Below are 44,230 nucleotides of genomic sequence, written 5' to 3' on the forward strand. Positions count from 1 at the left end.
CGGTGGCTCCTTCGCCATCGGGGCCAGGGGGCGGCGGCTGTGCACCACCCGGCCGTCTACAACGGATAACCGTCACTCATGTGTAGCGAAGACGTTCCTCCGTTGTAAACCCCATCTCGCGCGCCCTGGGGACGACGACGCCCGCCCGGCAGCGGGGCCGGGCGGGCGTGCGGGCCGCGTGCGCGGCGGCGTCAGTCGCGGTCGAACTTGGCGCCGAGCGCCTCGAGCTTCGCGGTGAAGTTCTCGTAGCCCCGGTCGATCAGGCTGATCCCGCGCACCGCCGACGTGCCCTGCGCGGTCAGCGCCGCGATCAGGTGGCTGAACCCGCCGCGCAGGTCCGGGACCTCGATGTCGGCGGCGGTCAGCGGCGTCGGGCCGGAGATCACCGCGGAGTGCGAGAAGTTCCGCTGCCCGAACCGGCACGGCCGGCCGCCCAGGCACTCCTTGTAGACCTGGATGGTCGCGCCCATGCCGCGCAGCGCGTCGGTGAACCCGAACCGGTTCTCGTACACCGTCTCGTGCACGATCGACAGACCCTTGGCCTGGGTCAGCGCGACGACCAGCGGCTGCTGCCAGTCGGTCATGAAGCCGGGGTGCACGTCGGTCTCCAGCACGATCGACGACAGGTCGCCGCCGGGGTGGAAGAACCGGATGCCCTCGTCGTCGATCGCGAACTCGCCGCCCACCTTGCGGAAGGTGTTGAGGAACGCCGTCATCTCCGGCTGGGTCGCGCCGCGGACGTACACGTCGCCGCCGGTGGCCAGCGCGGCCGACGCCCAGGACGCCGCCTCGATCCGGTCGGCGAGCGCGGTGTGCTGGAAGCCCACGAGCCGGTCGACGCCCTCGATCCGGATGACCCGGTCGGTGTCGACCGAGATGATCGCGCCCATCTTCTGCAGGACGTTGATCAGGTCCATGATCTCGGGCTCGATCGCCGCGTTCGTGAGCTCGGTCATGCCCTCGGCGCGCACGGCGGTCAGCAGCAGCTGCTCGGTGGCGCCGACGCTCGGGTACGGCAGCGTGATCTTCGTGCCCTGGAGCCGGCGCGGCGCGCGGATGTGGATGCCGTTCTCGCGCTTGTCCACCACGGCGCCGAACTGCCGCAGGATGTCCAGGTGGTAGTTGATCGGCCGGTCGCCGATCCGGCAGCCGCCCAGGTCGGGGATGAACGCCTCGCCGAGCCGGTGCAGCAGCGGGCCGCAGAACAGGATCGGGATGCGGCTGGACCCGGCGTGCGCGTCGATGTCGGCCACGTGCGCGGACTCGACGTCGGTCGGGTCGAGGCGCAGGACGCCGCCCTCGGCGTCCGCGTCGACCCGCACGCCGTGCAGCTCCAGCAGGCCGGTGACGACGCCGACGTCGCGGATCTGCGGGACGTTCCGCAGCTCGCTCGGGGTCTCGCCCAGCAGGGACGCCACCATCGCCTTGGAGACGAAGTTCTTGGCGCCCCGCACGGTGATCTCGCCCGAGAGGGGCGTGCCGCCGTGGACGTAGAGGAGATCGGTCATCCCCCCATGGTGGCGCACGCCGCGACGGCGGCACGCACCCGCGCCGTGCGTCCCGCACAGCGCGCGCCAAACCTCCACATATGGGACGCCCGGGCCGCGCAGGATGCTGCGCGGCCCGGGCGAGGTCCCGGGGGCCGGCGGTCCGGCCGGCGCGGCTCAGAGGCCGGGGCGCCGCCCCAGGCTCAGCTCGACCGGACGGGCGGCCTTGATCTCCACCGGCGGCAGGTGCTTGGCCGGCAGGGTCTTCGGACGCCAGGCGTCGCGCGTGGCCTCGAACGCCGTGATCTCGTCCTCGTGCTGCAGGGTGAGGCCGATGTCGTCCAGGCCCTCCATGAGGCGCCAGCGGGTGTAGTCGTCGATCTGGAACGGCACCACGACGTCGTCGCAGGTGACCGTCTTCGTCTCCAGGTCGACGGTCACCTCGGTGCCGGGGGCGGTCTCGAGGACCTTCCAGATGAGCTCGACGTCCTCCTGCGCCAGCTGGGCCGCGACGAGGCCCTGCTTGCCGGAGTTGCCGCGGAAGATGTCCGCGAACCGGGAGGCCAGGACGACCTTGAAGCCGTAGTCCTTGAGCGCCCACACGGCGTGCTCGCGGGACGAGCCGGTGCCGAAGTCCGGGCCGGCCACGAGGACCGAGCCGGTGCGGTAGGCGTCCTGGTTCAGGACGAACGACGGGTCGTTCCGCCACGCCGCGAACAGCGCGTCCTCGAAGCCCGTGCGGGTGACGCGCTTGAGGTACACGGCCGGGATGATCTGGTCGGTGTCGACGTTGCTGCGGCGCAGCGGGACGCCGACGCCGGTGTGCTGGGTGAACTTCTCCATGAGGGCTCTCGTTCCTGGTGTCGTGGGGGCGTCGGGCGGCGGGCTCAGGCCGGCTGGAGGTCCAGCGGCGAGCCGTCCGGGACGGCGACGTCCGGGCCCAGGTCGGAGACGGAGGACAGCGTGCCGCGGATGGCCGTGGCCGCCGCGACCAGCGGGGACACCAGGTGGGTGCGCCCGCCCTTGCCCTGCCGGCCCTCGAAGTTGCGGTTCGACGTCGACGCCGACCGCTCCCCCGGGGCGAGCTGGTCCGGGTTCATGCCCAGGCACATGGAGCAGCCGGCGTTGCGCCACTCCGCCCCGAAGTCCAGGAAGATCTTGTCCAGGCCCTCGGCCTCTGCCTGCAGCCGCACGCGCGCGGACGACGGCACGACGAGGACGCGCAGCGAGTCCGCCTTCTTCTGGCCCTGCATGAGCTTCGCGGCCGCCCGCAGGTCCTCGATCCGGCCGTTGGTGCAGGAGCCGATGAACACCGTGTCGACCGCGATCTCGCGCAGCGGCTGGCCCGGCGTCAGACCCATGTACTCGATGGCGCGCTCGGCGGCGACCCGCTCGTTGGCGTCGGCGATCTCCTCCGGCACCGGCACGGAGCCCGAGAGCGGCAGGCCCTGGCCCGGGTTGGTGCCCCAGGTGACGAACGGCTCCAGGTCGGCGGCCTCGAGGACGACCGCGGCGTCGAAGGTCGCGTCGTCGTCGCTGCGCAGCGTCTCCCAGTACGCCACCGCGGCGTCCCAGTCGGCACCCTCGGGGGCGTGCGGACGGCCCTTGAGGTAGTCGAAGGTCGTCTGGTCGGGGGCGATCATGCCGGCGCGCGCGCCCGCCTCGATCGACATGTTGCAGATCGTCATGCGGCCCTCCATCGAGAGGGACCGGATGGCCTCGCCGCGGTACTCCAGGACGTAGCCCTGGCCGCCGCCGGTGCCGATCTTCGCGATGACGGCCAGGATGATGTCCTTCGCCGTCGCGCCGATCGGCAGGGCGCCGTTGACCGTGATCGCCATCGTCTTGAACGGCGCCAGCGGCAGGGTCTGGGTGGCGAGGACGTGCTCGACCTCGGACGTGCCGATGCCGAACGCCAGCGCGCCGAACGCGCCGTGCGTGGACGTGTGCGAGTCGCCGCAGACGACCGTCAGGCCCGGCATCGTCAGGCCGAGCTGCGGGCCGACCTGGTGCACGATGCCCTGGTCCGCGTCGCCGAGGGAGTGCAGCCGGACGCCGAACTCCTTCGCGTTGTTCCGCAGGGTGTCGATCTGCGTGCGCGACGTCGCGTCGGCGATCGGCAGGTCGATGTCCAGCGTCGGGGTGTTGTGGTCCTCGGTGGCGAGCGTGAGGTCCGGGCGGCGGACCGGGCGGCCGGCGAGCCGGAGACCCTCGAACGCCTGGGGGCTGGTGACCTCGTGCACGAGGTGCAGGTCGATGTAGAGCAGATCGGGCGCGCCGTCGGCGCCGCGCCGCACGATGTGGTTCTCCCACACCTTCTCCGCCAGTGTGCCGGCCATGTTCGGGCGTCCTCTCGTCCGTCGGTCGGTGGGGGCCGACCGGGGTCCTTCTCGGTGCCGACTTGCGTCTCAGTGTGCGAGACGGCAATATCGACCTATGGACAACTCTAGCGGAGTCGGCGTGCTGGACAAGGCCGCCTCGGTCCTCAACGCCCTCGAGGCCGGACCCGCCACCCTCGCGCAGCTGGTCAACGCCACCCATCTTGCCCGCCCGACGGCCCACCGGCTGGCCGTCGCGCTCGAGCACCACCGCCTGGTGGGGCGCGACATGCAGGGCCGGTTCGTCCTGGGTCCGCGGCTGACCGAGCTCGCCAGCGCCGCCGGCGAGGACCGGCTGCTCGCCGCCGCGGGCCCCGTCCTCGCGGCCTTGCGCGACCACACCGGCGAGAGCGCGCAGCTCTACCGCCGCCAGGGCGACCAGCGCATCTGCGTCGCCGCCGCCGAGCGGCCCATCGGCCTGCGCGACTCGATCCCCGTGGGCGCCACGCTCACGATGGCCGCCGGGTCCGCCGCGCAGATCCTGCTCGCCTGGGAGGAGCCCGACCGGCTGCACCGCGGCCTGCAGGGCGCCAAGTTCACCGCCACGATCCTGTCCGGCGTCCGCCGCCGCGGCTGGGCGCAGTCCGTGTCCGAGCGCGAGGTCGGCGTCGCGTCCGTCTCGGCCCCCGTCCGCGGGCAGTCGGGGCGCGTCGTCGCCGCGGTGTCCATCTCCGGCCCCGTGGAGCGGCTGAGCCGCCAGCCCGGGCGCCTGCACGCCGCCGCGGTCGTCTCCGCCGCGAACCGCCTCACGGAGGTCCTCCGCCGCACCGCGGAGTGACCCCGCGCGCCGCGAGGCCGCCACTCCCCCGGGGGTGGCGGCCTCGCGCGCGTCCGGCGGACCCGGCGGGCCCGGCGCGTCCGGCGAGTTCGGTAGTGCGTGCGCGAGTTCGGCATCTCGGGGTGCCGAACTGGACACCCGACTGCCGAACTCGGCGCGGGGCGCGACCGCACCCGGACAGCAGAAAGGCCGGCCGCCTGATGGCGACCGGCCTTTCTCGATGTACCCCCAAGGGGATTCGAACCCCTGTTACCGCCGTGAGAGGGCGGCGTCCTAGGCCACTAGACGATGGGGGCCTAGTTGATCTGACCACCGGAGCGGCTTGACCGGGTCTTACTGTACTGCATCCTGCTCGGCCTCTTCAAATCGGCCTTTCCGGGCCGTTCTGCGATGCCTTGCTGGGGTACCAGGACTCGAACCTAGACTAAGTGAACCAGAATCACTCGTGCTGCCAATTACACCATACCCCAATGGCACTTCCGGACATTCCTCCGGTCCCGCAACCAGCGCCGACCGGCGCACGGGGCGCCGGAGAGAGCGGGTTGGAGGACCGGCGTCGTGGACGCCGTGCCGACCGAGAACATTACCGGAGGAAGCGCCGCGCTCCAAACCGGCCGTCGGCGACGCGCGTCACAGCCACGGCCGCCCTCGCCGCGCGCCCCCGCCCGCTGCCCGCGGCCAGGCCCGGCGCTCGGCGGCTGCCGCGTCCCGGTGGCAGGCTGGCCTCGTGGAGCACGCCCGCCCGAGCCACGTCCCCGTCCCGCCGGACGAGCCCGCCGGCACCCCGCCGGCCGGACCTCCCGGCACCCCGCCGGACGAGCCCGCCGCCGACGCGCAGCCAGTCCCGCTCGCCACCCGCGCCGCCTCGTTCGGCCCCGCCGCCGCGCTCTACCAGGCCGCGCGCCCCACGTACCCGGACGAGGCGGTGGCCTGGTGCGTGCCCGCGGACGCGCTCGACCTGGTCGACCTCGCGGCGGGCACGGGCAAGCTGACGGAGCGTCTCGTGGCGCAGGGGGTCCCCGGGCGGCGCGTGACGGCCGTGGAGCCCTCCCCGGGCATGCGCGACGCCCTGGCGGCGTCCCTGCCGGGCGTGACGGTCCTCGCGGGGTCGGCGGAGCGCACGGGGCTGCCGGACGCGTCGGCGGACGCGGTCACGGTCGGTCAGGCGTGGCACTGGTTCGACGAGGCGGCCGCCGCGACGGAGCTGGCCCGGGTGCTGCGCCCGGGCGGGGTGCTCGCGGTGGTGTGGAACGTCCGGGACACCGAGGCCGGGCCGGACTGGCTGGCGGCGTACGAGGAGATCGTGCACCGCGGCGACCCGGCCCCGCCGCACGGCGGACACGCGCCCGCGCTCGGCGCCGCGTTCGGGCCGGTGGAGCACCGGGCGTTCCGGTGGGCCGACGAGGTCCGCCCGGCGGCGCTGCGGGACCTCGCGGCGTCCCGGTCGCACCTGCTGACGCTCCCGGACGACGCGCGCGAGGCGCTGCTCGCCGAGATCGACGACCTCGTCGGCACGCACCCGGACCTGCGGGGCCGCGACGTCGCGCCGCTGCCCTACCGGACGGACTGCTTCCGCGCGGCCCGGCGCTGATCCGGGCGCGCGGCCCGGCACCGCATCGGACGCGCCCCCGGCACCACGCCGGGCGCGCGCCCCCGCTACCGCGCCGTCAGAGCCCCAGCACCCCCGGCAGCTCGTCCAGCGACGTGATCACGACGTCGGCCGGCACCGCCTCGGTGTCGTTCGCGTGCTTCGCCCCGAGGTGCGGCCGCGCGAGCCACACGCCCCGCAGGCCCGCCGCGGTCGCGGCGCGCGCGTCGACGTCCAGCTCGTCGCCGACGTAGGCCGTGCGCTCCGGCGAGGTCCCCAGCCGGCGGCAGGCCTCGGCGAACACCCGCGGGTCGGGCTTGCCGAACCCGAGGGTGTCGACGCCGACCAGCAGCGGCACGTCGTCGGCGAGGCCGGCGCGGGTGAGCTTGCGGACCTGGTACTCGGTGGCGGCGTTGGTCAGCGCGCCGACCTTGATCCCGGCGTCGAGGAGCCGGCGCACCACGCCCGCGGCGTCGGCGTGCGCCGCCCACGAGCCGGTGAACCGCTCCTCGAACAGGTCGTTCCACCGGTCGTAGGCGTCGTCGTCCAGCACCGGCCCGCCGAAGGCCGCGTGCAGGTCGTTGGCCCGGCCCATCCGCTGCTCGCGGTAGGACACCTCGCCGCGGGTGTAGCGGCGGTACCGGCCCTCGGCGTCGGCGCGCCAGTGGTCGAGCACCTCGGTGTCGCGCGCGGGGTCGAGCCCCGGCAGCCACTCCCGGGAGACGGCGGTCAGCGCGTGCGCGAACGCGCCGTGCGTGTCGACCAGGGTGTCGTCGACGTCGAACAGCACGCCGTCGACGGCGCGCTCCCCCGCCGGCCCCGCCACCCCGGCCGTCACAGCGACGCGCGCAGCGCGGCGATCCGGGCGAGCGTCGACGCCCGGCCCAGGATCTCCAGCGACTCGAACAGCGGCGGCGACACCCGGCGCCCGGACACCGCCACGCGCAGCGGCGTGAACGCGAACCGCGGCTTGATGCCCAGCCCGTCCACCAGCGCGGACTGCAGGGCGTCCTGGGTGGCCAGGGTGGTGAACCCGTCCTCGGGCAGCGCGGACAGCGCCTCGGTGGCGGCGTCGAGCACCTGGGCGGCGGTGTCCTTCAGCGCGCCGCGGGCGTCGTCCTCGACCACGAGGTCGTCGTCGGCGGTGAACAGGAAGCCGAGCATCCCGACGACCTCGCCCAGCAGGGTCACGCGGGTCTGGATCAGCGGCGCCCCGGCGTCGAGCAGCGCGCGGTGCTCCGACGAGAGGTCGGCGTAGGAGTCGGCGGGCACGAGGCCCGCGCGGTGCAGGTAGGGCACCAGCCGGTCCCGGAAGTCCTCGGGGGCGAGCAGCCGGACGTGCTCGGCGTTGATCGCCTCGGCCTTCTTGAGGTCGAACCGCGCGGGGTTGGGGTTCACGTCGGCGACGTCGAACGCCTCGACGAGCTCGGCGACCGAGAAGATGTCGCGGTCGGGACCGATGGACCAGCCGAGCAGCGACAGGTAGTTCAGCAGGCCCTCGGGGGTGAACCCGCGCTCCCGGTGCAGGAACAGGTTCGACTCGGGGTCGCGCTTGGAGAGCTTCTTGTTGCCCTCGCCCATGACGTACGGCAGGTGGCCGAACTCCGGCAGGACGGTGGCGACGCCGATCGCGAGCAGCGCCCGGTACAGCACGACCTGGCGCGGGGTGGAGGACAGCAGGTCCTCGCCGCGGAGCACGTGCGTGATGCCCATGAGGGCGTCGTCGACCGGGTTGACCAGCGTGTACAGCGGGTGCCCGTTGCCGCGGACGATCACGAAGTCCGGCACGGACCCGGCCTTGAACGTGACGTCGCCACGGACGAGGTCGGTGAACGTGACGTCCTCGTCGGGCATCCGCAGACGCAGCACGGGCTCGCGGCCCTCGGCGCGGTAGGCGGCCTTCTGCTCCTCGGTGAGGTCGCGGTCGAAGCCGTCGTAGCCGAGCTTGGGGTCGCGGCCCGCGGCGCGGTGCCGGGCCTCGACCTCCTCCGGCGTGGTGAACGACTCGTAGGCGTACCCGCCCTCGACCAGCCGGCGCGCGACGTCGGCGTACAGGTCCATGCGCTGCGACTGCCGGTACGGCTCGTGCGGGCCGCCCACCTCGACGCCCTCGTCCCAGTCCAGGCCGAGCCAGCGCAGCGCGTCGAGCAGCTGCTGGTACGACTCCTCGGAGTCGCGCGCCGGGTCGGTGTCCTCGATCCGGAACACGAACGTGCCGCCGAGGTGCCGCGCGTACGCCCAGTTGAACAGGGCGGTGCGGATCAGGCCGACGTGCGGCGTACCGGTCGGGGACGGGCAGAAGCGGACGCGCACCGGCGTCGCGGGGGCAGCAGCACTCACGCGCTCCACCCTAGCGAGCGCGGCGGGCCTCCCCCGCCGCGCCCGTGCCCCGCGACGTCAGGACCGGCGCAGCACCGGGTTGCGCAGCGTGCCGATCTCCTCGACCTCGACCTCGACGACGTCCCGCTCGGACAGCAGGCCGACGCCGGCCGGGGTGCCGGTGAGGATGATGTCGCCGGGCAGCAGCGTGAACACCTCGGAGATGTACGAGATCAGGTACGCGACGTCGAACACCATCTGCGACGTCCGGCCGTCCTGCTTGGCCTCGCCGTTCACCCGGGACCGCACGGCCAGGTCGTCGACCTCGAGGCCCGGCACGACCCACGGGCCGATCGGGCAGGACGAGTCGAAGCCCTTGGCGCGGGTCCACTGCGAGTCGGACCGCTGGGCGTCGCGCGCGGTGACGTCGTTGGCGACGGTGTAGCCGAACACCTTGCTCAGCGCGTGCTCGGGCGAGACGTCCTTGGTGACCTTGCCGATGACGACGGCGAGCTCGGCCTCGTACGAGACCTCCTCGGTCCAGTCGGGCAGCACGATCGGGTCGTCCGGGCCGACGACGGCCGTGTTGGGCTTGAGGAACAGCAGCGGCGACGCCGGCACCTCGTTGCCCATCTCGGTCGCGTGGTCGACGTAGTTCCGGCCGACGCCGATGATCTTGGACCGCGGGATCACCGGGGCGAGCAGCCGGACGCCGTCGCCGAGCGGGATCCGCTCGCCGGTGGGCTGCACCGGGGTGTAGATCGGGTCGCCGCTGATGACGACGAGCTGCTCCTGACCCGGCTCCCCCTCCACGAGGGCGTAGCGGGGGTCGTCTCCGGTGGTGAACCTGGCGATGCGCACGGCCCCACCCTAGGTCAGACGCGGGCGAGGACCTCGCCGTGCAGCACCGCGAACCAGCCGTCCGGGGCGGTGCCCCACTCGCGCCAACCGGCGGCGAGCTGCTCGAGGCCCACCTCGTCGGCGAGCCCGTGCTCGACGGCCTGCCGGGCGAAGTCCGACACGACGCAGCGCTCGGCCCACAGGTCGGCCCACCACGCGCGGTCCTCGTCGGTGGCGTAGCTCCACACGCCGGCGGTCGGGACCAGGCCGTCGGGGTCGAACCCGGCGGCGAGCGCCCAGGAGTGCAGGCGGCGGCCGGCGTCGGCCTCGGCGCCGTTGGCCTGGGTGACCTCGTGGTAGAGCGCGGACCACTCGTCCAGGACGGGCGACGCGGGGAACCAGGTCATGCCGGAGTAGTCCGCGTCCCGCACGGCGACGACGCCGCCGGGGCGGGTCACGCGGCGCAGCTCGCGCAGCGCGGCGACCGGGTCGGTGAGGTGCTGCAGCACCTGGTGCGCGTGCACGACGTCGAAGGACGCGTCGGCGAACGGCAGCGCGTAGGCGTCACCGACCTGGAAGGTCACGTTGTCCGCGCCCGCCTTCGCCGCCTCCTCGCGGGCGAGCTCCAGCACCTTCTCCGACCGGTCGAGGCCGACGACGGCACCGGGCGCCACCCGCGCGGCGAGGTCGACGGTCACCGTGCCGGGGCCGCAGCCCACGTCGAGCAGGGACTGCCCGGGCTGCAGGGCCGGCAGCAGGTAGGCCGCCGAGTTCTCCGCGGTGCGCCACCGGTGGGAGCGCAGCACGCTGTCGTGGTGGCCGTGGGTGTAGACGTCGGCCTGGTGCGTGTCGGTCACGCCCCCGACGGTAGCCCGGTGGCGGGACCGCGTTCCAGCGAGCGGTACGTCCCGTCCCGAGGCGCGAGACGAAGCGGCGGCACCGGCGAGCCGGGGCAGCACTCCGGCCGGCGCGGCCCCGGCTAGCGTGGCGCCATGCAGCGGATCACCGGGGTGGACGTCGCCCGCGGCCTGGCGGTGCTCGGCATGCTCACGGCGCACGTCGGGCCGGGCGGTCCCGAGGACCCGTGGCCCTGGTCGCTCGCCCAGGTGGTCGACGGCCGGTCCGCCGCGCTGTTCGTGCTGCTGTCCGGGATCTCGGTCGCGCTGATCTCCGGCGGGTCGACGCCCGTGTCCGGGGTCCGCCGGGTGCAGGCGCGCGCCAAGATCCTGGTCCGGGCGTTCGCCGTCCTCGCCATCGGGGTCGTGGTCATCCTGCTCGGCACGCCGATCGCGGTGATCCTGCCCACCTACGCCGTGCTGTTCGCCTGCGCGACACCGCTGCTGGGCGCGTCGCCGCGGCGGCTGCTGGGCGGGGCGGTCGCCGTCGCGGCGTTCGGCCCGCTGCTGCACCTCGCGCTCCAGCCCGTGCTCGCACGGCTGCCGGGCCGCGAGCTCACCGACCTGCTGGTCGGCGACTACTACCCGGCGGTCGTCTGGTTCGCGTACGTCCTGGTCGGGCTCGCCGTCGGGCGGACGGACCTGCGGGACCGACGCGTGCGGCTGCGGCTGCTCGGTGCCGGGGTGGCGCTGGCGGTGGTGGCGCACGCGGCGTCGGCGCTGCTGACGCGGACGCTCGCCGGCGACCCGACGCTCGTCGCGCTCGTGACGACCGAGCCGCACTCCTCGTCCGGCCTGGAGGTGGTCGCGAACACCGGCGTCGGCCTCGCGGTGCTCGCGCTGTGCCTGCTCGTCGCCGACGCGGTGCCCGCGCTGGTCGCGCCGCTGGCCGCCACCGGGGCGCTCGCGCTCACCGCGTACACGGCGCAGCTGGTCGCGATCGCCGCGCTCGGCGACGCCGTGGTCTGGCAGCCCGACGCCGGGACCTGGCTCGCGTTCCTCGCGGTCACGGTGCTCGCGTGCTGGCTGTGGCGCGCGGCGTTCGGGCGGGGCCCGCTCGAGCGGCTGCTGCACACGCTGGCGGCGCGCGCGGCGGACGTGTCGCCGGACGAGCTCCCGCCGCGGGACCCGGTGCCGGCGGCACGCGACCTGCGCTGACCGCCGCCGTCCGCGACGCGGCGCCCGACCGCGAGCGCCGCGCGTAGCGTGCACGGCGACGGACCGGCGGACGACGCCCGACGCCCGGCCCCGGAGCGGGAGGCGACGATGAGGCAGCGCCGCACGCTCGCCCTCGCCGCGACGCTGCTCGTCGCGTCCGCCGCCGCGTGCACCGGGTCGACCGGGCCGGGGCCGACCGGGCCCGCGTCGACCGCGCCGACCCGGTCGACGGCGTCCGAGCTGGACGGCGCCTCCGTCGCGGTCCTCGGCCTGTGGAGCGGCCCCGAGCACGACGCGTTCGCGACGGTCGCCGGGGCGTGGGAGGACGCCACCGGCGCGACCGTCGACTGGACCGGGTCGCGCGACCTCACCGGCGACCTGACCGCGGCGGTCGCGGCGGGCGAGCCGCCCGACGTCGCCGTGCTGCCGAACCCGGGCCTGCTGCGCGACCTCGTCGCCGACGGGGTCCTGCTGCCGCTCGACGACCTGCTCGACCCGGAGGTCGTCGCCCGGGACTACCCGCCGGCGTGGACGGACCTCGGCACCGTCGACGGCGCCCTGTACGCGCTCCCGGTCAAGGCCACCGACCGGTCGACGGTCTGGTACTCCCCCGCGGCGTTCGAGGCCGCCGGGTGGTCCGTCCCCGCGACCTGGGACGACTTCGTCACGTGGGCGGACGCGGCGGCGGCGCAGGGCCGGACGCCGCTGTCAGTCGTCGCACCGCGCGGTCCGGGCAGCGGCTGGGCACTGACGGACTGGATCGCGTCGCTGGTGCTCGGCTCGTGCGGGCCGGACCGCTACGACGCGTGGGTCGCGGCCGAGGTGCCGTGGACGGACGCCTGCGTCCGGCGGTCGTTCGACCGGTTCCTGACGCTCGTGACGGCTCCCGGCCGGGTGGTCGGCGGGACGCGGGGCATCCTGACCACCGGCGACGCGGAGGGCGCGCTGCCCGTCCTCGCCGACCCGCCGGAGGCGTACGCCTACCCCATGGCGTCCTTCGCGCAGGCGTTCATCACGGACGCGCACCCGGAGCTCACTCCGGGTGCGGGCTACGACTGGTTCCCGTTCCCGCCCGTCGACCTCGCCCTGGCGGGTGCCACCACGGTCGGCGCGGACCTGGTCGTCGCGCTGCGCGACACCCCGGCGTCCCGGTCGTTCCTCGCGTACCTGACGGGCGCGGACGCCCAGGCGCGGTGGGCCGGGCTCGGCGGGTACGCCTCGGTCAACCGGGGCGTCCCCGCCTCGGCGTACCCGGACGCCGTGGCGCGGTCGGTGGTCGAGCACCTGACCGGCGCGGAGGTCGTGCGGTTCGGGGCCGGCGACGCGATGCCCGCCCCGGTCCAGGCGGCGTGGAGCGCGGCGATGCTCGCGCTGGTCCAGGACCCGGGCGCGCTGGACGGGGTGCTGGCGTCGCTGACGGATGCGGCCGCGGCGGCCTCGACCGGCTGAGTACGCTGCGCCGATGGCCACCGTCACCCCGCTCACCGAGGACGACCGCGCCGCCTGGCGCACGCTGTGGGACGGGTACCTGACGTTCTACGCGACCACCCTCGACGAGGCCACGACCGCCGCGACGTTCGCCCGGCTCGTGGACCCGGCGTCGGGGATGCACGGCGCGCTCGCCCGGGACGACACCGGCGCCGCGGTCGGCCTGGTCCACTGGCTCACCCACCCGGCGACCTGGTCGACCGCGAGCTACTGCTACCTGGAGGACCTGTTCGTCGCCGCGGACGGGCGCGGCGCGGGCGCCGGCCGGGCGCTCGTCGAGCACGTCCGCGACTGGGCGGAGCGCCACGGGTCGGCGAAGGTGTACTGGCTCACCGCCGAGTCGAACGCCACGGCCCGGGCGCTGTACGACCGGGTCGCCACGCGGTCCGGGATGATCCACTACCAGATCCCGCTCGGCTGACCTCCCCCGCGGCGCCCCGCCCTGCGGTCAGGCCCGCGAGTGGATCGTGACCACGTAGCCGTCGGGGTCGCGGAACGCGAACGTCGTCCCGAACGGGCCGTCGGCCGGCTCCTGGACGATCGGCACCCCCGCCTCGACCAGCCGCGCGTGCCGCGCCGCCGCCTCCGGGTCGTGGAACCACACGCCGACGCCGGCGCCGAGCTGCCCGGCGGCGTCGAGGTCGACGCCCGGGAGCGGCTCCCGCACCGCGAACGCGGTGCCGCCGCCGCGGGAGAACACCACGGCCTGCGGGTTCGGGGCGGGCAGGCGAGTGAGGCCGACGAGACGCTCGTAGAACTCGGCGGAGGCGGCCAGGTCGCGGACCTGGAAGGAGACGAAGTCGGGGCCGGACGTGCCAGCGGGTGCGGTGCTCATGTCAAGATCCTGACACTGCGTCCCGGGGATGTGTCAAGATGCTGACATGGACGACGCCGCAGCAGACGACGACGCCCGGCTCGCGAAGGAGCTCGGCATCCTCCTCAAGGCGACGCAGGCCGCCCTGCACCAGCGCATGGACGAGGTGCTACGACCACTCGGGCTGACCGTGTCGCAGTACGCGTGCCTCAGCACGCTGCACGCGCAGCCCGGGATCACCGGCTCGGAGCTCGCCCGGCGGACGTTCGTCTCCCGGCAGTCCATGAACGTGCTGATCCGGGGGCTGGAGCGGCAGGGGCTGGTCGAGCGCGCCGAGGAGCCCGGCCCCCGGCGCGAGCGGGCCACCGTGCCGACCCCGGCCGGCAGCCGCGCGCTCGACGCGGCGGAGACGCGCGTCGCCGAGGTCACGGCCCGGATGCTCGGCGGGCTGGACCCCGGGCAGCGCGCGGCCCTGCAGGACGGCCTGGTCGCGAGCCGGGACGCGCTGCTCGGCTGACCGGTGACGCGCGAGAGCCCCGCCCCCGGCGTGGGGACGGGCCTCATGCGGGACAGCACGGCCGAGGCGCGGTGCTCACGATCGCCGACGTCAGTCCTCGTCGAGCCGGTCGAACGCGTCCCGCGCCGCGTCGACAGCTGCCATGTTCGCCGTCGTCCACGCGAGCAGCGCGTCCACCGGCTCGCGCAGCGTCTTGCCGAGCGGGGTGATGCGGTACTCGACCGCGACGGGCCGCAGGCCGGTCACCTTCCGCTCGACGATGCCGTTGCGCTCCAGCCGGCGCAGCGTGGCGGTGAGCGACTTGGCAGTGACGGCGGGGATGGCGCGTCGCAGCTCGTTGAACCGCGAGGGGCGCTCGCAGAGCTCCTCGAGGACCAGGAGCGACCAGGTGTCGAGCACCTGGTCGAGGAGCTCACGGTGGGACATCCCGACGCGCAGCGGGGTCGTCGGGGCCGGGGTGGTTGCGTGCACGACACCTAGTCTCGTTGAAGTGCCCTGCGTGCACCAGGTATCCATGAGCAACCAACCGATCGATCCCGGAGGAACACTCATGGCCGTGCAGCTGCTCAACCCCGACGGACTCGGCACCGAGGTGCCGTACCGCCACGTCGCCGTCAGCCGGGGCACGCGCCAGGTGCACGTGGCCGGTCAGATCGGCGCCGGCTCGCCCGAGGCGCCCGGGGACCTCGCCGACCAGGTGGCCGAGGCCCTCCGCAACGTCGGCCGCGGCCTCGCGGGCGCCGGGGCGACGTTCGCCGACGTCGTCCGGTTGACCTGCTACGTCACGCAGTGGGAGGGGTCGCACCAGCTGCCGGAGTTCCTCGCCGGGGTGGACCGCGTGCGCGGCGAGCTCGGGATCGGCGACGCCCTCCCCCCTGCGTCGCTGATCGGCGTTCAGACCCTGTTCGAGCCGCACGTGCGGTTCGAGGTCGAGGCGACCGCCGTGCTCGACTGACGGCTCTCGCAGGTGAGATGGCCTGCCTCACCTGTCGCGCCAGCGGCCAGCACGCACCGTGTGCAGCAGCGCCCACAAACCACGAGGAGGGGCCGCCGCGCAAGCGGCGACCCCTCCTCGGGAGACACGTCAGTGTCGTCGTCAACGGCGTCGAGGCGTCAGGCACTCCTCGAATCCGACTGGTGGAGGTGGCGGGAATCGAACCCGCGTCCGATGACGTGGAACCAGGGCTTCTCCGGGCGCAGTCTGCTGCGCTTTTCTCGGCCCCCACCATCACGCAGACGAGTGGTGGACAGGCTCAGTCACCTGAAAGTCCCCGCAGCCCCGGTGACGAGGACTGCGAGCAGTGGCTCCCTAGATGACGCCAGGATCTGAGACGGAAGCTAGCTCAGGCTGACGGACTTCGAGGCTCGCTCAGGCGGCGAGGGCGAAGTCGGTGCGCTTGTTATCGGCACCTATGGGTTTACACGGAGCGTTTACGAGATAACCGTGTGTCCTCGGCCCGCTTCTCCTGGCTCGACGATCACCGTCGAAACCGATCACCCCCATGTGGAGTTGTCAATCGCCGCGCCCCTCGCCCGGTCGCCCTCGCGGGCCCCCGGCCGCCGGCCGCAGCAGGTCCAGCATACGGGTGCAACGCCGCACCCCGCACCGTGATTCCCGCCGCCCGCCCCGGCGCACCGCACGACCGGCGGACGCCGGAGCCCGGCCCCCGACCTCGACCTGCGGGCCGCGAGCGCCCACGGCACCATCGGATCCTGACCGCCGCCGAGGACCAGGGCGGCGCGCACCGCGCGAAGGACCGACCATGCCGCAGCACCGCACCGAGGCCTCCCGACCCGAGGACCGCGACGCCGACCCCCGCGACGGCCGCAACGAGACGGCCACGGAGCGGATGGACCGGAACTGGAACGAGCTGCTCCAGGAGCTCCGGGTCGCCCAGACGGGCGTGCAGATCCTGACCGGGTTCCTGCTGACCGTGCCGTTCCAGCAGCGGTTCCTCGACCTGGACGCCTACCAGAAGACCGTCTACCTGGTGCTGGTGGTGCTCGCGGTGACCGCGACGGGGTTCATCGTCGCGCCGGTGTCGCTGCACCGGATCCTGTTCCGGCGCCACCTGAAGCGGGAGCTCGTCGACTCGGCGGACCGGATGGCGCAGGCGGGCCTGGCGACGCTCGCGCTGGTGCTGGCGGGCTCGGCGCTGCTGCTGTTCGACGTCGTCGTCGGGCGGTCGGCGGGCTGGGTCGCCGGGGGTGCCGCGCTCGTCGGGCTCCTGGTGGTGTGGCTCGTGCTGCCGCTGCGCCTGTCGCACCGGGCCGGGCGCGAGACGGGCTGACGGCGCTCAGCCGGGCGAGCCCCGGAGCAGCCGCGCGATGACCCGCGAGCCGGCGGCGGGCGAGGCGTGCGGCGAGCCCGTGACGGCCCCGAGCAGCAGCGCGATGTTCGAGACGCTGACCACCGCGAGCGCCGTGTCCCAGTCCGCCTCGGCCGGTTCGGGCTCCCCGGGGTGCCGCGCTCGCGCCACCTGGTCCGCCAGCTCCGCGAAGCCCTCCTCGAAGAACGCGCCGATCTCCGCGCGCGCCTCGGGGTGCCGGACGGCGAAGGACAGGATCTCGAGCGCGAGCAGCAGCTGGGTCTCGTCCGCCATGCCGTGCAGCGCGGCCGAGAGGCCCTGCTCCAGGTCGTCGTCGCCCAGGTCGGGCAGGACCGGCTGGGTGGGGGCGGCCGCGATCTGCCGCCGCGCGACCTCGAGGAACAGCTCGTGCTTGGACCCGAAGTGCGCGTACACGGCGCCCTTGGTGTACCCGGCGTCGGCGGCGATGTCCCCGAGCGACGCCCCCTCGTAGCCCTGCCGGGCGAAGGCCCGCGCGGCGGCGTCGAGCAGCTCGGAGCGGGTGCGGCCGGCACGCTCGGCGCGGCGCTCGTCGGCGCGTCCGCCCCCGCCGCGCCGCCCGACGCTCTCCGAGGCGTCGGCGAGCCCGCGGGACGCCTCGCGCAGGCTGGCGGCGACCGCGTCGGACACCTCCGGCACGACGGACTGCACCTGCTTGCCGATGAGGCGGGTGAGCGCGGCCGTGGCGTCCGCGAGCGCCCGGGTCGCGGCGCCGATCGAGTCGTCCCCGGTGCCGCCCTCGGCGGTCTGGTCGTCCTGCCTGCGCGCCATGCCGGTCATCCTAGCCACGCTCGGGTACCGGCCGGTATGTCGCGCACCCGCACGCCCCCGTCACCTCGCCCACCTGCGCCGACGCGGCACAATGCACATGAGATACCCACTGGTATCTGACGACTCGATGCTGCTACGTTCCCGAACATACCCGGCGGTACGTGACCGTCCGGGACCGGCGAACGAGGGAGTGCGGCGATGGGTGCAGCGGGGGTGCTGACCGTCCGCGGGCTGCGGAAGCGGTACGGCGGGCGCGGCGGCGTGCAGGCGAACGACGGGATCGACCTGGACGTGGCGGCCGGCCAGGTGGTCGGGCTGCTCGGCCACAACGGGGCCGGCAAGACGACGCTGGTGAAGCAGGTGGTCGGGCTGGTCCGCCCCGACGCGGGCACCATCCACCTGGACGGCGTCGACGCGGTGGCGCAGCCGGCCGAGGCGCGGCGCCGCACCTGCATCCAGGCGCAGGCGAACGTCCCGATCACGGGCCTGACGCCGCGGCGGGCGATCGAGCTCGTCGGGCGCATCCGGGGGGCCGAGCGCGGTGCCGTGCGGGCGCAGACCGACGCGCTGCTCGACGACCTGGACCTGCGCCCGTGGGCCGACACCCCGGCGGAGAAGGTGTCCGGAGGCATCGCGCGGCTGACCGCCTTCGCGATGACCGTGGTCGCGCCGGGCCGCCTGGTGGTGCTGGACGAGCCGACCAACGACGTCGACCCCGTGCGCCGCCGGCTGCTCTGGGGCCGGATCCGCGCGCTCGCCGACGAGGGCCGCGCGGTGCTGCTGGTGACCCACAACGTGCGCGAGGCCGAGCGGGTGGTCGACCGGCTCGTCGTGCTGAACCGGGGCCGGGTGCTCGCCGACGACACGCCCGCGGGGCTCACCGCCCACCTGCAGGGCACGCTGACCGTCGAGGCCGACCTCTCCCCCGGCGCGCCGGAGGCCGGCTGGGGCTGGCACCCCGCGGTGCGCCCGGTCGCGAGCATGCGCGGCCGCGAGGTCGGCACCGTGCGCGCCGCCGACGCGGCCGAGGTCGTGCGGTGGGCGCAGGAGGAGGTCGCCGCGCACCGGCTCGAGCGGTACGCGCTGACACCGGCGTCGCTGGAGGACGTCTACGTCGACCTGGTCGGGCACGAGCAGCACGCCGGGCAGGCCGCCGGCGCGACGACGGGGGTGGCGGCATGAGCACCGTCCAGCAGACCCTGCTGCTCACCCAGTGGCAGTTCCGCCGGCAGGCGACCATGCTGCCGCTGCTCGTCGTCGTCCAGGTGTTCCTGGCCATCGCGACGATCCTCGGCTTCGGGCTGGTCATCGGCGACCCGCCGCCCGACCAGGCGCTCTACCTCGCGACCGGTGCCCCGACGATCACGCTGGTCATGGTCGGCCTGGTGATGACCCCGCAGATGCTGTCCCAGTCCCGCACCGAGGGCAGCCTCGACTGGATGCGCACCCTGCCGGTGCCGCGCGGCTCGTTCCTGGTCAGCGACCTGCTGGTCTGGACGCTGATCGCGCTGCCGGGCATGGTGCTGGGCGTCGTCACCGGCGTGCTCCGGTTCGCCGTGCACCTGTCACCCGCGCCGTGGCTGGTCCCGGCCACGCTCCTGGTGTCGCTCACAGCGGCGGCGGTCGGGTACGGCATGGCGTCGCTGCTCAGGCCGACGCTGGCGATGCTGATGACCCAGGTGCTCGTGTTCGTGGTCCTGCTGTTCACCCCCGTGAGCTACCCGGCCGACCGGATGCCGGGCTGGCTGCGGACGGCGCACGAGTGGTTGCCGTTCGAGCCCATGGCCCAGCTCGTCCGCTCCGGCCTGGCGAGCGACACCTTCTCGATGCCCGGCCGCTCGCTCGCCGTGCTGCTGGCCTGGTGCGCGGCGTCCGTGGCGGGTGCGACCTGGGCGCTGCGCCGGCGGGCGTAGGGGGTCCGCACGGTCCCGGACGCCGACGCGGGGGCGCCGGGACCGTGCCTAGGATCGCGGGCATGCCCTTCCTCGCGACGTCCGCCGGAGCGGCGGAGCACGGCCCGACGAGCAGCCTCGACGACGCGGCGGCCCCGGACGGCACCACGACGCTGTACCTCGTCCGGCACGGCCGCACCGAGTTCAACACCGCCCGGCTGCTGCAGGGCTGGTGCGACTCGCCGCTGACCGACGACGGCCTGGCCGGCGTGCGCGCCACCGCCCGCGTGCTGGCGGACCGGACCTTCGCCGCCGCGTACGCGAGCCCCCTGGGCCGCACGGTGGCGACGGCGCGCGAGCTGCTCGCCCCGCACCCCGGGGTCGCGCTCACCACCGACCCGGGCCTGCGGGAGATGCACTTCGGCGACCTGGAGGAGCGACCCGAGGCGGAGCTGCTGGCGCTCGGCGACCCCGCCGACCTGTTCGGCGGCATCCTCACCGGCACCTACCCCGGCTTCCCCGGCGCCGAGCGCACGTCGGACTACCTGGAGCGCGTCGCGGACGCGTTCGGCCGGATCGAGCGCGCGCACGCGGGCGGCGGCGACGTGCTGGTGGTCAGCCACGGCGTCACCCTGCTGGCCTACCTCGCGATGGCCGGCACCGTGCCGATGGAGCCGCTCGCCAACGCGAGCGTGTCGACGGTCCGCGTCGGCCCGGACGGCGAGCGCGAGGTGCGGACGTTCGGGTTCGACCCCGCGGCGCAGGGCGCCCCCGGGCTGCCGGTGCCCGGCACGGAGCAGCCGGTGCGGTCCCCGGAGCACCCCGACGGGGCGTGACCCGGCCTACCGCTCGTCCACCTCACGCCGGTGGCCGAGGGTCACCACGACGACCACGAGCACGCCGTCGTCCACGGTGTAGAGGATCCGGTAGTCGCCGACGCGCACCCGGTAACCGTCCCGGCCGCGCAGGGCACGCGCGCCCGGCGGGCGGGGATCCTGCGCGAGCAGCGCGATCGCCGCCTGGATCCGCGGGCGGTCCTGGTGGTCGACCTTCCGGAGCGCCCGCACCGCCGCCGGACGGATGTCGACCTGGTAGGTCACTCCCAGCCCAGGTCGGCCTTGACCTGCGCCCAGGGCAGGTCGTCACCCTCCTCGGCGACCGCGGCGTCGAACGCGGCCAGGTCCTCCTGCTCCTCCAGCGCCTCGCGCATCCGCTCGTACTCGGCCGCGCTGACGATGACGACCTCGGCGTGCCCGCGGCGCGCCACCACCACGGGTTCGTGCTGCGCGCGCTCGATGACGTCGGCGAAGTTCTTGCGGGCGTCCGCCACCCCGATGGTCGACATGCGGTCAACGTACAACTCGTCGATCGTCCTGTACACCGTCACGACCGCCGCACCCACCCCTGGCCGCGCCCGCCCGCGCCGAGCAGGATGGGCGCCATGGACCTGCCCGTGATGCCGCCCGTGTCCCCGATGCTGGCCAAGGCCGTGCCGGAGATCCCCGACCTCGGCCACACCGAGCCCAAGTGGGACGGGTTCCGCACGATCGTGTTCCGGGACGGCGACGACGTGGTGCTCGGCAGCCGGAACGAGAAGCCGATGACCCGGTACTTCCCGGAGCTGGTCGAGTCGATCAAGGCGTCGACCCCGGAACGGTGCGTGCTCGACGGCGAGATCGTCGTCGTGCACGGCGACCGGCTCGACTTCGACGCCCTCCAGCAGCGGATCCACCCGGCGGAGAGCCGGGTCCGGCTGCTGGCCGGCCAGACGCCCGCGTCGTTCGTCGCGTTCGACGTGCTGGCCCTCGGCGACGAGGACCTGATGCGCACCCCGTTCGGCGACCGGCGGTCGCGGCTGGTCGACGCCCTGGGGTCCACGATCTCCGGGGACGACCCCCGGGTGCACGTCACGCCCGCGACCGGCGACCTCGCCGTCGCGCAGCAGTGGTTCACGCAGTTCGAGGGGGCGGGGCTGGACGGCGTCGTCGCGAAGCCCCTGGACGGCACGTACCAGCCGGACAAGCGCACGATGTTCAAGGTCAAGCACGCCCGCACCGCCGACTGCGTGGTCGCCGGGTTCCGCTGGCACAAGTCCGGCGACGTGCTCGGCTCCCTGCTGCTCGGGCTGTGGACCGACGACGGCCGGCTGCAGCACGTGGGCGTCGCCGCCTCGTTCCCGATGGCCCGGCGCAAGGCGCTGGTCGAGGAGCTCGCGTCGCTGCGCGCCGACGACCTGTCCCAGCACCCGTGGGGCGACTGGGCCGACCAGTCGGCGCACGAGGGCAAGCGGATGCCGGGCGCGGTGAGCCGGTGGAACGCGAGCAAGGACCTGTCGTTCGTGCCGCTGCGCCCGGAGCTCGTGGTCGAGGTGGCGTACGACCACATGGAGGGCGACCGGTTCCGGCACACGGCGCAGTTCAAGCGGTGGCGCCCGGACCGCGACCCCGCCACCTGCACCTACGCCCAGCTCGAGGAGCCGGTGGGCTTCCGGCTCTCGGAGATCCTGGCGCCCCCGGCCTGACCGGCACCCGGCCCCGGAGCACTCGGCGCGCGCGCGGTGCGACCCGCTCGTAGGGTCGGACGGGTCCGCCTGAACCGACCGCGGAAGGACCCCCCGATGAGCGCCTCCGTCCCCTCGCGCACGCCCGGCAAGCCGCACGACGTGGTCGTGATCGGCTCCGGGTTCGGCGGCCTGTTCGCCACGAAGGCGCTCGCGGACGCGCCGGTCCGCGTCACCGTCATCGACGGCACCGCGACGCACCTGTTCCAGCCGCTGCTCTACCAGGTGGCCACCGGGGTGCTGTCGGTCGGCGAGATCTCCCCCGCCACCCGCGACGTGCTCAAGAGCCAGCGCAACGCGCGGGTGCTGCTGGGCGTGGTCACGGACATCGACCTGGAGCGGCGCGAGGTGGTGTCGTCCTCGCCGCTCGGCGAGACCCGCACCCGGTACGACAGCCTCGTGGTGGCCGCCGGGTCGGGGCAGTCGTACTTCGGCAACGACCAGTTCGCCGACTTCGCGCCCGGGCTCAAGAGCATCGACGACGCGCTGGAGATCCGCGGCCGGGTGTTCGGCGCGTTCGAGCTCGCCGAGCTCGCGACCGACCCCGCCGAGCGGGCGCGGCAGACGACGTTCGTGGTCGTCGGCGCCGGCCCCACGGGTGTCGAGATGGCCGGGCAGCTCGCGGAGCTCGCCCACCGCTCGCTGCGCGGGTCGTTCCGCAGCCTCGACCCGACCCAGGCGCGCATCCTGCTCGTCGACCCGGTGCCGAAGGTGCTGCCGGGCAACCCCGAGGAGCTGCAGGACGCCGCGGCCCGGGTCCTGGAGGGCCTAGGTGTCGAGCTGCTGATGGGCCACAAGGTGGTCGACGTCGACGCCGGGTCGGTCACCGTCGAGGACGGCGACGGTCACCGCACCACCATCGAGGCGCAGACGAAGGTCTGGGCGGCCGGCGTGCAGGCGTCGCCGCTCGGGCGGCAGCTCGGCGAGAAGACCGGCGCCGAGGTGGACCGCGCGGGCCGGGTCCGGGTGGAGCCGAACGGCTCGCTGCCCGGGCACCCCGAGGTGTTCGTGGTCGGCGACATGGCGCTGCGCCCGGGCGTGCCCGGCGTCGCCCCCGCTGCCATGCAGACCGGCCGGTACGCGGCGCAGGAGATCGTCCGCCAGGTGCGGGGCGAGCCCTCCGCCGGGCCGTTCCGGTACCAGGACAAGGGGTCGCTCGCGACGGTGTCCCGGTTCCAGGCGGTCGCCAAGATCGGGCCGGTCAAGACCGCCGGGTTCGGTGCCTGGCTGCTGTGGCTCGGCGTGCACCTGTTCTACCTGGTGGGATTCAAGAACCGGATCACGACGCTGCTGCACTGGGCGGTGAGCTTCATCGGCCGCGGCCGGTCCGAGCGCACGGCGACGTGGCAGCAGGTGGTCGGCCGGGGTGCGCTGCGCTCGCGCGGCGTGGACCAGCCGACGGTGCCGACCCGCGAGGTCCTGGGCGACTGACGCCGCCGGCGGCGGCCGGCGGGGCGGCTCAGGCCGGGCCGCCGGCCGCGAGCCGGGTCAGCTCGCGCTCGAGCAGCGGCAGCAGCGCCGGGTCGGTCAGCGACCGGAAGTGCCCCGGGGTCGCCAGGCGCACGTTCCGGGCCCCGGGCAGCTCGCTGCCGGTCGGGATGTGCGGGTCGAAGCAGGTCGCCACGGACACGATCCGCCCGTGGTCGGCGCGCTGCGCGGCCAGCGCCGTCAGCACCTCGTCGTCGGGCAGGAACGTCCGGATGGACCGCAGCGGCAGCAGCCGCGCGTAGGGCGACCCGGAGAAAGGCGTGTTGATCGCGACCATGCCGAGCACCCGGTCGGCGACGTCCGCGCGCCCCATGACGCTCTTGCCGATCAGCCCGCCCTTGGAGTGCGCGACGATCACGACCCCGCGCAGGTCGGCGTCGCGCAGCTGCGCCGCGGCCAGGTCCGCCATCTCCGGGATGCTCCCCCGGTTGAGCCCGAACGGCGCCACGACGTGCACGGGGTGCCCGGCGGCGAACAGCCCCCGCGCCAGCGGCTCGAGGAACCGCCAGGTCTCCCAGACGCCGGGCAGCAGCAGGACGGGCGGCCGACGGACCTCCCGGGGCCAGGTGTACGAGTCCGGCGAGGTGCGGGACAGCAGCCCGCGGGCCTGCCGCCAGCCGGCGTAGGCGTAGTCCTGCCCCCACCAGACGGCGCGGCGCGCGGTGTCGCCGGCCGTCAGCACGGGTCCTCCCGCACCCAGCGGGCGACGAGCGGCGCGTGGCTGGCCATCGCGACGTGCCCGGCGCGCGGCACCTCGCGGACCTCCGCCCGCGGCGCGAGCGCCCCGAGCCGGCGCGCCCACGCGCGGGACGACACCGGGTCGCGCTCGCCCCGCACGACGAGGGCGGGCCCGGGCAACCGGGACACCGCGTCGGCCGTGTCGTAGGCGAACATGTGCGGCAGCACCGCCGAGTACCAGGACGGCCCGGTCCGCAGGTAGTCGCTGGCGACGACGGCGTTGATCCCGAGCGGCTCGTGCAGGCCGTCCTTCGCGAGCCGCAGCGCCTGGCGCAGCACCGAGGGCGCCTCCGGGTCGACGACGGCACCGATCAGCACGACCCGCTCCACGACGTCCGGCGCCCGCAGCATCGCCTCGGCCACCACCTGGGCGCCCATCGAGTGCCCCACCAGCGTCGCGCGGCCGATCCCCCGGTGCCGGAGCACGGCGAGCACCACGTCCGCGAGGTCGCCCACCGTGGGCACCCGCGCCGGGCGCGGGCTGCGCCCGAACCCCGGCAGGTCGGGCACGAGCACCCGGCGGTCGGTCGCCAGCTCGCGGGTGAGCCCGCGGTAGTACCGCTCCGAGACGCCGATGCCGTGCACCAGGACCACCGCCGGGGCGTCCGGCCGGCCGACGTCGGTGACGACGACGCCGGCGGCCGGGTCCAGCCCACGGGGCGGCGCGCCGCCGACGGTCCGGACGAGCAGCCGCCCGGGGTGCCGGCCGCCCGTGCGTCGGTGCTCGGGGGTGGCGGGGGGCGAGGACGGCACGGACAGGTCTCCTTCGGGTGGGTCGGACGGCACCCGACTCTGGCGGACTCCGCGCCGCGCGGCCACCGGGGCCGCCACCCGGGGTCGCGGGGCCCGCCGCGCGGAGCGAGAGTGGGAGGCATGTCCAACCGCCTCGCCCGCAGCACCAGCCCGTACCTGCGCCAGCACGCCGAGAACCCGGTCGACTGGTACGAGTGGGGCGAGGAGGCGTTCGCGGAGGCCCGGCGCCGGGACGTCCCGCTCCTGGTGTCGGTCGGCTACGCCGCGTGCCACTGGTGCCACGTGATGGCGCACGAGTCCTTCGAGGACGAGCGTGTCGCCGCGGTGATGAACAGCCGGTTCGTGAACGTGAAGGTCGACCGCGAGGAGCGGCCCGACCTCGACGCGGCGTACATGGCGGCGACCCAGGCGATGACCGGGCAGGGCGGCTGGCCGATGACGGTGTTCGCGACGCCCGAGGGCGACCCGTTCTTCTGCGGCACCTACTTCCCGCCGGTGCCGGTGGGCGGGCGGCCGTCGTTCGGGCAGGTGCTGGACGCGCTGTCCCGCGCGTGGCGGGAGCGGCGGGACGAGGTGCGCGGCGGGGCGGCGGAGCTGCTGGCGCACCTGGGCGGCCGGACGGCGCCGGGCGGGGCGGTGCCGGGCGGGACGGCCGCCGAGGGCGGTGCGCCGGCCGAGGGTGACGCGCCGGCCGAGGGCGCGGCCGCCGGCGACGCCGAGCCGGGTGGCGCCGACGCCGGCGGCCCGGCCCTCGACCTCGACGCCGTCGCGCAGGTCGGCGGCCTGGCCGTCGAGGCCCTCGCCGCGACGTACGACGCCGAGCACGGCGGCTTCGGCGGCGCCCCCAAGTTCCCGCCGTCGACCACGCTCGAGTGGCTGCTGCGCCGGCACGCCCGCACCGGCGACGAGCGGGCGCTGGCGATGGCGACCGGCACGCTGGAGGCGATGGCGCGCGGCGGCATGGCGGACCAGGTCGGCGGCGGGTTCGCCCGGTACGCGGTGGACGCGACGTGGACGGTGCCGCACTTCGAGAAGATGCTCGAGGACAACGCGATGCTGCTCCGGATCGGCGTGCACTGGTGGCGCAGCACCGGGTCGGACCTCGCGCGGCACGTGGTCGAGGGCACCGCGGACTGGCTGCTGCGGGACCTGCGCACCCCCGAGGGCGCGTTCGCCTCGTCGCTCGACGCGGACACCGACGGCGTCGAGGGCGCGACGTACGTCTGGACCCGCGCGACGCTCGACGAGGCGCTCGGCGCCGAGGACGGCGCGTGGGCGGCGGACCTGCTCGGCGTCACCGCGGCCGGCACGTTCGAGGCGGGCACCTCGGTGCTCCAGCTCCGGCACGACCCGGCGCCCGAGGACGAGGTCCGGTTCGCCCGGGTGCGCCGGGCGCTGCTGCGCGCGCGGTCGGCCCGGCCGCAGCCGGCGCGGGACGACAAGGTGGTGGCCGCGTGGAACGGGCTGGCGATCGGCGCGCTCGCCGAGGCCGGCGCCGCCCTGGAGCGCCGCGAGTGGGTCGCGGCGGCGGTCGACGCGGCGCGCGTGCTGGACACCGTGCACACGCTGGCGGGCGGCGACGGGCTGCTGCGGCTCGCGCGGACGTCCCGGGACGGGGCGGTGGGCACGGCGCCCGGCGTCCTGACCGACTACGCCGCGGTCGCGGAGGGCTTCATGGTGCTCGGCGGCGTGACCGGGGACCCGCACTGGGCGGCGCGGGCGTCGGCGCTGCTGGACACGGTGCTCGCCCGGTTCCGGGCGCCGGGGCACGGGTTCCGGGACACGGCCGACGACCAGACTGACCCGGTCGTCGCCCGGCTGTCCACCCGGCCCGACGTCGCGGACGGGCCCTCGGCGGCGGGGCAGTCGGCCGCGGCGGGGGCGCTGCTGGCGCGGGCCGCGCTCACCGGCTCGGCGACCGACCGGCAGGCCGCGGAGCTCGCGCTGGCCGGTCCGCTGTCGGTCGCGCACCAGCACCCGCGCGCGGTCGCCTGGGCGCTGGCGACGGCCGAGGCGGTGCTGGACGGCCCGCGGGAGGTCGCGGTGGTCGGCCGGGCGGACGACCCGGGCCGGGTCGCGCTGGTCCGCGCGGCGGTGCGCTCCCCGGCGCCCGGCCTGGTCCTCGCGCAGGGCGACCCGGACGAGGTGGCGGACGACCCGGCGGCGGTGGGCCTGCTGCGCGACCGGCCGCTCGTGGGCGGGCGGGCCGCGGCGTACGTGTGTCGCGGCTTCGTCTGCGACCGCCCGACCACGGACCCGGGCGCGCTGCGCGCGTCCCTCGCCTGACCCGCTGGGACCCCGGTCGGGTCAGCGGTCGCGCTTCTCCCGCATCGCGCGGACGGCCTCGAGGTTGTCCTGCCGCTCGCGCAGCGCCTGGCGCTTGTCGTACTCGCGCTTGCCGCGGGCGAGCGCGATCTCGACCTTCGCCCGCCCGTCGAGGAAGTACAGGGACAGCGGGACGATCGTCTGCCCCTTCTCGCGGGTCTTGGCCTCGAGCCGGTCGATCTCCTCGCGGTGCAGCAGCAGCTTGCGCTTGCGCCGCGGCGCGTGGTTGGTCCACGTGCCCTGCGAGTACTCCGGGATGTGCACGCCCTCGAGCCAGGCCTCGCCGCCGTCGATCGAGCACCAGCCGTCGACCAGCGACGCCCGGCCGGCGCGCAGCGCCTTGACCTCGGTGCCGCTCAGCACGACGCCGGCCTCGAACACGTCCTCGATGAGGTAGTCGTGGCGCGCCTTGCGGTTGGACGCGACGAGCGACCGTCCGCTCTGCTTGGCCATGACTCTCCTCCTGGGTCGTGCACGGGTCGTGCGGGTGCCCCGGCGGGTCCGACGAGGGGCGACGCAGCAGCCTAACCGGCCGCGCGGCGCGAGTCGCCCGGATTCCGCTACAGGCCGAGCAGCGGCCGGGGGTTCACCGTGGCGCCGTTGACGTACACCTCGAAGTGCAGGTGGCAGGCCGCCGACGTCCCGGTGTTGCCGGAGTAGCCGAGCAGCTGGCCCTGGGACACGTACTGCCCGCCGCCGACCACGAAGCTCGTCATGTGGTTGTAGGAGGTCATCAGCGAGCTGCCGTTGTACAGCCCGTGGTCGACCATCACCTGGTTGCCGAACCCGTTGCGCCAGCGCGCCCACTGCACGGTGCCCTCGCGGGCCGCGTAGATCGGGGTCCCGCAGTAGGTGCGCAGGTCGATCCCCGCGTGCAGCCGGTAGTAGCCGAGCAGCGGGTGCAGGCGCATGCCGTACTCGCTGGTGACGTGGATCGGGTTGATCGACGTGGGGTTGCCGAACACGGACCCGGAGACGGGCCCGGCGGCCGGCGCGGGCTGCCCCGCGGCCGCGGCGGCCGCGGCGGCGCGGGCGCGCTGCTCGTTCGCCACCTTCGTCAGCTCGGCCTCGATCGACCGCTTCTCGGCGTCGATGGACGCGACCTCGGCCTCGGCGGCCGCCTTCTGGGAGGCGAGCTGCGCCTGCTTGGCGGTCTGCTCGGCGATCAGCCGCTCGACCTCCGCCTGGCGGTCCGCGGCCTCCTGGCGCGCCTGCTCGGCCTCCTCGACCTTGGCGTCCGCCTCGGCCTTGAGCTCGGTGATCCGCTCGCGGACGGCGGTCAGCCGCGCCTGGCTGTTCTTGTTGGCGGCCTCGATGTCGGCGAGCTCGTCGAGCACCTGGTTCTGGGTGCGCTGCGCGGCGGACGCCAGGCCGTACTGCTCGGTGAACTCCTCGACCGTCTGCGCGCCGACCATGATGCTCAGGCCGGACAGGCTCGGGCCGCCCTGGTACGCCTGGCGCGCCATCTGCCGCATCTGGCTGCGGATCTCGTCCGACCGCTGGGTGTCCGTGGCGATCGTCGAGCTGATCGACGTCTCCTGGTCCTCGGCGTCCTGCAGGCGGGCGGCGATGAGCTCCGCCTCGCGCTCGTAGCCCGCCAGCGCCTCCTGCGCGGCGGCGAGCGCGGCCTGCGCCGGGGCGAGCTGCTGCTGGACCGCGAGCAGGTCCTGCGCGGTCTGCTGGTACTGGGCGCTGAGCCCCTCCAGCGCGGCCTCCGCGTCCGCCCGCTCCTGCTCGTTCTGCGCCTGCTGCCGCTGGAGCGCGGACTGCCGGTCGTCGAGGTCGTCGCCGAGGGCGGACCCCGCCGCGGTCAGCCCGAGCAGCACCGCGAGCGCGCCGGCCAGCGACGCGGCCACGGCGCGGACGCCGCGCGCGCGACGGGGGGTCAGGGTGCGCATGCTCGCCATCTCAGACCTTCGTGTAGCGGCTCAGGGTGACCAGGGACGAGATCGCGGCGAGCAGGATCGCTGCCGCCACCAGGAACGGCGCCACCTGCCACACCTCGTTGGTCGTGACGTACGGGATCCAGGCGACCTGGCCGCCGAGCCAGTCGGTCACGAGGTACCGCACGCCGGCCCACAGACCGGCGACGGACAGCGCCGCGCCGATCGTGGCGGCGATCGCGCCCTCCAGCATGAACGGCAGCTGGATGAACAGGTTCGACGCGCCGACCATCCGCATGATCCCGGTCTCCCGGCGGCGGCTGAGCGCCGACAGCCGGATGGTCGTCGTGATCAGCAGCACCGCGGCGAGCAGCATGACGCCGGCCAGGCCGAGCGACAGCAGGGTCGCGGAGTTCAGCACCCGGAACAGCGTGTTGTAGAGCTCGCGCTGGTCCTGCACCGTCTCGACGCCCTGCCGCCCCTGCAGCACGTCGGCCACGACCTCGAACTTCTCCGGGTCGGTCAGCTTGATCCGCAGCGACTCGTTCATGTCGTCGACGGTCATGACCTGGGCCCAGTACTGGCCCTCGAACTGGCGCTGGAACGTCTCGAACGCCTGCTCCTTGGACTCGGCCGTGACGCTCTCGATGTACGGGGACACGTCCGGCGCGTCGAGCGCGTCGAGGATCGCCTGCTTCTGGTCGTCGGTGACCTCGCCGCCGGCGCAGGTGGGCTCCGAGGAGGTGCCGGCCGGGCAGAGGTACACCGCGACCTCGACCTTGCCGTAGAAGTCGTCCTGCATCTTGCCGATCTGCATCTGCAGCAGCGCGGCCGCGCCGACGAAGGTCAGCGACACGAAGGTGACGAGGATGACCGAGATGGTCATGGAGAGGTTCCGGCGCAGGCCGATGCCGATCTCCGAGAGGATGAACTGCAGTCGCACGTCGATCCTCCCCTCAGCGGTCCGAGCCGTAGACGCCGCGCGACTGGTCGCGCACCATCTCGCCGCCGGACAGCTCGACGACGCGCTTGCGCATCTGGTCGACGATCTCGTCGTCGTGCGTCGCCATGACGACCGTGGTCCCCGTGCGGTTGATCCGGTCGAGCAGGCGCATGATCCCCAGGGAGGTCGTCGGGTCGAGGTTGCCGGTGGGCTCGTCGGCCAGCAGGATCGACGGCCGGTTCACGAACGCGCGCGCGATGGCCACACGCTGCTGCTCGCCGCCGGACAGCTCGTGCGGGCGGCGCTTCTCCTTGCCGGCCAGGCCGACCATCTCGAGCACGTCGGGCACGGTGGTGAGGATGTGGTGCCGCGGCTTGCCGATGACCTGGAGCGCGAAGGCCACGTTCTCGAACACGGTCTTGTTGTTCAGCAGCCGGAAGTCCTGGAACACGGCGCCGATCTGGCGGCGCAGGTGCGGGACCTTCCACGACGACAGGGTCGTGAGGTCCTTGCCCGCGACGAAGACCTTGCCGGCCGAGGGGCGCTCCTCGCGCAGCGCGAGCCGCAGGAAGGTCGACTTCCCGGAGCCGGAGGCGCCGACGAGGAACACGAACTCGCCGCGCTCGACCTCGAGGCTGATGTGGTCCAGCGCGGGGCGGGCGCCGCGCGCGTAGACCTTGGTGACGTTCTCGAATCTGATCACGGGGGCTGCGGCCGGTCGGTCGGGGACTGAGGGCGTGCGGAGGGTGGTGCGACCTGGCCGCGTCGAGCGTAGGCAGCGGCCCGTCGTGACCCGTCCGTGACACGCCGCGCGCCCACCTGTGAGTCGCCGCACCGCGTCCGGAACCGGGCGATATGCCCGGTTTGATGCGGGGACAGCCGCCCCGCGCCCGCGTCAGGCGTCGACGGACGCCTGCCGGCGCCACCGGATGCCGGACTCGATGAACCCGTCGATGTCGCCGTCGAAGACCGCGGAGGTGTTGCCGACCTCGTGCTCGGTGCGCAGGTCCTTGACCATCTGGTACGGGTGCAGCACGTAGGACCGCATCTGGTCGCCCCAGGACGCCTTGATGTCGCCCGCGAGCTCCTTCTTCTTCGCGTCCTCCTCGGCCTTGCGGACCAGGAGCAGGCGGGACTGGAGCACGCGCAGCGCGGCGGCGCGGTTCTGGATCTGCGACTTCTCGTTCTGCATCGACACGACGATGCCGGTCGGGAGGTGGGTCATGCGGACCGCGGAGTCGGTGGTGTTGACCGACTGGCCGCCGGGGCCGGACGACCGGAACACGTCGACCTTGATCTCCGACTCGGGGATCTCGATGTTGTCGTCGCTCTGCTCGATGAGCGGGATCACCTCGACCGCGGCGAACGACGTCTGCCGGCGGCCCTGGTTGTCGAACGGCGAGATCCGCACCAGCCGGTGCGTGCCGGCCTCGACCGACAGGTGGCCGAACGCGTACGGCGCCTTCACCTCGAAGGTCGCGGACTTCAGGCCCGCCTCCTCCGCGTACGACGTGTCGAGCACCGTCGTCGGGTAGCCGTGCCGCTCGGCCCAGCGCAGGTACATCCGCATGAGCATCTCGGCGAAGTCCGCCGCGTCCACGCCGCCGGCGCCCGCGCGGATGGTCACGACCGCCTCGCGCTGGTCGTACTCGCCGTTGAGCAGGGTGCGGACCTCGAGCTCGCCCAGGTCCTTGCGGATCGTCACCAGCTCGGCCTCGGCCTCGGCGAGGGTCTCGGCGTCGCCGCCGTCCTCCGTCGCCATCTCGACCAGGGTCTCCAGGTCGTCGATGCGGCCGCCCAGCCTGTCGACGCGGTCCAGCTCGGACTGCGCCGCGCTCAGCGCGCTCGTCACCTTCTGCGCGGACTCGGGGTCGTCCCACAGGTCGGGGGCGGACGCCTGCTCGGAGAGGTCGGCGATCTTCGCCCGGAGGGCCGTGGGGTCGGACACCGCCTGGATGGACTGCAGGGTGCTGCGCAGGTCGCGGATCTCGGCGGGGAAGTCGGTGGCTGCCACGACGGTCCAGGCTACCGGCTGGCGGGCGGTGCGGGGTCATCGGGCGCCCTCCCCCGACCCGGGACCCCCGGCCGCTACGGTGTGAGCGTGAACACGCCCGCACCCTCCGGACAGCAGCACGCCCTCGCCCACGGCGCCCACCGCGCCGTGATCACCGAGGTCGGGGCCAGCGTCCGCTCCTACAGCGTCGGCGGCCGCGACGTCGTGCTGCCGTTCGACGAGTCCGACCTCGCCCCCGCCTTCTCCGGCGCCGTCCTCGCCCCGTGGCCGAACCGGCTGCGGGACGGCCAGTACACCTGGGACGGCACCGACTACCAGGTGGCCGTGACCGAGCCCGACCGGATGACCGCCCTGCACGGCCTCGTCGCCCAGGTGCGGTTCGCGAAGGTCGCCTCGGAGCCCGGCCCCGACGGCGACACCTCCGTCACCCTCCGGCACGACCTGGTCCCGACGCCGGGCTACCCGTGGTCGCTGCGGGTGGACGTCACCTACGCGCTGTCCGACGCCGGGCTGCGCGTGCACGTCGCCGCGACCAACCTGGACGCGACCGCCGCGCCGTACGGCGTCGGCTTCCACCCGTGGCTGTCCCCCGGCGACGCCGCCGTGGACGACTGCACCCTGCGGGTCGACGCGCGGTCGCAGGTGACCGTCGACGACCGGCTGCTGCCGACCGGCACCCGCCCGCTGTCCGGCGCCGAGGACCGCACCACCCCGCAGCCGCTGGCCGGCGTCGCGCTGGACGACGCGTTCGTCGACGTGACCCGGGACGCCGACGGCCTGTCCTGGATCGTGCTGGGCTCGCCCGACGGCCACGGCGCCGCGCTGTGGATGGACTCCTCGATGGACACCTGGCAGGTGTGCACCGGCAACGGCATCCCGAAGATCGCCCGCCGCGGCGTCGCCGCCGAGCCGATGAGCTGCATCGCGGACGCGTTCCGCACCGGCGAGCGCCTGGTCCGCCTCGAGCCGGGCGCCACCCACGAGGTCACCTGGGGCATGACCCTGGTCTGATCGGCCGCGCACGCGCGAACGGCCCCGTCTCCGTCAGGAGGCGGGGCCGTTCGCGTCGGTCGGGGTCCGTCAGCCGTAGTACTCGCCGTCGGCCATGACGCCCTTGGTGTACTCCCAGTGCCAGCGCTCGTACGGGCCCGAGCCGCCCGGCCGCGCCCAGTCCGGGTTCTCCCACCCGAACACCGGCGCGTTCTCGTTCAGCCACTCCCACTGCGCGCCCGTGGTCTGCGAGGTGCACAGGTCGACCGCGAGGCCCCAGCCGTGGTTGGAGCGGCCGGCGGGCGCCGCGAGCGAGCCCTTGGCCGCCTTGACGGCCCGCTGCTCCGCGAGCGTCCGGTAGCCGCTGGACAGGCACAGGTCGGTGCCCCAGCGGGTGACCCACATGGCGTTGAGCTCGGCGAGCGCCTCGGCGGCGTCCGCGCGCAGCTGCGTCTTGCCGTCCCACAGGTAGCAGAGGTCGGACTGCGGGACCTGGCCGTTCGCGCTGGCCGGGTTGGCCTCCCCGTCGCAGCCGGGCAGGACCTCCCGGTCCTGGCTGCGGCTGACGTCCACCGACGCGCGCAGCGCGGTCGCGTCGCCGGACACCAGCGAAGCCGGCGGCAGCACCGAGGTCGCCGACGAGGTGAGCGCCTCGACGGTGCTCGGCAGCGTGGCGTCGGCCTGGGCGTCGGTGAACCCCTCCTCGCTGCGGGCCGCGCCCTGGGACAGCGGGATCGCGACCGTCACGGCCGCGAGGGTGACGAGCACGCCGGCGCGGGTGCCCCAGCGGGCCAGCGGGCTGGTGCGGCGGCGCTCCGGGGCGACGACGTCCACGACGGCGGCGACGGGCGCGGCGGCCGCGGCGGGTCGCGTGCGGGCCGCCTCGCGGAGCTGGCGGCGGGTGGGGGCGCCGGCGTCGGCGGGCTGCACGCGGTGCGACGCCACGGGACCTCCGAGCTCACGGGCATGCGGCGACGGATCGCCGGCGGACGAGGGGCACCCACCCGGGGAGGAGCGGGGCGCTGGGAGCGCGACCGCGGGGGGATCCGGGTGGACGATCACGAAACCATAACGGCACCGGGGGGCCCGTTCCAACCCCCCGACCGAGGGGTAGCTGACGGATCATCGGCGTGTCGCGCTGGTTCACCCACCGGGACCACCCGTCCGTGTGACGAAGGTCCCACGTCCGGCCCAGCGGGAGCCGGTCACGCCCCGGTCCGGTGCCGGAACTCCCCCCGCTGCATCGCGTCCCGGACCTCGCCCACGAGCTCCTCGAGGATGTCCTCGAGGAACACGACGCCGATGGCCCGGCCGTCGTCCTCCACGCGCGCGAGGTGCACGCCGGAGCGCTGCATCGCGGCGAGCGCCTCCTCCACCTCGTCGCCGGGCGCGACGACCGCGAGCGCGCGCACCCGCCAGGTCGGCACCGGCAGCCGGCGGGAGCCGTCGTCCGCGTAGAGCACGTCCTTCACGTGCAGGTAGCCCGTGGGCGCCCCGTCCCGGCCGAGGACCGGGAACCGGCTGTACCCGGTCCGGGCGACGAGCCGCTCCACCTCGTCCGGCGTCACGTCGACGGGCACGGTGACGAGGTCGGCGACCGGGACCATCACCTCGGCCGCGGTGCGGTCGGAGAACTCGAGCGCACCGGACAGCAGGCCCTGCTCGTCGTCCAGCAGCCCCTCCGCCTGCGACTGCTCGACGATCGACTGCACCTCCTGGGCGGTGAACGCCGACGCGACCTCGTCGCGCGGGTCGACCCGGAACAGCCGCAGCACGTGGTTCGCGATCCAGTTGAGCGCCGCGATCACGGGCCGGACGACCCGGCCGAGCCAGACCAGCGGCGGGCCGAACACCAGCACGGCGCGGTCCGGGCCGGACACGGCCAGGTTCTTCGGCACCATCTCGCCGAGCACGACGTGCAGGTACACGACCACGAGCAGCGCCACGACGAACGCGATCGGGTGCGCCAGGCTCGTGCTGACCCCGATCGCGTGCAGCGGGTCCTCGATGAGGTGCGCGATCGCCGGCTCGGCCACCAGGCCCAGGCTGGTCGAGCACACGGTCACGCCGAGCTGGGCGCACGCGAGCATGAGCGACACGTGCTCCATCGCCCACAGCACGGTCGTCGCGCGCCGGTCGCCGGCCGCGGCGAGCGGCTCGATCGCGGAACGGCGCGCCGAGATGATCGCGAACTCGGCCGCCACGAAGAACGCGTTGCCGGCCAGCAGCGCGACCGCGAGCGCCAGGGCCACCCCGGGGCTCATCGCGCGCTCCCCTCGGCGTCGGCGGCGGCCCGGGCGGGCTGCACCACCACCCGCTCGACCCGGCGGCGGGCCATGGTGTCGACCCGGAGCACGACGTCGCCGGCCACCACCTCGTCGCCCGCCTCGGGCACGCGGCCCAGCGCGGCCATGACCAGGCCGCCCAGCGTCTCGTACGGCCCGTCCTCCGGGACGACCAGCCCGGTGGTCTCGGTCAGCTCGTCGGGGCGCAGCAGGCCGGACACCACCCAGGCGCCGTCCGCGCGCCGGGAGGCCGCGGTGCGCCGGCGGTCGTGCTCGTCCGCCACGTCGCCCACCAGCTCCTCCACGACGTCCTCGAGCGTCACGACGCCCGACGTGCCGCCGTACTCGTCGACGACGACCGCCATCTGCATCCCGTGCTCGCGGAGCTCGACCAGCAGCGGGCCGAGGTGCACCGTCTCGGGCACCCGCGGCGCGTCGATCATCAGCGCGGCCGCGGGCACCTCGTCGCGCCGCTCGTACGGCACGCCGATCGCCCGGCGCAGGTGCACCAGGCCGACGATGTCGTCCGAGTCGTCGCCGATCACCGGGAACCGGGAGTGCCCGGTCTCGCGGGACAGCCGGACGACGTCGGTCGCCGTGTCCGCGCGGCGCAGCGTCACGACGCGCTGCCGGTCGGTCATCACGTCGACGGCGGTGAGGTCGGTGAACTCGATCGAGTTGGTCAGCAGGGTCGCCGTCGTCTCGTCGAGCGTGCCCTGCTGCGCGGAGCGCTTCACCAGCGCGGCGAGCTCCTGCGGCGACCGGCCGCCGGACAGCTCCTCGCGCGGCTCGACGCCCATGCGGCGCAGCAGCGCGTTCGCGCTGGAGTTGAACAGCGTGATCAGCGGCCGCAGCGCGGACGTGAACCCGGCCTGCAGCGGCGCGACCCAGCGCGCGGTGCCGAGCGGCCGGCTGATCGCGAAGTTCTTCGGCACCAGCTCGCCGAACAGCATGGAGAACCCGTTGACGAGCACCAGGGTGACGACCAGCGCGACGGCCCCGCCGACCGCCGGCCCGAGGACGGACCCGCGCAGCGGCTCGGCCAGCAGCGCGTTGACCGCGGGCTGCGTGGTGTACCCGAGCAGCACCGTGGTGACGGTGATGCCGACCTGGGCGCCGGACAGCTCCGTGGACAGCCGGCGCAGCGCCTTGAGGACGCTCTGCCCGCGGCGGTCGTCGGGCCGGGTCTGGCCCTCGACGACGCCCGGGTCGAGCGTCACCAGGGAGAACTCGCTCGCGACGAACACCGCGGTGCCGGCGGTGAGCACGACGCCGAGGGCGACGAGCAGCCAGTCGGTCAGCACGGGTCACCACCGGGTGCGCGCGGGCACGGCGAGGCCGGGACGCGCGCGGGGTGGGTCAGGAGGCAGGAAGGGCCGGCATGGTCTCCCCCGGGCGCGTCGGCCCGGGAGTGACGCCGGCAGCGACTTGAGCTGCTCATGGTGGCGCAATCATACGAAACCTCCACACGGGCGCTCTACGCTGGCGAGATGACGTTCGCATCCCGCCCCGGCGCCGCCGCCGGTACCCCCGCGGGCGCCCCGGGCGCCGCGTCCACCTCGGTCCTCGTGGTCGAGGACGAGCCGGCCATCGCGACGGCCGTCGCGCGCCGGCTCGCCGCCGAGGGCTGGCAGGTCGAGACGGTCGGCGACGGCCTGCAGGCGGTCGACGCCGCCGCGCGCCTGGCGCCCGACGTCGTCGTGCTCGACGTGATGCTGCCCGGCATCGACGGCCTGGAGGTGTGCCGCCGGATCCAGGCGGACCGCCCGGTGCCCGTCCTCATGCTGACGGCCCGCGACGACGAGACCGACATGCTGATCGGCCTCGGCGTGGGTGCCGACGACTACATGACCAAGCCGTTCTCGATGCGCGAGCTGGTCGCGCGGGTCAAGGCCCTGCTGCGCCGCCAGCAGCGCGCCGCCCTGGCCGCCGAGCTCGCGGCCGCCGGCTCCGGGTCCGCCGAGCCGCCGGTCGCGGTCGGGGACGTCGTGATCGACCGCGCGCAGCGCCGCGTGCACCGCGGCGGCGAGGAGGTGCACCTCACGCCGACGGAGTTCGACCTGCTGCTCGCCCTGGCCGCCAGCCCGCGCACGGTGCTCACCCGCGAGCGCCTGCTGGCCGAGGTCTGGGACTGGGTGGACGCCTCCGGGACCCGCACGGTCGACTCGCATGTGAAGGCCCTGCGCAGGAAGCTGGGCGCCGACCTGATCCGCACGGTGCACGGCGTGGGCTACGCCCTGGAGCCTGCCGGCAGCGGGGCCGCGGGAGGCGGCCCGGCGTGACGGTGCCGACCCCGCCCCGGCACCAGCGGCCGCGGCTCCCCGACGTGCGGCCGCTGGACCGGCTCCGCTCGATCAAGATCAAGCTCGGCGTCCTGGTCGCCGCCGCGGTGTTCGTCGCGGCCCTGCTGACCTGGATCGGGCTGAACAACGCGCTCGGCCCGTCGCGCACGTTCCCGATCGTCATCGTGCTCGCCCTGGTGATGACCCAGGTGCTCGCGCGCGGCATGACCTCGCCGCTGCGCGAGATGACCTCCGCGGCCCGCGCGATGGCCGCCGGCGACTACAGCCGGCGGGTCCGCGCCACGAGCCGGGACGAGGTCGGCGAGCTGGCCACGGCCTTCAACCGCATGGCCGACGACCTCGAGCAGGCGGACTCGCTGCGCCGCGAGATGGTCGCCAACGTGTCGCACGAGCTGCGCACCCCGGTGACCGCGCTGCAGGCGCAGCTGGAGAACATCGTCGACGGCGTCGAGGACCCGGACCCCGAGGCGATGCGCGCCGCGCTCGCCCAGACCCAGCGGCTCAGCCGGCTGGTCGCCACGCTGCTCGACCTGTCCCGGCTGGAGGCCGGCGCGGTCGACCTGCAGGTGACGGACGTGCCGGTGCAGCAGTTCCTCGAGGAGGCGGCGCAGGAGGGCCGGCTCGTCGGCGCATCCAAGGACCTGACGTTCCCCGTGGTCGTGGACCCGCCCGACCTCACCCTCCCGGCGGACCGCGAGCGGCTGCACCAGGTGGTGGCGAACCTCGTGCAGAACGCCGTCCGGCACTCCCCGCGCGGCGCCCCGGTCCGGCTGGAGGCGCACCGCGCCGGCGGCTTCGTCCGGCTCGACGTGATCGACCAGGGCCCCGGCATCGCGGCCGACCAGCGCGAGCGGGTGTTCGAGCGGTTCGCCCGCGGCAACACCCCCGCCATCACCGGCCAGATCTCGACCGGCGGCACCGGCCTGGGGCTGTCGATCGTCCGCTGGGCGGTGACGCTGCACGGCGGGACGGTCGAGGTCGCCGACAGCGACACCGGTTGCACGATGCGCGTCATGCTGCCGTCGCGGCGGACGTCGCGGCCCGCGACCGCCGCGTTCTGAGCCGGCCCGCCGCGCGCCCGGTCCCGGCCGGCTCCCCCGGACGGCGGAGGCGCCTCCACCTCCGGGTTCCGCCTCGCGGCTGATCCGCCGGCCACGGGTCGGTCCCTAGGGTCGAGGCATGCCACCCGACGCGACGCACGCCATCGAGGTCTCGCACCTCACGAAGACGTTCGGCCAGGTCCGGGCCGTGGACGACCTGAGCTTCACGGTCCGTCCCGGGCGGGTCACCGGGTTCCTGGGACCCAACGGCGCCGGCAAGACCACCACGCTGCGGATGCTGCTCGGCCTCGTGCAGCCGACCGCGGGCACGGCCACCATCGGCGGCCGGCGGTACACCGCGCTCGACCGCCCGATGCGCACCGTCGGCGCCGCCCTCGAGGCCGCCGACTTCCACCCGGGCCGCACGGCCCTCGACCACCTGCGGGTGTACGCGCCCCAGGCGGGCGTCCCCGACAGCCGCGCCGGCGAGGTGCTCGACCTGGTCGGCCTGACCGCCGCCGCGAAGCGCCGGGTCGGCGGCTTCTCCCTCGGCATGCGCCAGCGGCTCGCGCTCGCGACGACGCTGCTGGGTGACCCGCCCGTGCTGCTGCTGGACGAGCCGGCCAACGGCCTCGACCCCGAGGGCATCCGCTGGCTGCGCGACCTGCTGCGCGCGCTCGCCGCCCAGGGCCGGACGGTCCTGGTGTCCTCGCACGTGCTGTCCGAGGTCCAGCAGACCGTGGACGACGTCGTCATCATCGCCGGCGGGCGGCTGGTGCACGCCTCGACGCTGGCCGAGCTGAGCGGGCTCGCCGAGCCCCGGGTCCGGGTGGTCTCCCCCGACGCCGCGGCGCTGGAGCAGCTCGTCGCGCGCGCCGGCTGGCAGCGCGCCGCCGACGCGGCGCCGGCCGCAGGGATCGCCGGGCCCGCCGGGGTCGCCGAGCTGGTCGGCACCGACGTCGCCACCGTGGGCCACGCGGCGTTCGCCGCCGGGGTCGAGCTGCACGAGCTCGCGGCCCACGGCGTCGGCCTGGAGGACGTGTTCCTCCGGCTCACCGCCCCCGCTCCCGGACGCGGTGCCCACCCGGCCACCACCCCCGGCGCCGTCCCCGCCGCCCCGACCGACGCCCCCGCCGGAGGTGCGCGATGAAGGACTCCCTGGTCTCCGAGTACCGGAAGATCGTCACGACCCGCACCTGGTGGGTGCTGCTGATCGTCATGGTCGCCTACATGGCGTTCATGGGCGCCGCGATGGCGTTCGCGTTCACCTTCGACGGCGCCGACGTGACCGGGACGGACGGTGCGCCCGTCGTCGCCGACCCGCTGGCCGTCGTCACCGCGGTCTACACGCTGCCCGCGTCGTTCGGCTACGCGCTGCCGCTGCTGGTCGGCCTGCTGTCGGTGACCGCCGAGTTCCGGCACCGGACGCTCACCCCGACCCTGCTCGCACAGCCGGACCGCAACCGGTTCGTCGTCGCGAAGCTCGCGGCGAGCATCCCGATGGGGGTGCTGTACGGCGTGCTGGGCACGCTGGCGACCGTCGGCGCCGGCGCGCTGGCCTTCGCGGTCACCGACGCGCCGAACCTGCTGGGCGAGGGCGAGGTCTGGGGCATCATCGCCCGCACCGCGCTGGCCCTCACCGTGTGGTGCGTCGTCGGCGTCGGCCTCGGGTTCGCGATGCCGAACCAGGTCGTCGCGATCGTCGTGGTCCTCGCGTTCACGCAGTTCGTCGAGCCGATCGCGCGGCTGGTGCTCGGGCTGAACGACGCCACGGCGCCGATCGGGAAGTTCCTGCCCGGTGCCGCCGGCGAGGCGATCAGCGGCGGGTCGTTCTACTCGGCCACCGGCGCGGGCTCGCTGCTCGGCCCCGCCGCGGGCGCCGCGGTGCTCGTCGGGTACGCGGTGCTGCTCGCGCTCCTCGGGCGGTTCACGACCCTGAAGCGCGACATCACCTGACGTCGCGCGTCGCCGGCGGGCGCGCGAAATCAGCGCGACCGCCGGCGCTCCGGGCGGCCATGATCCCGGCATGACCCGCGAGCACCTCTCCAGGCACCTGATCAGCTGGGCGTCGATCCTCGAGCCGCGCACCCGCGAGCAGGCCGTTCGCACGTCCACCATGCCGTTCGTGTACCCGCACGTCGCGCTCATGCCCGACGCGCACCTGGGCAAGGGCGCGACGGTGGGCTCGGTGATCCCGACGCTCGGCGCGATCATCCCGGCGGCCGTCGGGGTGGACATCGGCTGCGGCATGATGGCCGTGCGGACGGGCTGGACCGAGGACGAGCTGCGCGCGGCGGGTCCCCTGACCCCGCTGCGCGAGGCGATCGAGGCCGCGGTCCCGGTGTCCGCGGGCGGGTACAACACCGCGCTCACGGACACGGCCGCGGCGCGGGTGGCGGACCTCGAGGCCGCCGCGGCGCGGGCGGGGTTCGACCCCGGCTCGTACGCGGGGAACTGGCGGCTGCAGCTCGGCTCGCTCGGCTCGGGCAACCACTTCATCGAGGTCTCGGTCGACGAGTCCGGGACCGTCTGGCTGTTCCTGCACTCCGGCTCCCGGGGCGTCGGCAACAAGATCGCGCAGCGCCACATCGCCGTCGCGGCCGAGCTGTGCCGGCGGTGGTGGATCGCCCTGCCCGACCCCGACCTCGCGTACCTGGTCGAGGGCACCGACGAGTTCTGGACCTACGTCCGCGAGCTGCGGTGGGCGCAGGACTTCGCGGCGGCCAACCGCGAGGAGATGATGGACCGGGTCGTCGCGGCGGTCGCCGTGCACATGGGTGCGCCGGTCGTCGAGGTCGAGCGGGTCAACTGCCACCACAACTTCACCGAGCAGGAGCAGCACTTCGGCAAGACGGTGTGGGTGTCGCGCAAGGGGGCCATCCGGGCGCGGGCCGGCGAGCCCGGGCTCATCCCCGGCTCGATGGGCACGGCGTCCTACGTCGTGACCGGCCGGGGCGACCCGCTCTCGCTGACCTCCAGCCCGCACGGGGCCGGCCGGGCCCACTCCCGGTCCGCCGCGCGGCGGCTGTTCACCCGGGACCAGCTCCGGGAGGCGATGGTGGGGATCGAGTACCGGGACACGGACGCGTTCCTCGACGAGATCCCGGCGGCGTACAAGGACATCGACCAGGTCATGGCCGACGCCGCGGACCTGGTCGAGGTGCGGCACGTGCTGCACCAGGTCGTCAACGTCAAGGGCGACTGACGCCCGCGCCGTCCCGCTCCCCCGCCGCCCGCGTCCGCGCGGCCAGGCGGGCGAGCGGGGCGGCGGCGCGCCGCACGGCGTCCGCGTCGGCGGCGGGCAGGTCCGCGAGCGCGGCGCCGAGCGTGCGGGCCCACCCGGCCTCGACCGGCTCGCGGCGCTCCCGGGCGTGCGGCGTCGGGTGCAGCCGGGTCACCCGGCGGTCGCCGGCGTCGGCGGCGCGCTCGACCAGCCCGCGGCCGACGAGACCGCGCACCGCCGCACTGACGTTGCTCTGCCGCAGGTCGAGCCCCGCCGCGACCCCGCCGACGCTGGTGCCGGGGTGCGCGTCGACGTACCGCATCACCTCGAACTCGGTCGGCGGCAGCGGGGGCAGGCCGCCGTCCTGACCGCCCTCCGCCCGGCGCACCGCGCGGGACAGGTCGTGCAGCGCGACGGCGAGCACCCGGAGGTCGTCGGTCCCGTCGGCGGGGCTGGTCGCGGTCACGCCGGGAGGCTAGCAGCGCGGGTATGCGTCGACATATATGAGTTCATAGATATGATGCTGCGGTCCGCGGCACCGCGCCGCCCTCCCCCGTGCTGGAGCACACCCCATGACCGCTGCCCCGGGCACCGCCGTGCCTGCCACCACCCCGACCGACGCCGCCGCGACCGCACCCGACGGCGCACCCACCCCGCGCCGCGCGCTCCCGGTCTCCACCACCGTGGTGCTCGCGCTGCTCACCGCGATCGCCCCGCTGGCGACCGATATGTACCTGCCCGCCTTCCCGCAGCTGGCCGTCGACCTCAGCACCAGCGCGACCGCCGTGCAGCTGTCCCTGACCACGTTCATGGTCGGCCTGGCCCTCGGCCAGCTGGTGATCGGCCCGCTGTCCGACCAGCGCGGCCGCCGCGGCCTGCTGATCGCCGGCAGCGCCCTGTGCGCCGTCGCCGGCCTGGCCTGCGCCCTCGCGCCGTCGATCGGGTTCCTGGTCGCCGCGCGGTTCGTCCAGGGGTTCGCCGGCGCCGCGGGCGTCGTGCTCAGCCGCGCCGTGGTCGCCGACCGCGCCCGGGGCACCGCGGCCGCCAAGCTGTTCGGGATCATGATGCTCATCCAGGGCGTCGCGCCGGTGCTCGCACCGCTCCTCGGCGGCACGCTGGTGACCGCCGTCGGCTGGCGCGGGGTGTTCGGCATCCTCGCCGGCGTCAGCGCGCTCATGCTGGTCGGCGTCCTGGCCCTCGTCCCGGAGACCCGCCCGCGCGAGGCGCGCACCTCCGGCGGCCTCGGCGCCACCGTCCGCGACGCCCGCACCGTCCTGGGCAACCGGCGGTACCTCGGCTGGACCGGCGCCCTGGTGCTCGGGTTCGCGGCGATGTTCGCCTACATCTCGGCGTCGCCGTTCGTGCTGCAGAACGTGCTCGGGCTGTCGGTGGCCCCGTACTCGGTGGCGTTCGCGGCGAACGCGCTCGGCCTCGGCGTGGTCGCGGGGCTGGGCACGACGCTGGTGGAGCGCGTCGCGCCGCAGCGGCTGCTCGGCGTCGGCGTCACGGCCGTCGCCGTGCTGAGCGTGCTGCTGCTCCTCGACGCCGTGCTGCTGGGGCTGCCCCGCTGGCCGACGCTGGTCCTGCTGTTCCTGACGGTCAGCTCGCTGGGGCTGGTGTTCGGCAACGCCACGACGCTCGCCACGGACGAGGTCGCGCACGCCGCCGGCACCGGCTCCGCGGTCATGGGCGCGCTCCAGTTCGGCGTGGGCGCCGCGGTGTCGCCGCTGGTGGGCCTGGCGGGCGAGCGGACCGCCGTCCCCATGGCGGTGACCATGCTGGTGCTCGCGCTCGGCGCCGTCGCGGCGGCGCGGTTCGCCGCGACGGCACGCCCCGCGACCCCCGACCAGGAGCCCGTCCCGGCCGAGGCATGACCGAGTTGACACGTCCTCGACCCGGCGCAGACCCGCAGATGGGGAGCGTGACACCCCCGCCGGACCCGTCGTGTGACAACCGTGTGAACCGTCCGCGCGCCGCGCTCCCCGAGGGGAGATGACGACCGGTCAGGACGTAGGGTGGTCCACGAACAGATCCGGCGATGACGCGGTCCGTGACCGCGGAGGAAGTGGGCGATCCTCGCGTGTCCCAGCATGCGGAGCCAGACGTGAACCGTGCCGACTTCGGCGCCAACACGTGGCTGGTGGACGAGCTGTACGAGCAGTACCTCCAGGACAAGACCGCGGTCGACCCGGCGTGGTGGGACTTCTTCGAGGGCTACAAGCCCTCGGCGCCCGCCGCGACGACGTCGGGGGCGGTCGCGGACGGTGGCGGCGCGGGGAGCACCGGGGGGAACGGCGTGGTCGACGCCGCGCCCACCGGGACCGCGAGCGCCCCGTCCCCGGCGGCCCCGGCCGCGTCGGGGCCCGCGCCCACCCCGCAGGAGGCGGCCGCGCAGCCGGCTCCCGGGGCTC

General features: G+C 74.8%; 45 protein-coding genes, 2 tRNA genes and 1 other RNA gene. 22 read left to right on the forward strand and 26 right to left on the reverse strand.

Features of this window, described 5'->3' with window-relative positions; translation table 11 throughout:
• Positions 1 to 191: 191 nt before the first annotated feature.
• The 3 genes from murA to leuC form a co-directional block, all read right to left on the reverse strand.
• Positions 192 to 1,508 carry a UDP-N-acetylglucosamine 1-carboxyvinyltransferase gene (gene murA, locus G6556_RS01285; RefSeq protein WP_166937887.1) on the reverse strand — a complete coding sequence of 439 codons (1,317 nt, stop codon included), beginning with the start codon at positions 1,506 to 1,508 and terminating at the stop codon, positions 192 to 194.
• A gap of 156 nt (positions 1,509 to 1,664) precedes the next feature.
• A complete protein-coding gene (gene leuD, locus G6556_RS01290; protein ID WP_166937889.1) occupies positions 1,665 to 2,330 on the reverse strand; it encodes a 3-isopropylmalate dehydratase small subunit in 666 nt (221 codons plus the stop codon).
• Between the two features lie 44 nt (positions 2,331 to 2,374).
• Positions 2,375 to 3,826, reverse strand: coding sequence for a 3-isopropylmalate dehydratase large subunit (gene leuC / locus G6556_RS01295; RefSeq protein WP_166937891.1), 1,452 nt, complete (start codon positions 3,824 to 3,826; stop codon positions 2,375 to 2,377).
• Between the two features lie 97 nt (positions 3,827 to 3,923).
• Between leuC and G6556_RS01300 the strand changes: the two genes are divergently transcribed.
• Positions 3,924 to 4,643, forward strand: coding sequence for an IclR family transcriptional regulator (locus G6556_RS01300; protein ID WP_154728344.1), 720 nt, complete (start codon positions 3,924 to 3,926; stop codon positions 4,641 to 4,643).
• Positions 4,644 to 4,866: 223 nt separating this feature from the next.
• Here G6556_RS01300 and G6556_RS01305 read toward each other — a convergent pair.
• Together G6556_RS01305 and G6556_RS01310 are read right to left on the reverse strand one after the other, a co-directional pair.
• A tRNA-Glu gene (locus tag G6556_RS01305) sits at positions 4,867 to 4,939 on the reverse strand.
• A gap of 102 nt (positions 4,940 to 5,041) precedes the next feature.
• Positions 5,042 to 5,113: transfer RNA gene (locus G6556_RS01310), tRNA-Gln, on the reverse strand.
• Positions 5,114 to 5,370: 257 nt separating this feature from the next.
• Here G6556_RS01310 and G6556_RS01315 point away from each other — a divergent pair.
• Positions 5,371 to 6,234, forward strand: a complete 864-nt coding sequence (locus G6556_RS01315; RefSeq protein ID WP_166937893.1) for a class I SAM-dependent methyltransferase — start codon at positions 5,371 to 5,373, stop codon at positions 6,232 to 6,234.
• A 76-nt stretch (positions 6,235 to 6,310) separates the two neighbouring features.
• On the opposite strand, the gene G6556_RS01320 is transcribed toward G6556_RS01315, so the two are convergent.
• The 4 genes from G6556_RS01320 to G6556_RS01335 are packed head-to-tail and all read right to left on the reverse strand — an operon-like array spanning position 6,311 to position 10,247.
• The gene (locus tag G6556_RS01320; protein ID WP_346774653.1) at positions 6,311 to 7,069 is read right to left on the reverse strand and encodes an HAD family hydrolase; all 759 of its coding nucleotides are present in this window, start codon (positions 7,067 to 7,069) and stop codon (positions 6,311 to 6,313) included.
• On the reverse strand, positions 7,066 to 8,571 hold the full coding sequence (gene gltX, locus G6556_RS01325; protein WP_166937895.1) for a glutamate--tRNA ligase: 1,506 nt from the start codon (positions 8,569 to 8,571) through the stop codon (positions 7,066 to 7,068). The genes G6556_RS01320 and gltX overlap by 4 nt, the downstream gene beginning before the upstream one ends.
• Positions 8,572 to 8,628: 57 nt before the next feature.
• The gene (locus G6556_RS01330) at positions 8,629 to 9,411 is read right to left on the reverse strand and encodes a fumarylacetoacetate hydrolase family protein (protein WP_166937897.1); all 783 of its coding nucleotides are present in this window, start codon (positions 9,409 to 9,411) and stop codon (positions 8,629 to 8,631) included.
• Positions 9,412 to 9,425: 14 nt separating this feature from the next.
• Positions 9,426 to 10,247, reverse strand: coding sequence for a methyltransferase domain-containing protein (locus G6556_RS01335; protein ID WP_166937899.1), 822 nt, complete (start codon positions 10,245 to 10,247; stop codon positions 9,426 to 9,428).
• A gap of 135 nt (positions 10,248 to 10,382) precedes the next feature.
• Here G6556_RS01335 and G6556_RS01340 point away from each other — a divergent pair, with 135 nt between their 5' ends.
• The 3 genes from G6556_RS01340 to G6556_RS01350 all read left to right on the forward strand — a co-directional run bounded on the left by G6556_RS01340 (position 10,383) and on the right by G6556_RS01350 (position 13,353).
• The gene (locus tag G6556_RS01340; RefSeq protein ID WP_166937901.1) at positions 10,383 to 11,444 is read left to right on the forward strand and encodes a heparan-alpha-glucosaminide N-acetyltransferase domain-containing protein; all 1,062 of its coding nucleotides are present in this window, start codon (positions 10,383 to 10,385) and stop codon (positions 11,442 to 11,444) included.
• 108 nt (positions 11,445 to 11,552) lie between these two features.
• Complete coding sequence (locus G6556_RS01345; RefSeq protein WP_166937903.1) at positions 11,553 to 12,893, forward strand: ABC transporter substrate-binding protein; 1,341 nt, start codon at positions 11,553 to 11,555, stop codon at positions 12,891 to 12,893.
• Between the two features lie 13 nt (positions 12,894 to 12,906).
• Entirely contained in the window at positions 12,907 to 13,353 is a 447-nt protein-coding gene (locus tag G6556_RS01350) for a GNAT family N-acetyltransferase (protein ID WP_166937905.1), read from the forward strand.
• Positions 13,354 to 13,380: 27 nt separating this feature from the next.
• Here the strand turns inward: G6556_RS01350 and G6556_RS01355 are convergent, their stop codons facing one another.
• On the reverse strand, positions 13,381 to 13,767 hold the full coding sequence (locus G6556_RS01355) for a VOC family protein (protein WP_166937907.1): 387 nt from the start codon (positions 13,765 to 13,767) through the stop codon (positions 13,381 to 13,383).
• Between the two features lie 46 nt (positions 13,768 to 13,813).
• Between G6556_RS01355 and G6556_RS01360 the strand changes: the two genes are divergently transcribed.
• Positions 13,814 to 14,263, forward strand: a complete 450-nt coding sequence (locus tag G6556_RS01360; protein ID WP_166937910.1) for a MarR family transcriptional regulator — start codon at positions 13,814 to 13,816, stop codon at positions 14,261 to 14,263.
• Positions 14,264 to 14,353: 90 nt separating this feature from the next.
• Here the strand turns inward: G6556_RS01360 and G6556_RS01365 are convergent, their stop codons facing one another.
• On the reverse strand, positions 14,354 to 14,734 hold the full coding sequence (locus G6556_RS01365) for a helix-turn-helix domain-containing protein (RefSeq protein ID WP_346774654.1): 381 nt from the start codon (positions 14,732 to 14,734) through the stop codon (positions 14,354 to 14,356).
• A gap of 79 nt (positions 14,735 to 14,813) precedes the next feature.
• Between G6556_RS01365 and G6556_RS01370 the strand changes: the two genes are divergently transcribed.
• Positions 14,814 to 15,218: a RidA family protein gene (locus tag G6556_RS01370; protein ID WP_166937912.1), complete on the forward strand. Its 405-nt coding sequence runs from the start codon at positions 14,814 to 14,816 to the stop codon at positions 15,216 to 15,218.
• A gap of 180 nt (positions 15,219 to 15,398) precedes the next feature.
• Here G6556_RS01370 and ssrA read toward each other — a convergent pair.
• Positions 15,399 to 15,765, reverse strand: a transfer-messenger RNA (tmRNA) gene (gene ssrA / locus G6556_RS01375).
• 261 nt (positions 15,766 to 16,026) lie between these two features.
• Between ssrA and G6556_RS01380 the strand changes: the two genes are divergently transcribed.
• Complete coding sequence (locus tag G6556_RS01380; protein ID WP_166937914.1) at positions 16,027 to 16,554, forward strand: DUF6328 family protein; 528 nt, start codon at positions 16,027 to 16,029, stop codon at positions 16,552 to 16,554.
• 6 nt (positions 16,555 to 16,560) lie between these two features.
• Here G6556_RS01380 and G6556_RS19050 read toward each other — a convergent pair whose 3' ends face one another.
• Positions 16,561 to 17,382 (reverse strand): TetR/AcrR family transcriptional regulator, encoded by an 822-nt coding sequence (locus G6556_RS19050; protein ID WP_205692860.1) that lies wholly within the window; start codon positions 17,380 to 17,382, stop codon positions 16,561 to 16,563.
• 198 nt (positions 17,383 to 17,580) lie between these two features.
• On the opposite strand from G6556_RS19050, the gene G6556_RS01390 reads away from it, so the two are divergent.
• From G6556_RS01390 to G6556_RS01400, 3 genes are all read left to right on the forward strand, one after another.
• Positions 17,581 to 18,564 (forward strand): ABC transporter ATP-binding protein, encoded by a 984-nt coding sequence (locus G6556_RS01390; RefSeq protein WP_166937916.1) that lies wholly within the window; start codon positions 17,581 to 17,583, stop codon positions 18,562 to 18,564.
• The gene (locus G6556_RS01395) at positions 18,561 to 19,295 is read left to right on the forward strand and encodes an ABC transporter permease (protein ID WP_166937918.1); all 735 of its coding nucleotides are present in this window, start codon (positions 18,561 to 18,563) and stop codon (positions 19,293 to 19,295) included. Before G6556_RS01390 ends, G6556_RS01395 begins: the two co-directional genes overlap by 4 nt.
• A gap of 62 nt (positions 19,296 to 19,357) precedes the next feature.
• Positions 19,358 to 20,110, forward strand: coding sequence for a histidine phosphatase family protein (locus tag G6556_RS01400; protein WP_166937920.1), 753 nt, complete (start codon positions 19,358 to 19,360; stop codon positions 20,108 to 20,110).
• Positions 20,111 to 20,116: 6 nt separating this feature from the next.
• On the opposite strand, the gene G6556_RS01405 is transcribed toward G6556_RS01400, so the two are convergent.
• Positions 20,117 to 20,374: a type II toxin-antitoxin system RelE/ParE family toxin gene (locus G6556_RS01405; protein WP_166937922.1), complete on the reverse strand. Its 258-nt coding sequence runs from the start codon at positions 20,372 to 20,374 to the stop codon at positions 20,117 to 20,119.
• Positions 20,371 to 20,619, reverse strand: coding sequence for a type II toxin-antitoxin system Phd/YefM family antitoxin (locus tag G6556_RS01410; RefSeq protein ID WP_166937924.1), 249 nt, complete (start codon positions 20,617 to 20,619; stop codon positions 20,371 to 20,373). Before G6556_RS01410 ends, G6556_RS01405 begins: the two co-directional genes overlap by 4 nt.
• Before the next feature lie 96 nt (positions 20,620 to 20,715).
• Between G6556_RS01410 and G6556_RS01415 the strand changes: the two genes are divergently transcribed.
• On the forward strand, positions 20,716 to 21,795 hold the full coding sequence (locus G6556_RS01415) for an ATP-dependent DNA ligase (RefSeq protein ID WP_166937926.1): 1,080 nt from the start codon (positions 20,716 to 20,718) through the stop codon (positions 21,793 to 21,795).
• A 96-nt stretch (positions 21,796 to 21,891) separates the two neighbouring features.
• Complete coding sequence (locus tag G6556_RS01420) at positions 21,892 to 23,265, forward strand: NAD(P)/FAD-dependent oxidoreductase (protein ID WP_166937928.1); 1,374 nt, start codon at positions 21,892 to 21,894, stop codon at positions 23,263 to 23,265.
• Positions 23,266 to 23,293: 28 nt separating this feature from the next.
• Here the strand turns inward: G6556_RS01420 and G6556_RS01425 are convergent, their stop codons facing one another.
• Both G6556_RS01425 and G6556_RS01430 read right to left on the reverse strand, forming a co-directional pair.
• Positions 23,294 to 24,004 carry an alpha/beta hydrolase gene (locus G6556_RS01425; RefSeq protein ID WP_166937930.1) on the reverse strand — a complete coding sequence of 237 codons (711 nt, stop codon included), beginning with the start codon at positions 24,002 to 24,004 and terminating at the stop codon, positions 23,294 to 23,296.
• Complete coding sequence (locus G6556_RS01430) at positions 23,998 to 24,813, reverse strand: alpha/beta hydrolase (protein WP_166937932.1); 816 nt, start codon at positions 24,811 to 24,813, stop codon at positions 23,998 to 24,000. Before G6556_RS01430 ends, G6556_RS01425 begins: the two co-directional genes overlap by 7 nt.
• Positions 24,814 to 24,933: 120 nt before the next feature.
• On the opposite strand from G6556_RS01430, the gene G6556_RS01435 reads away from it, so the two are divergent.
• Positions 24,934 to 27,099, forward strand: coding sequence for a thioredoxin domain-containing protein (locus G6556_RS01435; protein ID WP_166937934.1), 2,166 nt, complete (start codon positions 24,934 to 24,936; stop codon positions 27,097 to 27,099).
• Between the two features lie 21 nt (positions 27,100 to 27,120).
• Here the strand turns inward: G6556_RS01435 and smpB are convergent, their stop codons facing one another.
• The 5 genes from smpB to prfB all read right to left on the reverse strand — a co-directional run bounded on the left by smpB (position 27,121) and on the right by prfB (position 31,978).
• Entirely contained in the window at positions 27,121 to 27,591 is a 471-nt protein-coding gene (gene smpB / locus G6556_RS01440) for an SsrA-binding protein SmpB (protein WP_166937936.1), read from the reverse strand.
• A 107-nt stretch (positions 27,592 to 27,698) separates the two neighbouring features.
• Positions 27,699 to 29,036, reverse strand: a complete 1,338-nt coding sequence (locus tag G6556_RS01445) for a M23 family metallopeptidase (protein WP_166937938.1) — start codon at positions 29,034 to 29,036, stop codon at positions 27,699 to 27,701.
• Between the two features lie 10 nt (positions 29,037 to 29,046).
• Entirely contained in the window at positions 29,047 to 29,964 is a 918-nt protein-coding gene (gene ftsX / locus G6556_RS01450; protein ID WP_166937940.1) for a permease-like cell division protein FtsX, read from the reverse strand.
• Between the two features lie 13 nt (positions 29,965 to 29,977).
• The gene (ftsE, locus tag G6556_RS01455; protein ID WP_166937942.1) at positions 29,978 to 30,667 is read right to left on the reverse strand and encodes a cell division ATP-binding protein FtsE; all 690 of its coding nucleotides are present in this window, start codon (positions 30,665 to 30,667) and stop codon (positions 29,978 to 29,980) included.
• Between the two features lie 192 nt (positions 30,668 to 30,859).
• A complete protein-coding gene (gene prfB / locus G6556_RS01460; RefSeq protein ID WP_166937944.1) occupies positions 30,860 to 31,978 on the reverse strand; it encodes a peptide chain release factor 2 in 1,119 nt (372 codons plus the stop codon).
• Positions 31,979 to 32,065: 87 nt separating this feature from the next.
• Between prfB and G6556_RS01465 the strand changes: the two genes are divergently transcribed.
• Positions 32,066 to 32,989: an aldose 1-epimerase family protein gene (locus G6556_RS01465; protein WP_166937946.1), complete on the forward strand. Its 924-nt coding sequence runs from the start codon at positions 32,066 to 32,068 to the stop codon at positions 32,987 to 32,989.
• Positions 32,990 to 33,058: 69 nt separating this feature from the next.
• Here the strand turns inward: G6556_RS01465 and G6556_RS19840 are convergent, their stop codons facing one another.
• From G6556_RS19840 to G6556_RS01480, 3 genes are all read right to left on the reverse strand, one after another.
• A complete protein-coding gene (locus tag G6556_RS19840) occupies positions 33,059 to 33,913 on the reverse strand; it encodes a M15 family metallopeptidase (RefSeq protein WP_166937947.1) in 855 nt (284 codons plus the stop codon).
• Between the two features lie 260 nt (positions 33,914 to 34,173).
• Entirely contained in the window at positions 34,174 to 35,232 is a 1,059-nt protein-coding gene (locus G6556_RS01475) for a hemolysin family protein (RefSeq protein ID WP_166937949.1), read from the reverse strand.
• Positions 35,229 to 36,557 carry a hemolysin family protein gene (locus G6556_RS01480; protein ID WP_346774655.1) on the reverse strand — a complete coding sequence of 443 codons (1,329 nt, stop codon included), beginning with the start codon at positions 36,555 to 36,557 and terminating at the stop codon, positions 35,229 to 35,231. Before G6556_RS01480 ends, G6556_RS01475 begins: the two co-directional genes overlap by 4 nt.
• A gap of 186 nt (positions 36,558 to 36,743) precedes the next feature.
• On the opposite strand from G6556_RS01480, the gene G6556_RS01485 reads away from it, so the two are divergent.
• The 5 genes from G6556_RS01485 (at position 36,744) to G6556_RS01505 (ending at position 41,801) form a co-directional block, all read left to right on the forward strand.
• On the forward strand, positions 36,744 to 37,535 hold the full coding sequence (locus tag G6556_RS01485) for a response regulator transcription factor (protein ID WP_166937950.1): 792 nt from the start codon (positions 36,744 to 36,746) through the stop codon (positions 37,533 to 37,535).
• Complete coding sequence (locus G6556_RS01490) at positions 37,532 to 38,617, forward strand: ATP-binding protein (protein ID WP_166937952.1); 1,086 nt, start codon at positions 37,532 to 37,534, stop codon at positions 38,615 to 38,617. The genes G6556_RS01485 and G6556_RS01490 overlap by 4 nt, the downstream gene beginning before the upstream one ends.
• Positions 38,618 to 38,735: 118 nt before the next feature.
• A complete protein-coding gene (locus G6556_RS01495) occupies positions 38,736 to 39,746 on the forward strand; it encodes an ABC transporter ATP-binding protein (protein WP_166937953.1) in 1,011 nt (336 codons plus the stop codon).
• Positions 39,743 to 40,552: an ABC transporter permease gene (locus G6556_RS01500; protein ID WP_166937955.1), complete on the forward strand. Its 810-nt coding sequence runs from the start codon at positions 39,743 to 39,745 to the stop codon at positions 40,550 to 40,552. The genes G6556_RS01495 and G6556_RS01500 overlap by 4 nt, the downstream gene beginning before the upstream one ends.
• A 70-nt stretch (positions 40,553 to 40,622) precedes the next feature.
• Positions 40,623 to 41,801 carry an RtcB family protein gene (locus tag G6556_RS01505; protein ID WP_166937957.1) on the forward strand — a complete coding sequence of 393 codons (1,179 nt, stop codon included), beginning with the start codon at positions 40,623 to 40,625 and terminating at the stop codon, positions 41,799 to 41,801.
• On the opposite strand, the gene G6556_RS01510 is transcribed toward G6556_RS01505, so the two are convergent.
• Complete coding sequence (locus G6556_RS01510; protein WP_166937958.1) at positions 41,788 to 42,285, reverse strand: MarR family winged helix-turn-helix transcriptional regulator; 498 nt, start codon at positions 42,283 to 42,285, stop codon at positions 41,788 to 41,790. The two genes, G6556_RS01505 and G6556_RS01510, sit on opposite strands and share 14 nt — an antisense overlap.
• A gap of 106 nt (positions 42,286 to 42,391) precedes the next feature.
• Between G6556_RS01510 and G6556_RS01515 the strand changes: the two genes are divergently transcribed.
• Positions 42,392 to 43,693, forward strand: coding sequence for a multidrug effflux MFS transporter (locus tag G6556_RS01515; protein WP_166937960.1), 1,302 nt, complete (start codon positions 42,392 to 42,394; stop codon positions 43,691 to 43,693).
• Between the two features lie 230 nt (positions 43,694 to 43,923).
• Positions 43,924 to 44,230 (forward strand): hypothetical protein (locus tag G6556_RS01520; RefSeq protein WP_346774656.1); only part of this gene is annotated, 307 nt, incomplete at its 3' end.

The sequence above is a fragment of the Cellulomonas sp. IC4_254 genome (assembly GCF_011603975.1).
Classification (GTDB): Bacteria; Actinomycetota; Actinomycetes; order Actinomycetales; family Cellulomonadaceae; genus Cellulomonas.

What these genes read in the sequence shown, in the direction of transcription:
- G6556_RS01340 (WP_166937901.1), top strand. Translation starts at nt 10,383, where the DNA reads ATGCAGCGGATCACCGGGGTGGACGTCGCCCGCGGCCTGGCGGTGCTC.
- G6556_RS01400 (WP_166937920.1), top strand. Translation starts at nt 19,358, where the DNA reads ATGCCCTTCCTCGCGACGTCCGCCGGAGCGGCGGAGCACGGCCCGACG.
- G6556_RS01515 (WP_166937960.1), top strand. Translation starts at nt 42,392, where the DNA reads ATGACCGCTGCCCCGGGCACCGCCGTGCCTGCCACCACCCCGACCGAC.
- G6556_RS01345 (WP_166937903.1), top strand. Translation starts at nt 11,553, where the DNA reads ATGAGGCAGCGCCGCACGCTCGCCCTCGCCGCGACGCTGCTCGTCGCG.
- G6556_RS01370 (WP_166937912.1), top strand. Translation starts at nt 14,814, where the DNA reads ATGGCCGTGCAGCTGCTCAACCCCGACGGACTCGGCACCGAGGTGCCG.
- G6556_RS01380 (WP_166937914.1), top strand. Translation starts at nt 16,027, where the DNA reads ATGCCGCAGCACCGCACCGAGGCCTCCCGACCCGAGGACCGCGACGCC.
- G6556_RS01420 (WP_166937928.1), top strand. Translation starts at nt 21,892, where the DNA reads ATGAGCGCCTCCGTCCCCTCGCGCACGCCCGGCAAGCCGCACGACGTG.
- G6556_RS01435 (WP_166937934.1), top strand. Translation starts at nt 24,934, where the DNA reads ATGTCCAACCGCCTCGCCCGCAGCACCAGCCCGTACCTGCGCCAGCAC.
- leuC (WP_166937891.1), bottom strand. Translation starts at nt 3,826, where the DNA reads ATGGCCGGCACACTGGCGGAGAAGGTGTGGGAGAACCACATCGTGCGG.
- G6556_RS01475 (WP_166937949.1), bottom strand. Translation starts at nt 35,232, where the DNA reads ATGAGCCCCGGGGTGGCCCTGGCGCTCGCGGTCGCGCTGCTGGCCGGC.
- G6556_RS01485 (WP_166937950.1), top strand. Translation starts at nt 36,744, where the DNA reads ATGACGTTCGCATCCCGCCCCGGCGCCGCCGCCGGTACCCCCGCGGGC.
- G6556_RS01495 (WP_166937953.1), top strand. Translation starts at nt 38,736, where the DNA reads ATGCCACCCGACGCGACGCACGCCATCGAGGTCTCGCACCTCACGAAG.
- G6556_RS01395 (WP_166937918.1), top strand. Translation starts at nt 18,561, where the DNA reads ATGAGCACCGTCCAGCAGACCCTGCTGCTCACCCAGTGGCAGTTCCGC.
- G6556_RS01445 (WP_166937938.1), bottom strand. Translation starts at nt 29,036, where the DNA reads ATGCGCACCCTGACCCCCCGTCGCGCGCGCGGCGTCCGCGCCGTGGCC.
- G6556_RS19050 (WP_205692860.1), bottom strand. Translation starts at nt 17,382, where the DNA reads ATGGCGCGCAGGCAGGACGACCAGACCGCCGAGGGCGGCACCGGGGAC.
- G6556_RS01410 (WP_166937924.1), bottom strand. Translation starts at nt 20,619, where the DNA reads ATGTCGACCATCGGGGTGGCGGACGCCCGCAAGAACTTCGCCGACGTC.
- G6556_RS01415 (WP_166937926.1), top strand. Translation starts at nt 20,716, where the DNA reads ATGGACCTGCCCGTGATGCCGCCCGTGTCCCCGATGCTGGCCAAGGCC.
- G6556_RS01355 (WP_166937907.1), bottom strand. Translation starts at nt 13,767, where the DNA reads ATGAGCACCGCACCCGCTGGCACGTCCGGCCCCGACTTCGTCTCCTTC.
- leuD (WP_166937889.1), bottom strand. Translation starts at nt 2,330, where the DNA reads ATGGAGAAGTTCACCCAGCACACCGGCGTCGGCGTCCCGCTGCGCCGC.
- smpB (WP_166937936.1), bottom strand. Translation starts at nt 27,591, where the DNA reads ATGGCCAAGCAGAGCGGACGGTCGCTCGTCGCGTCCAACCGCAAGGCG.
- murA (WP_166937887.1), bottom strand. Translation starts at nt 1,508, where the DNA reads ATGACCGATCTCCTCTACGTCCACGGCGGCACGCCCCTCTCGGGCGAG.
- G6556_RS01500 (WP_166937955.1), top strand. Translation starts at nt 39,743, where the DNA reads ATGAAGGACTCCCTGGTCTCCGAGTACCGGAAGATCGTCACGACCCGC.
- G6556_RS01505 (WP_166937957.1), top strand. Translation starts at nt 40,623, where the DNA reads ATGACCCGCGAGCACCTCTCCAGGCACCTGATCAGCTGGGCGTCGATC.
- G6556_RS01350 (WP_166937905.1), top strand. Translation starts at nt 12,907, where the DNA reads ATGGCCACCGTCACCCCGCTCACCGAGGACGACCGCGCCGCCTGGCGC.
- G6556_RS01390 (WP_166937916.1), top strand. Translation starts at nt 17,581, where the DNA reads ATGGGTGCAGCGGGGGTGCTGACCGTCCGCGGGCTGCGGAAGCGGTAC.
- G6556_RS01360 (WP_166937910.1), top strand. Translation starts at nt 13,814, where the DNA reads ATGGACGACGCCGCAGCAGACGACGACGCCCGGCTCGCGAAGGAGCTC.
- G6556_RS01300 (WP_154728344.1), top strand. Translation starts at nt 3,924, where the DNA reads ATGGACAACTCTAGCGGAGTCGGCGTGCTGGACAAGGCCGCCTCGGTC.